The organism is Cryobacterium sp. HLT2-28 (genome assembly GCF_004402495.1).
Taxonomy (GTDB): Bacteria; Actinomycetota; Actinomycetes; order Actinomycetales; family Microbacteriaceae; genus Cryobacterium; species Cryobacterium mannosilyticum.
In genome coordinates this window covers 1-57,671 of record NZ_SOFH01000031.1, presented here as the reverse complement: position 1 = coordinate 57,671, position 57,671 = coordinate 1, and the positions used below count along the sequence as shown (strand labels likewise).

Annotated in this window: 47 protein-coding genes and 1 riboswitch (1 of these 48 running past the window's edge); of the genes, 20 read left to right on the top strand and 27 right to left on the bottom strand. The window is 69.0% G+C overall.

Features of this window, described 5'->3' with window-relative positions; all coding sequences use genetic code 11:
- The 9 genes from E3O48_RS16710 to E3O48_RS16670 all read right to left on the bottom strand — a co-directional run.
- Position 1, bottom strand: a 1-nt sliver of a protein-coding gene (locus E3O48_RS16710) for a PTS sugar transporter subunit IIA (RefSeq protein WP_134540749.1). Its footprint begins 461 nt before the window's first position; a 1-nt sliver of its 462-nt coding sequence is all that appears in the window; only part of the start codon is in view: it crosses the left edge, with 1 base visible at position 1; its stop codon lies beyond the left edge, outside the window.
- Between the two features lie 39 nt (positions 2-40).
- Positions 41-1,162, bottom strand: coding sequence for an adenosine deaminase (locus E3O48_RS16705; protein WP_134510355.1), 1,122 nt, complete (start codon positions 1,160-1,162; stop codon positions 41-43).
- A gap of 227 nt (positions 1,163-1,389) precedes the next feature.
- Positions 1,390-2,703: a thymidine phosphorylase gene (locus E3O48_RS16700; RefSeq protein WP_134540746.1), complete on the bottom strand. Its 1,314-nt coding sequence runs from the start codon at positions 2,701-2,703 to the stop codon at positions 1,390-1,392.
- A 2-nt stretch (positions 2,704-2,705) separates the two neighbouring features.
- Positions 2,706-3,143, bottom strand: coding sequence for a cytidine deaminase (locus E3O48_RS16695; RefSeq protein ID WP_134540743.1), 438 nt, complete (start codon positions 3,141-3,143; stop codon positions 2,706-2,708).
- The gene (locus E3O48_RS16690; RefSeq protein WP_134510353.1) at positions 3,140-4,435 is read right to left on the bottom strand and encodes an ABC transporter permease; all 1,296 of its coding nucleotides are present in this window, start codon (positions 4,433-4,435) and stop codon (positions 3,140-3,142) included. The genes E3O48_RS16695 and E3O48_RS16690 overlap by 4 nt, the downstream gene beginning before the upstream one ends.
- Positions 4,432-5,697, bottom strand: a complete 1,266-nt coding sequence (locus tag E3O48_RS16685; protein WP_370250315.1) for an ABC transporter permease — start codon at positions 5,695-5,697, stop codon at positions 4,432-4,434. Before E3O48_RS16685 ends, E3O48_RS16690 begins: the two co-directional genes overlap by 4 nt.
- Positions 5,694-7,214 (bottom strand): ABC transporter ATP-binding protein, encoded by a 1,521-nt coding sequence (locus E3O48_RS16680; RefSeq protein ID WP_134540740.1) that lies wholly within the window; start codon positions 7,212-7,214, stop codon positions 5,694-5,696. The genes E3O48_RS16685 and E3O48_RS16680 overlap by 4 nt, the downstream gene beginning before the upstream one ends.
- Before the next feature lie 208 nt (positions 7,215-7,422).
- Entirely contained in the window at positions 7,423-8,526 is a 1,104-nt protein-coding gene (locus E3O48_RS16675; protein ID WP_134540738.1) for a BMP family protein, read from the bottom strand.
- Positions 8,527-8,748: 222 nt separating this feature from the next.
- Entirely contained in the window at positions 8,749-9,870 is a 1,122-nt protein-coding gene (locus E3O48_RS16670; protein ID WP_134510350.1) for a mannose-1-phosphate guanylyltransferase, read from the bottom strand.
- A gap of 78 nt (positions 9,871-9,948) precedes the next feature.
- On the opposite strand from E3O48_RS16670, the gene E3O48_RS16665 reads away from it, so the two are divergent.
- The 10 genes from E3O48_RS16665 to E3O48_RS16620 all read left to right on the top strand — a co-directional run bounded on the left by E3O48_RS16665 (position 9,949) and on the right by E3O48_RS16620 (position 19,562).
- Positions 9,949-11,103, top strand: coding sequence for a glycosyltransferase family 1 protein (locus E3O48_RS16665; RefSeq protein WP_134540735.1), 1,155 nt, complete (start codon positions 9,949-9,951; stop codon positions 11,101-11,103).
- A 113-nt stretch (positions 11,104-11,216) separates the two neighbouring features.
- Positions 11,217-11,633, top strand: a complete 417-nt coding sequence (gene sdhC / locus E3O48_RS16660) for a succinate dehydrogenase, cytochrome b556 subunit (RefSeq protein ID WP_134510348.1) — start codon at positions 11,217-11,219, stop codon at positions 11,631-11,633.
- 11 nt (positions 11,634-11,644) lie between these two features.
- Positions 11,645-12,097 (top strand): succinate dehydrogenase hydrophobic membrane anchor subunit, encoded by a 453-nt coding sequence (locus E3O48_RS16655; RefSeq protein WP_134510347.1) that lies wholly within the window; start codon positions 11,645-11,647, stop codon positions 12,095-12,097.
- Between the two features lie 18 nt (positions 12,098-12,115).
- Positions 12,116-13,930, top strand: a complete 1,815-nt coding sequence (gene sdhA / locus E3O48_RS16650) for a succinate dehydrogenase flavoprotein subunit (RefSeq protein WP_134510346.1) — start codon at positions 12,116-12,118, stop codon at positions 13,928-13,930.
- Positions 13,931-14,689 carry a succinate dehydrogenase iron-sulfur subunit gene (locus E3O48_RS16645; RefSeq protein ID WP_134540732.1) on the top strand — a complete coding sequence of 253 codons (759 nt, stop codon included), beginning with the start codon at positions 13,931-13,933 and terminating at the stop codon, positions 14,687-14,689.
- Between the two features lie 291 nt (positions 14,690-14,980).
- On the top strand, positions 14,981-16,090 hold the full coding sequence (locus E3O48_RS16640) for a YihY/virulence factor BrkB family protein (RefSeq protein ID WP_134540729.1): 1,110 nt from the start codon (positions 14,981-14,983) through the stop codon (positions 16,088-16,090).
- Between the two features lie 9 nt (positions 16,091-16,099).
- The gene (locus tag E3O48_RS16635) at positions 16,100-16,960 is read left to right on the top strand and encodes an exodeoxyribonuclease III (RefSeq protein ID WP_134540727.1); all 861 of its coding nucleotides are present in this window, start codon (positions 16,100-16,102) and stop codon (positions 16,958-16,960) included.
- Between the two features lie 53 nt (positions 16,961-17,013).
- Positions 17,014-18,018, top strand: a complete 1,005-nt coding sequence (gene trpS / locus E3O48_RS16630; protein WP_134540724.1) for a tryptophan--tRNA ligase — start codon at positions 17,014-17,016, stop codon at positions 18,016-18,018.
- A 2-nt stretch (positions 18,019-18,020) separates the two neighbouring features.
- Complete coding sequence (locus tag E3O48_RS16625; RefSeq protein WP_134540721.1) at positions 18,021-18,614, top strand: GNAT family N-acetyltransferase; 594 nt, start codon at positions 18,021-18,023, stop codon at positions 18,612-18,614.
- A gap of 3 nt (positions 18,615-18,617) precedes the next feature.
- Positions 18,618-19,562 (top strand): HAD family hydrolase, encoded by a 945-nt coding sequence (locus E3O48_RS16620; RefSeq protein WP_134540718.1) that lies wholly within the window; start codon positions 18,618-18,620, stop codon positions 19,560-19,562.
- 31 nt (positions 19,563-19,593) lie between these two features.
- Here E3O48_RS16620 and E3O48_RS16615 read toward each other — a convergent pair whose 3' ends face one another.
- From E3O48_RS16615 to E3O48_RS16595, 4 genes are all read right to left on the bottom strand, one after another.
- A complete protein-coding gene (locus E3O48_RS16615; RefSeq protein ID WP_134540715.1) occupies positions 19,594-20,481 on the bottom strand; it encodes an endonuclease domain-containing protein in 888 nt (295 codons plus the stop codon).
- 367 nt (positions 20,482-20,848) lie between these two features.
- Positions 20,849-22,363 (bottom strand): glycerol kinase GlpK, encoded by a 1,515-nt coding sequence (glpK, locus tag E3O48_RS16605; RefSeq protein WP_134540709.1) that lies wholly within the window; start codon positions 22,361-22,363, stop codon positions 20,849-20,851.
- 100 nt (positions 22,364-22,463) lie between these two features.
- Positions 22,464-23,228, bottom strand: coding sequence for an MIP/aquaporin family protein (locus tag E3O48_RS16600; protein WP_134510337.1), 765 nt, complete (start codon positions 23,226-23,228; stop codon positions 22,464-22,466).
- Between the two features lie 239 nt (positions 23,229-23,467).
- Positions 23,468-25,189, bottom strand: coding sequence for a glycerol-3-phosphate dehydrogenase/oxidase (locus E3O48_RS16595; RefSeq protein ID WP_134540706.1), 1,722 nt, complete (start codon positions 25,187-25,189; stop codon positions 23,468-23,470).
- Positions 25,190-25,342: 153 nt separating this feature from the next.
- On the opposite strand from E3O48_RS16595, the gene E3O48_RS16590 reads away from it, so the two are divergent.
- From E3O48_RS16590 to E3O48_RS16565, 6 genes are all read left to right on the top strand, one after another.
- The gene (locus E3O48_RS16590; protein ID WP_134540703.1) at positions 25,343-26,320 is read left to right on the top strand and encodes a sugar-binding transcriptional regulator; all 978 of its coding nucleotides are present in this window, start codon (positions 25,343-25,345) and stop codon (positions 26,318-26,320) included.
- 100 nt (positions 26,321-26,420) lie between these two features.
- A riboswitch (FMN riboswitch) is annotated at positions 26,421-26,551 on the top strand.
- 110 nt (positions 26,552-26,661) lie between these two features.
- Positions 26,662-27,678 carry a bifunctional diaminohydroxyphosphoribosylaminopyrimidine deaminase/5-amino-6-(5-phosphoribosylamino)uracil reductase RibD gene (ribD, locus tag E3O48_RS16585; protein ID WP_241982593.1) on the top strand — a complete coding sequence of 339 codons (1,017 nt, stop codon included), beginning with the start codon at positions 26,662-26,664 and terminating at the stop codon, positions 27,676-27,678.
- Between the two features lie 7 nt (positions 27,679-27,685).
- Positions 27,686-28,318 carry a riboflavin synthase gene (locus E3O48_RS16580; protein WP_134540700.1) on the top strand — a complete coding sequence of 211 codons (633 nt, stop codon included), beginning with the start codon at positions 27,686-27,688 and terminating at the stop codon, positions 28,316-28,318.
- Positions 28,315-29,577, top strand: a complete 1,263-nt coding sequence (gene ribA / locus E3O48_RS16575) for a GTP cyclohydrolase II (RefSeq protein ID WP_134540697.1) — start codon at positions 28,315-28,317, stop codon at positions 29,575-29,577. The genes E3O48_RS16580 and ribA overlap by 4 nt, the downstream gene beginning before the upstream one ends.
- On the top strand, positions 29,574-30,056 hold the full coding sequence (gene ribH / locus E3O48_RS16570; RefSeq protein WP_134510328.1) for a 6,7-dimethyl-8-ribityllumazine synthase: 483 nt from the start codon (positions 29,574-29,576) through the stop codon (positions 30,054-30,056). Before ribA ends, ribH begins: the two co-directional genes overlap by 4 nt.
- Positions 30,057-30,351: 295 nt before the next feature.
- Positions 30,352-31,710 (top strand): MFS transporter, encoded by a 1,359-nt coding sequence (locus E3O48_RS16565; RefSeq protein WP_134540694.1) that lies wholly within the window; start codon positions 30,352-30,354, stop codon positions 31,708-31,710.
- A gap of 102 nt (positions 31,711-31,812) precedes the next feature.
- Here the strand turns inward: E3O48_RS16565 and E3O48_RS16560 are convergent, their stop codons facing one another.
- The 3 genes from E3O48_RS16560 to E3O48_RS16550 are packed head-to-tail and all read right to left on the bottom strand — an operon-like array spanning position 31,813 to position 34,410.
- Entirely contained in the window at positions 31,813-32,640 is an 828-nt protein-coding gene (locus tag E3O48_RS16560; protein ID WP_134540691.1) for an ABC transporter permease, read from the bottom strand.
- Positions 32,637-33,473, bottom strand: a complete 837-nt coding sequence (locus E3O48_RS16555) for an ABC transporter permease (protein WP_134509554.1) — start codon at positions 33,471-33,473, stop codon at positions 32,637-32,639. The genes E3O48_RS16560 and E3O48_RS16555 overlap by 4 nt, the downstream gene beginning before the upstream one ends.
- Before the next feature lie 10 nt (positions 33,474-33,483).
- Entirely contained in the window at positions 33,484-34,410 is a 927-nt protein-coding gene (locus E3O48_RS16550) for an ABC transporter ATP-binding protein (protein WP_134540688.1), read from the bottom strand.
- 189 nt (positions 34,411-34,599) lie between these two features.
- On the opposite strand from E3O48_RS16550, the gene E3O48_RS16545 reads away from it, so the two are divergent.
- Positions 34,600-36,789, top strand: a complete 2,190-nt coding sequence (locus E3O48_RS16545; RefSeq protein ID WP_134540937.1) for an ABC transporter ATP-binding protein — start codon at positions 34,600-34,602, stop codon at positions 36,787-36,789.
- 131 nt (positions 36,790-36,920) lie between these two features.
- Here E3O48_RS16545 and E3O48_RS16540 read toward each other — a convergent pair whose 3' ends face one another.
- From E3O48_RS16540 to E3O48_RS16515, 6 genes are all read right to left on the bottom strand, one after another.
- Positions 36,921-40,013, bottom strand: coding sequence for a glycoside hydrolase family 38 C-terminal domain-containing protein (locus E3O48_RS16540; RefSeq protein WP_134540685.1), 3,093 nt, complete (start codon positions 40,011-40,013; stop codon positions 36,921-36,923).
- Positions 40,014-40,025: 12 nt separating this feature from the next.
- On the bottom strand, positions 40,026-40,883 hold the full coding sequence (locus tag E3O48_RS16535) for a carbohydrate ABC transporter permease (protein WP_134540682.1): 858 nt from the start codon (positions 40,881-40,883) through the stop codon (positions 40,026-40,028).
- A gap of 4 nt (positions 40,884-40,887) precedes the next feature.
- On the bottom strand, positions 40,888-41,883 hold the full coding sequence (locus E3O48_RS16530; protein WP_134540679.1) for a carbohydrate ABC transporter permease: 996 nt from the start codon (positions 41,881-41,883) through the stop codon (positions 40,888-40,890).
- A gap of 4 nt (positions 41,884-41,887) precedes the next feature.
- Positions 41,888-43,240 (bottom strand): extracellular solute-binding protein, encoded by a 1,353-nt coding sequence (locus E3O48_RS16525; protein ID WP_134540676.1) that lies wholly within the window; start codon positions 43,238-43,240, stop codon positions 41,888-41,890.
- 149 nt (positions 43,241-43,389) lie between these two features.
- On the bottom strand, positions 43,390-44,592 hold the full coding sequence (locus E3O48_RS16520) for an ROK family protein (protein ID WP_134540934.1): 1,203 nt from the start codon (positions 44,590-44,592) through the stop codon (positions 43,390-43,392).
- A 253-nt stretch (positions 44,593-44,845) separates the two neighbouring features.
- Entirely contained in the window at positions 44,846-46,696 is a 1,851-nt protein-coding gene (locus tag E3O48_RS16515) for a phosphoenolpyruvate carboxykinase (GTP) (RefSeq protein WP_134540673.1), read from the bottom strand.
- A 134-nt stretch (positions 46,697-46,830) separates the two neighbouring features.
- On the opposite strand from E3O48_RS16515, the gene E3O48_RS16510 reads away from it, so the two are divergent.
- Positions 46,831-48,273 carry a helix-turn-helix domain-containing protein gene (locus E3O48_RS16510; RefSeq protein ID WP_134540670.1) on the top strand — a complete coding sequence of 481 codons (1,443 nt, stop codon included), beginning with the start codon at positions 46,831-46,833 and terminating at the stop codon, positions 48,271-48,273.
- A 95-nt stretch (positions 48,274-48,368) separates the two neighbouring features.
- On the opposite strand, the gene E3O48_RS18420 is transcribed toward E3O48_RS16510, so the two are convergent.
- From E3O48_RS18420 to E3O48_RS16480, 5 genes are all read right to left on the bottom strand, one after another.
- A complete protein-coding gene (locus E3O48_RS18420) occupies positions 48,369-51,344 on the bottom strand; it encodes an Ig-like domain-containing protein (RefSeq protein WP_370250302.1) in 2,976 nt (991 codons plus the stop codon).
- A 290-nt stretch (positions 51,345-51,634) separates the two neighbouring features.
- The gene (locus E3O48_RS16500) at positions 51,635-52,879 is read right to left on the bottom strand and encodes an ABC transporter ATP-binding protein (RefSeq protein ID WP_241982592.1); all 1,245 of its coding nucleotides are present in this window, start codon (positions 52,877-52,879) and stop codon (positions 51,635-51,637) included.
- Positions 52,876-54,519 (bottom strand): iron ABC transporter permease, encoded by a 1,644-nt coding sequence (locus E3O48_RS16490; RefSeq protein WP_134540661.1) that lies wholly within the window; start codon positions 54,517-54,519, stop codon positions 52,876-52,878. The genes E3O48_RS16500 and E3O48_RS16490 overlap by 4 nt, the downstream gene beginning before the upstream one ends.
- Before the next feature lie 11 nt (positions 54,520-54,530).
- Positions 54,531-55,559 carry an iron ABC transporter substrate-binding protein gene (locus tag E3O48_RS16485; RefSeq protein ID WP_241982591.1) on the bottom strand — a complete coding sequence of 343 codons (1,029 nt, stop codon included), beginning with the start codon at positions 55,557-55,559 and terminating at the stop codon, positions 54,531-54,533.
- Between the two features lie 82 nt (positions 55,560-55,641).
- Complete coding sequence (locus tag E3O48_RS16480) at positions 55,642-56,307, bottom strand: TetR/AcrR family transcriptional regulator (protein ID WP_134540655.1); 666 nt, start codon at positions 56,305-56,307, stop codon at positions 55,642-55,644.
- Positions 56,308-56,387: 80 nt separating this feature from the next.
- Between E3O48_RS16480 and E3O48_RS16475 the strand changes: the two genes are divergently transcribed.
- Positions 56,388-57,404, top strand: coding sequence for a nitrilase-related carbon-nitrogen hydrolase (locus tag E3O48_RS16475; RefSeq protein ID WP_134540652.1), 1,017 nt, complete (start codon positions 56,388-56,390; stop codon positions 57,402-57,404).
- 44 nt (positions 57,405-57,448) lie between these two features.
- Positions 57,449-57,671 (top strand): agmatine deiminase family protein (locus tag E3O48_RS16470; RefSeq protein ID WP_370250298.1); only part of this gene is annotated, 223 nt, incomplete at its 3' end.

The following is a 57,671-nucleotide window of genomic DNA, read 5'->3' as shown; positions in this document are numbered from 1 at the left end:
TAGGGGCTTTCACGGTGTCGATCGGACGGGCATTGGTTCTTCAGGCGCCTTCGAAGCCGGCGACGATGGCATCGGCCAGCTCCTCGCGCTCCTCGAGCGGGAGGAACGTGGCCTGCGCGGCGTTGAGCTGGAAGACCTCGAGGTCGTCGATGTCGTAGCCGAACGCGTCGCTGAGCAGGGCCAGCTCCTTGCTCAGGCTGGTGTCGCTCATCAGGCGGTTGTCGGTGTTGACGGTGACCCGGAAGCCCAGCTGGTAGAGCAGGTCGAAGGGGTGGTCGAGCAGGTCGTCGCCCCAGGCCGCGATCGCCCCGGTCTGCAGGTTCGACGACGGGCTGAGCTCGAGGGCGATCTCGCGGTCGCGCACCCACTGCGCCACCGGGCCGAGGGTCACGTAGGTGTTGTCGTCGGCGTCCTGGCGGCCGACGACGATGTCTTCGGCGATGCGCACGCCGTGGCCGAGCCGCAGCGCACGTCCGTCGAACAGGGCCCCGCGGATGCTCTCCAGGCCGTCGGCCTCGCCGGCGTGCACGGTGACCGGGAGAAATGCCTTGGCCAGGAAGTCGAACGCGTCACGGTGGTTGTGGGCCGGGAAACCGAGTTCGGCGCCGGCGATGTCGAACCCGACGACGCCCGCGGTGCGGTGGCGCACGGCCAGCTCGGCGATTTCGAGGCTGCGGTCGGCGTGCCGCATGGCGGTGATCAGCTGGCCGATCTTGATGCTGTGGCCGGCCTCGGCGGCGGCGGCGATGCCGGCCTCGATGCCGGCCTGCACGGCCTCCACCGTCTGGTCGAGGGTGAGGCCCCGGGTGAGGTGCTGCTCGGGGGCCCAGCGCACCTCGCCGTAGATGACGCCGTCGGCGACGAGGTCCTCGACGAATTCCCGGGCGACCCTGGTCAGGCCCTCCTCGGTCTGCATGACGGCACAGGTGATGTCGAAGGTCTTGAGGTATTCGACCAGCGAGCCGGAGTTGGCCTGGTCGGCGAACCAGGCGCCGAGGTCGGACTCATCCGTTGTCGGCAGGGCGAATCCGATACTCGCGGCCAGCTCGATGACGGTGCCGGGACGCAACCCGCCGTCGAGGTGGTCGTGCAGGGAGATCTTCGGCAGCGCGTTGATGCTGATGCCGCCGGGCAGCAGGTATTCCTCTGGGCTCGTGTTCACGTTCCCAATCTACCGGCCATGACGCTGGGAGTCTCCCTGTTTCCTGAACCTCGGCTGATTCGCCGGACCGCGCCGAACCGCCCCTCGCATAACTCCTGCAATTTCGCCCGCCGCGTGTTCCGCAGCTTGGAAAATCAAGGCAGCCGAAGCAACGGGACACAAATTGCAGGAGTTATGCGCGAGGGTGGACGGGGCTCGGGGTGGGCTGGGGCTGGGCGGAGGCGGGGTCAGCGGCCGATTCGCTCGGCGATCAGGGGTCCGCCGTCCTGGATGGGCTCGCCGGGGTCGCCGATCCGGTAGGCGCCTTCCACGGCCTCGAGCGCGCGGGCGAAACGCTCAGGCTCGTCGGCGCTGAGCGTGAACAGGGGCTGCCCGGCCCGCACGGTGTCCCCCGGCTTGGCGTGCAGGTCGATCCCGGCGGCGTGCTGCACCGGGTCCTGCTTTCGGGCGCGGCCGGCGCCGAGACGCCAGGCGCCGATTCCGAACGGAAGGGCCTGCTGCTCCACGAGCACCCCGTCGCGCAGGGCGGTGACGACGTGGGTTTCCTTCGCGACCGGCAGGGCCGCATCCGGGTCGCCGCCCTGGGCACGGATGACCTCACGCCACTTGTCCATCGCGCGGCCGTCCTTCAGCGCGGCGGCGACGTCGACGCCGGTGATGCCGACCAGGTCGAGCATCTCCGTGGCGAGGGCGACGGTGAGTTCGACGACATCCGCCGGCCCGCCGCCGGCGAGCACCTCGACCGATTCGCGGACCTCGTTGGCGTTGCCGATCGCGTGGCCGAGAGGCACGTTCATGTTGGTGAGCAGCGCGGACATCGCCACGCCGGCGTCCTCCCCGAGCGTGACCATGGTGCGGGCGAGTTCGCGGGACCGGTCGATGTCCTTGAGGAAGGCGCCGGAGCCGAACTTCACGTCGAGGACCAGCGCACTCGTGCCCTCGGCGATCTTCTTCGACATGATCGAGGATGCGATCAAGGGAATCGCCTCCACCGTGCCGGTGATGTCGCGCAGCGCGTAGAGCTTGCCGTCGGCCGGGGCCAGGCCTCGTCCGGCGGCGCAGATGACGCCGCCGTGGTCGCGCAGCTGCGCGAACATCTCCTCGTTGGTGAGGCTGGCCCGCCAGCCCGGGATCGACTCGAGCTTGTCCAGGGTGCCGCCGGTGTGGCCGAGGCCGCGGCCGGAGAGCTGGGGAACGGCCGCGCCGAAGACGGCGACGAGCGGCATCAGCGGCAGGGTGATCTTGTCGCCGACACCGCCGGTGGAGTGCTTGTCGGTGGTCGGTTTGCCGAGGCCGGTGAAGCTCATCCGCTCCCCGCTGTTGATCATGGCCATCGTGAGGTCCTTGATCTCCCGGCGGTTCATCCCGTTGAGGAAGATCGCCATGGTCATCGCGGCCATCTGCTCGTCGCCGACGTAGCCGCGGGTGTACGCGTCGACCAGCCAGTCGATCTGGGCGGTGCTGAGCTCGCCCAGGTCACGCTTGGTGTGGATCAGGTCAACAGCGTCGAAGGCCTCGATGCTGGTCTGGATGTTGCTCACGGTCACTCTTCCCGGTAGTCGGCGAGCTGCCTGGGCCCGAAGGCGTCGGGCAGGATTTCATCAATGGTTCGCACACCCGACACCGTGTCCAGTAGCATGCCGGGGGCCGAGTGTTCGTACAAAAGCTGGCGGCAGCGCCCGCAGGGCATCAGGGTGCCACCGGCACCGTCGACGCAGGTGAAGGCCACGAGCTGCCCGCCGCCGGTGAGGTGCAGCATGGAGACGAGGGCGCACTCCGCGCACAGGGTGAGGCCGTAGGACGCGTTCTCGACGTTGCAGCCGGTGATCACCCGCCCGTCGCTGACGAGCGCCGCGGCGCCGACCGGGAAGTGCGAGTACGGCGCGTAGGCGCTGCCCATCGCCTGCACGGCTGCCTCGCGGAGGACACCCCAATCGACGTCGCCCGAGAAGGGAGCGTCTGGCCGGGTAGACCCGGTCACGATTTGATGTAGGGCTTGCCGCTGGCGGCAGGTCCCCTGGACTGGCCGACCAGGCCGGCGACGGCGAAGATCGTGACGAGGTAGGGCAGCATGAGCATGAACTCACTCGGCACCGGGGACCCGATGATGCTGAGCACGTTCTGCAGGTTGCTGGCGAAACCGAACAGCAGCGCGGCGAGCGTGGCCCGGATCGGGTCCCACCGGCCGAAGATCACGGCGGCCAGCGCGATGAACCCGGCCCCGGCGGTCATCTCCTTGCCGAACGCGCCGACCGAGCCGAGGGTGAAGTAGGCTCCGCCGAGGCCGACGATCGCGCCGGCGATGGACACGTTCCAGAACCTCGTCGACGCGACGTTGATGCCGACCGTGTCGGCGGCCTGCGGATGCTCGCCCACGCTGCGGAGGCGCAGTCCCCACTTCGTGTGGAAGATCCCGTAGAAGACCACGGCGACGGCGACGTACATGATGTAGACGATCAGCGTCTGCCGGAAGAAGACCGGCCCGATGATCGGGATCTCGCTGAGCAGCGGGATGTTGATCCGTTCGAACCGGGGCGGCTGGTTCAGGAGCGCCGCGTTCGGTGCCATCACCTGCGAGTAGAGGAAGCCGGTCAGGCCGATCACGAGCACGTTGAGCACGACGCCGACGATGACCTGGTCGACGAAGTACTTGATCGCGAAGGCGGCCAGCACCATCGAGACGAGCACCCCGGCCAGCATCGCGGCCAGGAGGCCGAGGAGCGGCTGGCGGGTGAGCGATGCGACCATCGCTGAGGTGAACGCGCCGGCGAGCAGCTGACCCTCGATGGCGATGTTGACCACGCCGACCCGCTCGGAGATGACGCCGCCGAGGGCACCGAAGATGAGCGGCACGGCCAGGCTGAGCGACCCGAACAGCAGGCCGGGAACCGGGATGGACTTGTCGGCGGCGGCCCAGGCCAGGAAGCCGATCAGGACGAGCACGGCGTAGACGGCGATCAACCAGATCGGGGCCTTGGCCTTGGCGCGCACCAGCCAGACGCTCACGCCGGTGATCAGGAGGAGCAGGACGGTGATCACGATGCCGGTGACCCGGGTCGGCAGTTCCACGTCGGGCAGCTGGATCAGGTCACTGGACGTGGACAGGCGCATGGTGCTGGTGCCGTCCCGGCCGAAGACCACCAGGAGCAGGAAGCTGAGGACGGTGAAGATCGACAGGGCGATCGTCACCTTCCAGCTCTTCACGAACTCGAAATCGGGGCCTTCCGGCGTGGTGGGCTGTGCGGGCTGGACGACCGGAGCGACGGTGCTCATTTCGCTGCCACCTCCTGGGAAACGTTGACCTGGGTCTTGCGACGGATGGCTCCCGGCACAGGCAGGCGGAAGATGGCCCGCACGAGCGGCGGGGCGGCGATGAAGAGCACGATGAGCGACTGCACGACGAGCACGATGTCGATCGGCACGCCCTCGGCGGCCTGCATCGAGAACCCGCCGGCCTTGAAGGCGCCGAACAGGATGCCGGCCCAGAAGACCCCCCAGGGCTTCGACCGGCCGAGCAGCGCCACGGTGATGGCGTCGAAACCGATGCCGGAGTCGAGTCCGGCACCGAAGCCGCTGGTGGTCGTGCCCAGCACCTGGTTGATGCCGGCGAGGCCGACCAGCCCGCCCGAGAGCATCATCGCGTAGACGTACATGCGCTTGACGCTGATGCCGGCGACCTTGGCCGCATGCGGGTTGAGCCCGACGGCCCGGAACTGGAAGCCGAGGTTCGAGCGCGAGAGCAGCCACCAGGTGAAGATCGTGGCGAGGATGGCCAGGATGAAGCCGAAGTGCAGGATGTAGTTCGGGCCGAGGAGGTCGGGGAAGACCGCCGTGACCTTGGTGGCCGGGCTCTTCGGGTTGTTCGACCCGGGCGTCTTCAGGAAGCCTTCGCGGAGCAGGTAGCTGACGAGGTAGAACGCCACGTAGTTGAGCATGATCGTGGTGATCACCTCGTGGGCTCCCGTTCGGGCTTTGAGCAGACCGACGATACCGCCCCAGAGGGCGCCGCCGAGGATGCCGACCACGAGCGCGACGATCATGTGCAGCCCGTAGGGCAGGTCGACCGCGAAGCCGACCCAGCCGCCGAGGGCGGCCGCGATGAGCATCTGCCCGCGCCCGCCGATGTTGAACATGCCCACCCGGAAACCGAGCGCCACTCCGAGGCCGGCCATGATCAGCGGGGTCGCGAAGGTGAGGGTCTCGGTGAGGGGCTTGATCCCCGCCGCGAAGCTCGGCCGGCGGAAGTTGTAGATCGAGCCCTGGAAGAGGGCCGAGTACGCCCCGGACACCGCGTTCCAGATGGCGGCGAGCAGGTCGCCGGGCCTTGAGAAGAAGTAACCGGCGCTGGCCTGGACCTCCTTGTTGGTGAACGCGATCATGACGGCGCCGACGACGAGCGCGAGCACGACGGCCAGCACGGAGATGATGGCGCTGCCGGTGGTGATCTCGCGGAACATCCGGTCCCAGCGGGAGGGCGCTCCGGTCGGCGAGGTTGCCGGTCCGGTCACGGTCCCCGGACCCTGTGTGGTGCTCACGCTGCGGCTCCTTCTCCGGCGGGGGCTTCGCCCGCCATCATCAATCCGAGGACTGCGCGGGGGGTGTCGCCCGGCACGATGCCGACGATGCGCCCGCGGTACATGACCATGATCCGGTCGGCCAGGGCCGCGACCTCGTCGAGTTCGGTCGAGATCACGACCACCGGGGTGCCGGCGTCCCGGGTGGCCACGATGCGTTCGTGCACGAACTCGATCGAGCCGACGTCGAGGCCGCGGGTGGGTTGCGCCGCGACGAAGAGGCGCAGGTCGCGGCTGAGCTCACGGGCGAGGACGACCTTCTGCTGGTTGCCTCCGGAGAGGCGCCCGACCGGGGTGTCGATCCCCTGGGAGCGCACGTCGAATTCCATGACCTTCTCCCCGGCGAACTTCGCCAGGAGCGCCCGCTGCACGTTCCACCGTTTCACGAACGGTTCGTCGTTGGAGCGGTCGAGCATGAGGTTCTCGGCGATGGTGAACTCGCCGACCAGCCCGTCTTCGGTGCGGTCCTCCGGCACGAAGCCGACTCCGGCCTCGAGCACCTGGCGCACGGAGTGTCCGCGCAGGGACTTGCCGTCGAGGGTGATCTCGCCGGAGACGCGCGGCTGCAGGCCCATCAGGGCTTCGGTGAGTTCGGTCTGGCCGTTGCCCTGCACCCCCGCTATTGCGAGGATCTCGCCGTTGTGCACCTCGAAGCTGACGTTGTTGACCAGGACCTGGCCGTGCGGGTCGAGCACGCTGAGGTTCTTGACGACGAGGGCGGCGTCCCCGGGAACGGCGGGCGCCTTGTCCACCGTGAGGTCGACCGCCCGGCCCACCATCATGGTGGCCAGTTCCACGTTCGTCGCGGTCGGGGAGGCTTCGCCGACGACGGCGCCGAGACGGATGACGGTGATCCGGTCGGCGACGGCCCGCACCTCCCGCAGTTTGTGGGTGATGAAGACGATGGAGGTGCCGGCCTCCTTGAGCTGGCGCATGATGACCATGAGCTCGTCGGTCTCCTGCGGGGTGAGCACCGCGGTCGGCTCGTCGAAGACCAGCACCTTCGCGTCGCGGGAGACGGCCTTGATGATCTCCACCCGCTGTTGCACCCCGACGGGGAGGTCCTCGACGAGGGCGTCGGGGTCGACGTCGAAGCCGAACCGGTCGGAAATCTCCCGCACGTGCTTGCGGGCCGCCGCCAGGTCGAGGCGACCGCCGGTCTTGGTGTCTTCGTGACCGAGCATGACGTTCTCGGCGACCGTGAAGACCGGGATGAGCATGAAGTGCTGGTGCACCATGCCGATCCCCGCGGCCATCGCGTCGCCTGGCCCAGCAAAGTGCTGAACGACGTCGTCAAGCAGGATCTCGCCCTCTTCGGCCCGGTACAGGCCGTAGAGCACGTTCATGAGGGTTGACTTTCCAGCGCCGTTCTCGCCCAACAGCGCATGGATTTCGCCAGCCTCGACGGTGAGGTTGATGTGGTCGTTCGCGACCAGGGCACCGAATTTCTTCGTAATGCCGCGAAGTTCGAGCTTCATAGTCCCGATTCTATTGAGTGGGCGAACAGATGAGGTGCTACCTGCGCGAATGATGGCGTTTGCAAACCGATTTGCTCATATGTTGGTCCGATCTGCTCTTCTGAGTGACTGATCGGCGCTGTTAACCGATGCGGGGAGGCCAGCGTGTCGCTGGCCTCCCCGCATTGTGCTGCTGGTGGAGCTGGTGGCGCTTTACTTCGGGGTGGCGTTACTTCGGGGTGGAGGGAGACTCGACCTTGAGCTTGCCGCTGATGATGTCGGCCTTGATGGCGTCGACCTCCTTCACGAGCGCGGGGTCGACCTTGGACTCCCACTCGTGCAGCGGGGCGATGTCCACGCCCTTGTTCTCGAGCGTGCCCACGTACGGGTCGGCGGTGAAGTCACCCTTCGAGTCGTCGACGACGATCTGCTTGGTGGCGGCGGCCATCTGCTTGAGCACCGAGGTGAGGTACAGGGCCTTGAACTCGGGCGTGGTCTCGAACAGGTCGCTGTCGACACCGATGATGGCGACGTCCTTGCCGGAGTCCTGGATGGCCTGCGCGGTGCCCTGGAAGAGCGGTCCGGCAACCGGGAGGATGATGTCGGCGCCCTGGTCGATCAGACCGGTGCTGAGCGCCTTGCCCTGGTTGATGTCATCGAAGCTGCCAGCGAAGAGACCGGTCTGCGCGGCCTTGTCCCAGCCGAGGACCTTGACGCTCTTGCCCTTCTGGTCGTTGTAGTACTTCACGCCGTCGGCGAAACCGTCCATGAAGATGGTGACGGACGGGAACTGCAGTCCGCCGTAGGTTCCGACGACTCCGGTCTTGCTGGTTCCGGCGGCGAGGTAACCGGCGAGGAACGCGGCCTGCGCGGTGTCGTAGAGCACCGGCTTGACGTTGTCGAGCGTCAGGGGGCTGAAGTCGTCGTTGGAGATGGCGGAGTCGATCAGGGCGAAGTGCGTGTCGGGGCTCGCCTTGGCCGCGTCGCGGGTGGCGTTGGCGAGGGCGAAGCCGACGGTCAGCACGAAGTTGCAGCCCTGGTCGACCATGCTGCTGGTGTTGCTGGCGTACTGGTCTTCAGACTTGGATTCGGCCTGCTTGAACTCGATGCCGAGCTCATCGGCGGCCTGGGTGATGCCGTCGAAGCTGGACTGGTTGAACGACTTGTCGTCGAAACCGCCGAAGTCGGACACAATGCACGGCAGGTAGTCGGATGCCGCGGCGTCTCCCGAGGATTTGCCGTCGGTCGGTGCCGGCGCGCAAGCGGCGAGCAGGGCCACAACGCCGAGCGTGGCAAGACCGCTGAAAACGGCCTTGCGTTTCGTGATTGTCAAGATTGACCTCCTATGGTCGCCCGGCGTGGGTCCGCGGGGGCTGTGTTGGACTACACGTTACCGAATGTTTCCCTGCTCAGATGAGCAAACTCGGGCTGCAACCGAATGGTTACCAAGCCGCGACATAAGCGCCGCCGCGGCGGCGCGAATGCGTCTCGCATCGGGAGAATTGTCCGGCGTCCGCTGGCCGGCCGGCGGCACCGGCCTCACCGGCCGGACGGGTCAGAGGACGTCGGTGCTTCCGGAGAGCTTCAACGCGTCGACGACGGCCTTGACTTTCTGCGCGTTCGCGCTGGTGGTGACGAGCAGCGCGTCCGGCGTGTCGACCACGACGATGTCCTCGACGCCGATCAGGGCGATCATGCGCCCGGTGTGGCTGACCACGATCCCGCTGGACGAATCGGCGAGCACCCGGGCTCCCTCGCCGAGGATGGCCAGGTCGCGCTTGCGGCCGTTCGCGTGGATCTTCGCGATCGAGGCGAAGTCACCCACGTCGTCCCAGTCGAACTGGCCGGGGATAACGGCGAGTTTGCCTTTCGCCGCGACGGGCTCGGCGACCGAGTAGTCGATCGCGATCTTCTTCAGCCGCGGCCAGACCCGGTCGACGACCGCGCCGCGGCGCGGGGTGTCCCAGACCTCGGCGAGTTCGAGCAGGCCGGCGAGCAGCTCGGGCTCGGCGGCGCCGATCTCCTCGAGGAGGCGATCGGCCCGCGCGATGAACATTCCGGCGTTCCACAGGTAGTGGCCGTTCTTCAGGTATCCGCGGGCCGTGGCCAGGTCGGGCTTCTCCACGAAGGAGTCGACCGAGAGGGCGCTGTCGGCGCCGATGATGTCGAGCGCACCGGAGGTCTTGATGTAACCGAAGCCGATGGCCGGTTCGGTGGGGCGGATGCCGATGGTCACGATGTAGCCGGCATCGGCGGCGGCGACGGCCTCGGCCACTGCCTGGCGGAACAGGATCGGTCCCTTGATCACGTGGTCGGCGGCGAAGGAGCCGATGATCACGCCGGGCTCGCGCTTCTCGAGGATCGCAGCGGCCAGGCCGATCGCCGCGGTGGACTCCCGCGGCTCGCTTTCCAGCACGACGTTGTGGTCGGCCAGTTCGGGGAGCTGGGCCTCGACGGCCGCGCGGTGCGCGCGGCCGGTCACGACCATGATCCGCTGGTCGCCGGAGAGCGGCGCGAGCCGGTCCCAGGTGTCGCGCAGCAGGGTCTGCCCTGACCCGGTCAGGTCGTGCAGGAACTTGGGAGCGTCGGCGCGCGAGAGCGGCCACAAGCGTGAGCCGATCCCACCCGCCGGGATCACGCTGTAGAACCGAGCGAGGGCGTCCGAGGTAGCTGGCATCCGGCCAGACTACCGCCCGCACGCAGCCGTTCACCGTGCATTCACCGGCCGGACGCGGCGGCTGCCTAGTCTCGCAGCATGAGGGTTGCGCTCATCACCGAAAGTTTCCTGCCCACCGTCAGCGGCGTCACCACCAGCGTCTGCAAGGTGCTCGAGCATCTGGCGCGTACCGGCCACGAGGCCATGTTGATCGCCCCGTCCGGCGCTCCGGCCGAGTACGCGGGTTTTCCCGTGCACAGCGTGCCGGCGCTGTCCTACCGCCAGTTCCCGGTGGGGATGCCCAGTCCGCAGGTGCACCGGCTTCTCGCGGACTTCGGCCCTGACGTTCTGCACGCCGCCTCACCGTTCCTGCTCGGCGCCCAGGGGATCGCCGCGGCGAACCGGCAGGGCATCCCCAGCGTCGCCGTGTTCCAGACGGATGTGGCCGGCTACGCCCGCCGGAACAAGCTCGGCCAGGCCGCCAACGCGGCCTGGCGCTTCGTGAAGTGGGTTCATGAGGGCGCCGACCTGACCCTGGTGCCGTCGACGGCGTCGATGCTGGACCTCCGCCGGGTCGGGGTGCGACGGCTGGCCCGCTGGACCCGCGGGGTCGACCTCGTCGGCTACCACCCGAACCACCGCGGCGACCCCGCGGTGGCCGCCCTGCGCCGCCGGCTGGCCCCGAACGGCGAGGTGGTCGTGGGCTACGTCGGCCGGATGGCGCCGGAGAAGCAGGTCGAGCGGTTCCGGGCGCTGCGCGGCGTGCCCGGCATCCGTCTCGCCCTCGTCGGCGACGGGCCGTCCGTGCCGCAGATCCGGCGGGAGCTCACCGGGATGCCGGTGACCTGGCTGGGCCGTCTTTCCGGGCCGGAGCTGGCCGCGGCGTATGCGAGTTTCGACATCTTCCTGCACGCCGGCACCGAGGAGACCTTCGGCCAGACCATCCAGGAGGCGCACGCCGCCGGCCTGCCCGTGGTGGCCCCGCACGCCGGCGGCCCGATCGACCTGGTGGCTCACGGCGAGAACGGCCTCCTGTTCACCCCCGACGACGAGCGGGACCTGCGCCGGTGCGTCGCCCTGCTGGCCGCAGACGCCCCGCTCCGGCACCGGATGGGCGAGGCCGGACGCCGCGGCGTGCTCGGCCGGTCCTGGGAAAACGTGTGCGGCACCCTGCTCGGCTATTACGAACAGGTCGTCGACGAACGCGCCGCCGTGCGGGCCACGGTGTCGGTTCCGCTGTCAATGCAGCGCTAGCCGGGCCCGGGGATAATATCTCGGCGCAGAGACACTTAGGATGGTCTTACGTGCGTTCTGCGCACCGTCGTCCTGACATCGTCGGGGCCGTTATCAGCCAGGGAGGGTTGGTCATGCCACAGCAATCGGCAGAGACACTTGCATCCCAGCAGAAGACGACATCACGTCGCCCCGCCGGCACCCTGTACCGGGGCCGCGAGGGCATGTGGTCATGGGTCCTGCACCGCATCACCGGTGTGGCGATCTTCTTCTTTCTGCTGGTCCACATTCTGGACACCGCGCTCGTGCGCGTCAGCCCGGAGGCGTACAACGGGGTCATCTCCAGCTACCAGACGCCGATCATGGGACTCGGTGAGACCGCGCTCGTCGCGGCGATCGTGTTCCACGCGTTCAACGGGCTGCGGATCATCCTGATCGACTTCTGGAACGCGAAGTACCAGAAGGTCATGTTCTACGTCGTGATCGGCCTCTGGGTCGTCACGATGCTGGCCTTCGTTCCTCGCCACCTGATGAACGTCTTCAGCGACTAGGAGGCGCAGACATGTCAACCACACTCGAAGCTCCCCGCAGCCCCTACTCCCGTTCGCCGAAGAAACGCGGCATCAACTGGGAGAAGTGGGGCTGGATCTACATGCGCGCCTCCGGCGTCGTGCTGGTCGTGCTCATCTTCGGCCACCTCTTCGTCAACCTGATGATCGGCGAGGGCGTCAGCGCCCTCAACTTCGCCTTCGTCGCCGGCAAGCTCACCAATCCGTTCTGGCAGACCTGGGACGTGCTGATGCTCTGGCTCGCCCTGATCCACGGCGGCAACGGCATGCGCACCCTGGTCAACGACTATGCGACAACGCGCCTGACCCGCGGCATCCTCAAGTCGTCGATCCTCGCCGCCGTCGTCATCCTGATCGTGCTCGGCACGCTCGTCATCTACACCTTCGACGCCTGCCCGGCCGGATCCCCTGCCGACCTTCTTCCCTCGTTCTGCTCGGCCAACTAGGAGCTGCACACACACACCATGACGGATGCACCCACAACAGCACCCACGGAGTCCACCATCGTCGATGGCGTTCACTACCACCAGTTCGACATCGTGATCGTGGGGGCAGGTGGGGCCGGCATGCGTGCCGCCATCGAGGCCGGCCCCGGCGCCAGCACCGCCGTGATCTCCAAGCTCTACCCGACCCGCTCGCACACGGGCGCGGCGCAGGGCGGGATGGCCGCGGCCCTCGCCAACGTCGAAGAAGACAACTGGGAATGGCACACCTTCGACACCGTCAAGGGCGGCGACTACCTCGTCGACCAGGACGCGGCCGAGATCCTCGCCAAGGAGGCCATCGACGCGGTCATCGATCTCGAGAACATGGGCCTGCCGTTCAACCGCACGCCGGAGGGAAAGATCGACCAGCGCCGGTTCGGCGGCCACACCAGCGACCACGGCAAGGCGCCCGTTCGCCGGGCCTGCTACGCCGCCGACCGCACCGGCCACATGATCCTGCAGACCCTGTACCAGAACTGCGTCAAGCGGGGCATCAACTTCTTCAACGAGTATTACGTGCTCGACCTGGTCATGACACCGGTCGACGGCGTCGACCAGCCGTCCGCCGTCGTCGCCCTCGACCTGTCGACCGGTGAACTGCACGTCTTCCAGGGCAAGGCGTTCATCTTCGCCACCGGCGGGTTCGGCAAGATCTACAAGACCACCTCGAACGCGCACACCCTCACCGGCGACGGCGTCGGCATCATCTGGCGCAAGGGCCTGCCGCTCGAGGACATGGAGTTCTTCCAGTTCCACCCGACCGGCCTCGCCGGGCTCGGCATCCTGCTGACCGAGGGTGCCCGCGGCGAGGGAGCCATCCTCCGCAACGCCGCCGGCGAACGGTTCATGGAACGCTACGCCCCCACGATCAAGGACCTCGCCCCGCGCGACATCATCGCCCGCTGCATGGTCAAGGAGGTCGCGGAGGGCCGCGGCGCCGGACCGAACAAGGACTACCTGTACCTGGACTGCACCCATCTGGGCGCCGAGGTGCTGGAGACCAAGCTGCCCGACATCACCGAGTTCGCCCGCACCTACCTCGGCGTCGACCCGGTCACCGAGCCGGTTCCGGTGATGCCGACCGCGCACTACGCGATGGGCGGCATCCCGACCAACGTCAACGCCGAGGTGCTGCGGAACAACACCACCGTCGTGCCCGGCCTCTACGCGGCCGGCGAATGCGCCTGCGTGTCGGTGCACGGCTCGAACCGGCTCGGCACCAACTCGCTGCTGGACATCAACGTGTTCGGAAAGCGCGCCGGGAACAACGCCGTCGAGTACGTCAAGACGGCCGAGTTCGTGCCGCTGCCCGCCGACCCGGCGAAGGCCGTGCGCGGACTGCTCGAGGGCATCCGTTCGTCGACCGGAACCGAACGCATCGCCGTGCTCCGCAAGGAGCTGCAGGAGACCATGGACGCGAAGGCGCAGGTCTTCCGCACCGACGAGTCGCTCTCCGACGTCACCAACGTCATCCACGGCCTGCGCGAGCGGTACAAGAACATCGGCGTGCAGGACAAGGGCCGCCGGTTCAACACCGACCTGCTCGAGGCCGTCGAACTCGGCTTCCTGCTCGACCTGGCCGAGGTGGTCGTGTACTCGGCCCGAAACCGCAAGGAGAGCCGCGGCGGCCACATGCGCGACGACTTCCCGCTGCGCGACGACGAGAACTACCTCGTGCACACCATGGCGTATCTGACCGGTGACCCTCTGTCGGCCGACGCGGCCGACCACATCGCGCTCGACTGGAAGCCCGTCACCATCACGCGCTACCAGCCGATGGAAAGGAAGTACTGAGTGAGTACCGCAACGGCAACCCCTCCCGCTGTGCCCGAAGAAATCCAGTCCTTCACCGTCACGCTGATCATCCGCCGGTTCAACCCGGAGGTCGACGCTGAGCCGCACTGGGAAGACTTCGACGTGCAGCTGTACCCGACCGACCGGGTGCTCGACGCGCTGCACAAGATCAAGTGGGAGCAGGACGGCAGCCTGAGCTTCCGCCGCTCCTGCGCGCACGGCATCTGCGGCTCGGATGCCATGCGCATCAACGGCCGCAACCGCCTCGCCTGCAAGACCCTGATCAAGGACCTCGACATCACCAAGCCGGTCTACGTGGAGGCGATCAAGGGTCTGCCGCTGGAGAAGGACCTGATCGTGGACATGGAGCCGTTCTTCGACTCGTTCCGCGCCGTGCAGCCGTTCCTGGTCTCCCAGCAGGCGCCGAAGGACGGCAAGGAGCGCATCCAGACCGTCGCGCAGCGTGAACGCTTCGACGACACCACCAAGTGCATCCTCTGCGCCGCGTGCACGTCGAGCTGCCCCGTCTTCTGGACCGACGGGCAGTACTTCGGGCCGGCCGCGATCGTCAACGCGCACCGTTTCATCTTCGACTCGCGCGACGACAACGCGGCGGTCCGCCTCGACATCCTCAACGACAAGGAGGGGGTGTGGCGCTGCCGCACCACCTTCAACTGCACCGAGGCCTGCCCGCGGGGAATCCAGGTCACCCAGGCCATTTCCGAGGTAAAGCAAGCCATGGTGCGCGGGCTGAAGTAGCACGCAACGAGGTAGCCGGTGGCGTCGACTCGGGTTTCGCCGCCACCGGCTGGTCGAGGAACCGCCCGACCGTCGCACGCCGCCCGACCGGTTGCCCGGCACTTCACCTGTTCGTGGCCGGGCCGCCTGCCATCCAGCCTCGGGTGGTGGATGTCCGACTCGGTTGGGTCAGCACTGGGATAGTGGCAGACCTTCCCGTCGTACCGCAAGAGGTGAGACACCCTCAGCTTGTATTTGCACCCCGAACTGGGGGTGGGCAGGCGGCCGCCGACCGCTGGCTAGGCTGGAGCCGTGACGAGCCCCGCCCCCGTGAAACGGGCCACCCTCCTGTACAGGCGCACTATGGCCTGGCGGCCGGTGCGCGCCGTCAGCCATTTCGCCCAGACCGGCGGCGCCATCCTCGCCGGCGGGATGACCTACCAGGCGGTCTTCGCGATCTTCGCGGCGATCTGGGTGGGGTTCTCGATCGCCGGGCTCGTGCTGGGCTCGAACGAGCGGCTGATGAGCGCCCTGATCGCTCTCATCAACCAGTCCATCCCCGGTCTGATCGGCAGGCACGGCGTGATCGACCCGAAACAGCTCGCCAACGCCGGGGTACTGACCTGGACCGGCGCCGTGGCCCTGGTCGGCTTGCTCTGGACCACCCTCGGCTGGCTGTCCACCACCACCCAGGCCGTGCGCACCATCTTCCGGATGCCCCGGGACGGCACCCTCTTCGTGCTGGTGAAGCTGCGGGAACTCGGTCTCGGCATCCTCTTCGGCGTCGCCCTGATCGTGTCGGCGCTGATCTCCCTGGCCAGCACGGAGGCGCTCGGCGCCATCCTGGGTCTGCTGGGCATCGCCCGGGATTCCTTCTGGTTCAACGCCGGGGCGCGCACGATCGGGCTGCTCGTCGTCCTGATGATCGACACGGCCACCCTCGCGACCTTGTTCCGGGTTCTCTCGCGGGTGTACATCCCGCACCGGCAGCTGATCCTCGGGTCCGCCCTCGGCGGGGTCGCCCTGGGCGCCCTCAAGGTGCTCGGCGGAACGCTGCTCGGGCGCACGGGATCCAACCCCCTGCTGGCCACCTTCGCCGTGATCATCGGGCTCCTGATCTGGTTCAACCTGATGAACACCGTGATCCTGCTCACCGCCTCCTGGATCTCGGTCGGGATGGAGGACGCCGGCATCGCGCCCGTACCGGTCGACGCGAAGCGCGCGGCGATCGAACAGGCCGAGCGGGAGAACGAGGCCCGCCGGATTGCCGCCCTGGCCGAACTGCGGGACGCCCGGAACGCCCACGCCCACGCCGGCTGGCGGCAGCGGTGGGCGACCGCCCGCCGGCTGCGCACCGCGGAGCGGGCGGCGTCGGGGTACGAAACCGCCGTGCCAGCGGGAGAAGCCGCTCGCCCAACCTAGACTTGGTCCATGCCGTCCACGCCTGAGTCTCCCTCGCCTGCCCAGCCGCTCCGGATCGCCAGCATCAACACGAACGGGGTGCGCGCCGCCTACCGCAAGGGAATGGGCGAGTGGCTCGCCGCCCGGGACGTCGACATCCTCGCCATCCAGGAGGTGCGCGCGTCGACCGAGGACCTCGAGAACCTGCTCGGCCCGGAGTGGAGCATCCTGCATGACCCCGCAACGGCGAAGGGCCGGGCCGGCGTCGCGCTGGCCAGCCGGTCCTCGGCGTCGATCCACCGGGTCGAGCTCGGCGCGACCGATTTCGACAGCGCCGGCCGCTGGCTGGAGGCCGACTACGAGGTCAACGGCAAGATCGTCACGGTCGTGAGCACCTACGTGCACTCCGGCGAGGCGGACACCCCCAAGCAGGTCGAGAAGTACCGTTTCCTCGACGCGATGCTCGCCCGGTTGCCCGAGCTGGCCGCCCACAGCGAGCGGGCCGTCGTGCTCGGCGACCTGAACGTGGGCCACCGCAAGCTCGACATCAAGAACTGGCGCGGCAACGTGAAGCGGGCCGGGTTCCTTCCCGACGAGCGCGCCTATTTCGACCGGATCCTCGGCGCGGAAGACGAGCCCGGGTACAACGCCGGGGCCGGGCTCGGCTGGGTCGACGTGGGTCGCAAGTGGGCCGGAGAGGTCGACGGGCCGTTCACCTGGTGGTCCTGGCGCGGGCAGGCCTTCGACAACGACACCGGCTGGCGAATCGACTACCAGCTGGCGACGCCGGCGCTGGCGGCATCCGTCACCAACTACGCGGTCGACCGGGCCGCCGCCTATGACCAGCGCTGGTCGGACCACACGCCCGTCGTCGTCGACTACCTCGTCTAACCCACCGTTTTCCCCGGTTCCGCCTGCGGCGGCCCCACGACACGAAAGACCCCATGACCAAGCCCCGTCTCTACTCCGGCATGCAGCCCTCCGCGGATTCCCTGCAGATCGGCAACTACATCGGCGCCCTGTTGAACTGGAAGGCGCTGCAGCAGACCCACGACGCATTCTTCTCGATCGTCGACCTGCACGCGCTCACCGTGGCGCAGGACCCGGTGAAGCTGCGCGAGAACACCCGGCGCACCGCGGCTCAGTACATCGCGAGCGGGATCGACCCGTCGGCGTCGACGCTCTACGTGCAGTCGCACGTCGCCGCCCACGCCCAGCTGGCCTGGGTGCTCAACACCATCACCGGGTTCGGCGAGGCCAGCCGGATGACCCAGTTCAAGGACAAGTCGGCCAAGCAGGGTTCAGACGGCACCACGGTCGGGCTGTTTGCCTACCCGATCCTGATGGCCGCGGACATCCTGCTCTACGACACCGTCGTCGTGCCGGTCGGCGAAGACCAGCGCCAGCACGTCGAGCTGACCCGCGACATCGCGGCGCGGTTCAACTCGCGGTTCGGGGACACCTTCGTGATTCCGGAGGCGGACATCGTGAAGGAGACCGCGAAGATCTTCGACCTGCAGAACCCCACCTCGAAGATGTCGAAGTCGGCCGAATCGCACGCCGGGGTGATCTGGTTGCTCGACGAGCCGTCGGTCACCGCGAAGAAGATCATGCGCGCGGTGACGGATGCCGATGGCGGAGTCGTCTTCGACCGGGAGAACAAGCCGGGGGTGGCCAACCTGCTCACGATCTACTCCACCATGGCCGAGCGCTCGATCCAGTCCCTCGAGGACGAGTATGCCGGCCGCGGCTACGGGGATCTCAAGAAGGGACTCGCCGAGGTCGTCACAGGCACCTTCGGCCCGATCCGCGCGCGCGTGCTCGAGCTGCTCGGCGACCCGGCCGAACTCGACCGCCTGCTCGCCCACAACGCCGACCGCGCGGCGGGTGTCGCCGACGCCACCCTGGCGCGCGCGTTCGAGCGTGTCGGACTCCTCCCCCGCGCCTGACCATGGAGCCCGTCGAACTGTCGTCGCCGCTGGTGCGGTTGGACCAGCCCACCGCCGGCGATGCCGACACGGTGTTCGAGTACTGCCAGGACCCTCTGTTCGAGCGGTACCTCACCGTGCCGTGGCCGTATCGTCGCTCCGACGCGGACTCATTCATCTCGGAGTATGTGCCGGCGGCATGGGCCTCTGATCAGGAATACACCTGGGCGGTTCGCGCACCGGGCTCCCCCGCCCTGGTCGGCGTGATCGGGCTGCGCGTTCCCACGGCCTCGATCGGCTACTGGCTCGGGGCGCCGCACCGCGGCCACGGCTACATCCCGGAGGCCCAGCGGCTCGTCGCCGACTGGGCGTTCTCCGCCGGGATCGTCGACGCCATCAACTGGCAATGCCTGCCGGGGAATATCGCGTCGGCGCGCACCGCCCGGAAGACGGGCTTCAGCTTCCTCGGCGAGTCGCCCGCGGACCACCCGCACCGCGACGGGTCCTTCCCGCTGGCCTGGACCGGGCGGCTCCGCTCCACCGACGACCGCCAGCCGAAGGCCGGCTGGCCCGCCGGCGTGGTGGCCGGCGTGGTGGCCGGCGTGGTGGCCGGCTGAGCCATGGCCGCACCCGCCCGCATCCCGTCGGTCGTGTTCTTCGACCTGGACGACACGCTGTTCGCCCATCGCGGCGCTGTCGCCGACGGCATCCTGCGGTATCTCGCCGCCCTGGGCGGCCCGTTCGACGGCGTCGACCAGGGCGGGGCGGTCGCGCTCTGGCAGGAGCTGGAAGAGCGGCACTACCACTCCTACCTTGCCGGGCGGCTGGACTTCCCCGGCCAGCGGCGGGAGCGCGCCCGTGACTTCGCCGCGGCGCACGGGGTCCCCCTGACGGACCAGGAAGCGGCCGCCTGGTTCGGCGCCTACTTCGAGCACTATCGGGCGAGTTGGCGGTTGCACGACGACGCGCTGCCCTGCCTGGCAGCCCTGGAGGGTGAGTTTCCGGGCATCCGTTTCGGACTGATCACCAACGGGGAGCGGTCGCACCAACAGCCGAAGCTGGACCGCACGGGCCTGGGCGACCGGGTCGAACGGGTGATCACCTCGGCCGCGTTCGGGGCCGCCAAACCCGACCGGCGCATCTTCGAGCACGCCTGCGCCGTGTTCGGGGTCGCCGCGGCCGACGCGGTGTACGTGGGCGACCGCATCCGCACCGACGCCATCGGGGCGGCGGCCGCCGGCCTCACCGCGGTCTGGCTCGACCGGCGCGAAGCCGCGGTGGACCCCGCGGACGCCGCCGACGCCGCCCGTCTCGGGGTGCTCCGAATCACCGGCCTGGCCGAACTCCCGGCCCTCCTGACCGCCCCCAGGCCGCCCCCGGCCGGCCTCGGCCGGTCCCGTCCAGTCTCGGCCGGTCTCGGCACGTCTCGGCACGTCCCTTCCCGCCCAAGTGATGTGCATAACTCCTGCAATCTGAGCCGCCCGGGCCGGGCCGCCCCGGATTCCCGGGGCGGCGCATCCGACCGCCCGGAATCTGCAGGAGTTATGCGCGACCCGCCCGCATGAAGCGGTACCGGCCTGTAGACGAGCGACTGGGTCAGGCCCGGATGCCGCCCTCGCGGCAGACTCGCACGAGCGCAGCGATCGCGCTGATGACTCCGGCGGGATCGAACATGATGTCCTGGTACAGCACCCGCAGAGTCACATACCCCAGCTGGGCAAGAACGCGATCTCGGGTGCGATCCCGGATGTGCTGTTCCCACGACTTGTGGTGTGCGCGGCTGTCCGCCTCAACCACGACGCAGCCCTCGACCAGAAGATCCACGCGCCCCACGCCGTCGATCGGCACCTGGATGTCGCATCGGAATCCGGCCTCGAGGACCAGCCGCCGTAGCACGGTCTCCTGCCCGGCGTCCGCCCGAGCGTCGATCTGGTCGCGGAGTGCCCGGTATTTCGCCGGAACGTTTCCGAAAACATCCTCGAGGTCGGAGGCGAAGATGCACCCCTCATGCAACGCGGTGTCGAGGGCGGCCAGGGCGAAGTGGCGCGGTTGGCATTGGATCAGCTGGGCGAGGGCATCCCGGGTGCCGACACAGAACTCGGTTCCGTCCCCCGGCTCGATCAGTGGCCACCAGTGCACTGCGACGCCGTCGCGCGGGACTGCATTCAGCCGGTCGTACCGGCTCCGGGCGCCGCGAAGACGCGATGCCTCCCGGGGGACGTGGAGGTGCGTGAACCTCGTCTCGAACGCGAAAATCCCCAACTCCCTGGCCGCCGAGACGCAGGCCAGCCGGCCGCCGACGCGGACGGCCTCGACGGTGTGGCGATCCGTTCCCGGCGCCGCATAGTGGTCTCTCCTCACCCGGAGCAGGCGGTCCGCCCGCACCGCGAGGGTGATCTGGGATCCGGTCAGGCCGCTGTCGAGCAGGTCGCGCCTGCTGACAATACGTCGGGCACCGAAGTCGAAATCGCGTGGCAGGCTCATGCCCCGAGAATCGATGCTGAGCGCGACCGGCGGTGCCGAGGGCACCGCTGTGGGGGGATGCGTCCAGGTTCCCGCCCTGTGGAGGACAGCACCCGATCGTGCATTACTCCTGCAATTTCGGTGGCGGGATCGCCGGAAAGGCCGTAATCACGGGGCCGTCGCCGACAGCCCGAACAAATAGCAGGAGTTACGCAAGTAGACGGCGGGGAGGTGGGCACGGCGGGGGTGAGACGACGGAAACCCGGCGGCCTGGGGTGGACGCCGGGTTTCCGGGGAACTGGTGAAGCGGGTGAGGCGGGTGAAGCGGGTGAGGCGGGTGAAGCGGGTGAGGCGGGTGAGGCGGGTGAGGCGGGTGAGGCGGGTGAGGCTAGACGACGTCCTCGTCTACCCAGTCGAGGGACTTGGTGACGGCCTTCTTCCAGTTGCGCAGCAGTCGGTCGCGCTCGGCGACGTCCATCTGCGGCTCCCAGCGGGCGTCTTCCTGCCAGTTCGCGCGGAGTTCGTCGAGGCTGCCCCAGAAGCCGACCGCGAGGCCGGCCGCGTAGGCGGCGCCGAGCGCGGTGGTCTCCGCGACGACCGGGCGAACGACGGATACGCCGAGGATGTCGGCCTGGAACTGCATCAGCAGATCGTTGGCCGAGGCACCGCCGTCGACCTTGAGCTCGGTCAGCGGCACTCCGGAGTCCGCGTTGACCGCGTCCAGCACCTCGCGGGACTGGTAGGCGATCGCCTCGAGCGCGGCACGGGCGATGTGGCCCTTGTTCACGAACCGGGTCAGTCCGACCAGGGCCCCGCGGGCATCCGAGCGCCAGTATGGGGCGAACAGGCCGGAGAACGCCGGCACGAAGTAGGCGCCGCCGTTGTCCTCGACCGAGAGGGCGAGAGCCTCGACCTCGGCGGCTGAGCCGACGATGCCGAGGTTGTCGCGCAGCCACTGCACGAGCGCCCCGGTGACCGCGATCGATCCTTCGAGCGCATAGTGGGTTTCCGCGTCGCCGAGCTTGTAGCCGACCGTGGTGAGCAGCCCGTTCTTGGAGTGGACGATCTCGGTGCCGGTGTTGAAGATGAGGAAGTTACCGGTGCCGTAGGTGTTCTTCGCCTCGCCCTGGTCGAACGCGGCCTGGCCGAAGGTCGCGGCCTGCTGGTCGCCGAGGATGCCCGCGATCGGCGTCTCGCGGAGCAGGCTGTGCCCGCTGGCGATGCCGTAGACCTCGCTGGAGGAGCGGATCTCGGGCAGCATCGACTTGGGCACGTCGAACGCGGCGAGGATGTCGTCGTCCCACTGAAGGGTCTCCAGGTCCATGAACATGGTGCGGCTGGCGTTGGTGACGTCCGTGGCGTGCACGCCGCCCTCGAGCCCGCCGGTCAGGTTCCAGAGCACCCACGAGTCGGTCGTTCCGAACATCAGCTGGCCGGCGTCGGCCTTGGCCCGGGCACCCTCGACGTTCTCGAGGATCCAGACGATCTTGGTGCCGGAGAAGTAGGTCGCCAGCGGGAGGCCGACCTTGGCCTTGAACCGTTCGACGCCGCCGTCGGCGGCGAGCCGGTCGACGATCGGCTGAGTGCGGGTGTCCTGCCAGACGATGGCGTTGTAGACGGGCAGGCCGGTGGTGCGGTCCCAGACCACGGCGGTCTCGCGCTGGTTGGTGATGCCGACGGCGTCGATGTCGTGGCGGGTCAGGTTGGCCTTGGACAGGGCCTGGCCGATGACCTCACGGGTGTTGTTCCAGATCTCCATCGGGTCGTGCTCGACCCAGCCGGCGCGCGGGAAGATCTGCTCGTGCTCGAGCTGGCCGGTCGAGACGATCGACCCCGCCTTGTCGAAGATGATCGCGCGGGAACTCGTCGTTCCCTGGTCGATGGCAATGATGTACTGGGCCATTGATAACTCCTTTGTTGATCGTGCGGTTCAGGTTAGGCGTGCGAGATGAGTGTCGAGTGTGCGCGGCATCCGTCGACGGATGCCGCGGTGCCGGTCCCTGCTACGTCAGGATCGGCAGGAGGACCGCGGAGGCCCAACCGGCGAGCAGCCCGCCGATGATCGGGCCCGCGACGGGCACCCAGGAGTAGGCCCAGTCGGACGAGCCCTTGCCCTTGATCGGCAGCAGGAAGTGCGCGATCCGCGGGCCGAGGTCACGGGCCGGGTTGATCGCGTACCCCGTCGGACCACCGAGCGAGGTGCCGATGACGATGACCAGCAGCGCCACCGGCAGGGCGCCGAGGGCGGCGAGGCCGCCGCTCTCACCCTGGCGTCCGCCGCCGAACGCGATCACCACGAACACCAGCACGAAGGTGCCGATGATCTCGGTGACGAGGTTCCAGCCGTAGGAACGGATGGCCGGGCCGGTCGAGAACACGCCCAGCTTGTTCGCCGCGTTCGGCTCCTGGTCGAAGTGCTGCTTGTAGGCCAGCCAGACGAACACGGCCCCGAGCAGGGCGCCGAGCATCTGCGCCCCGATGTAGGCCAGGACCGAGACGGCGTTCACCGGGACACCCGAGCCGAACTCGGTCGCCCCGGAGGCCACCAGGCCGAGCGTGACGGCGGGGTTGAGGTGGGCGCCGGAGTTGTAGGCGACGATGACGCCGGAGAAGACCGCGAGGCCCCAACCGATGGTGACCATCAGGAATCCGCCACCGACACCCTTGTTCTTGGCGAGTGCCACGTTGGCGACCACTCCGCAGCCGAGGAGAACGAGCAGGGCTGTGCCCACCAGTTCCGAAAGAAAAACGATACCGAGATTGTCCACATTGACACCCTTGTTAGTTGGAACTGGAGGATCCGGAAGAAAACGGATCCTGCAAAACCTATCGAGTCGGCCCGGCCGAAGGTGCGCCTTCGGCTGCACGTCCGTGCAGATCCCGGCGCGCAGCAGGCGCCGGCTGCCGGGCGCACGCACGCCGGACGGCCGTGCGCAGGCCGATCAACGGTGCGCAGGCCGATCAGCGGTGCGCAGGCCGATCAGCGGTGCGCGCCGGGCCGGGCGGCTCAGGCGACCTGGCCGGCCGGCTCCGGCGCGGCCGCCAGCCGCACCCCGTGCGTCTCGCGGAGCATGTCCACGGCGAGCGCCACCTCGTTCTCGCGGGTCGCGGCATCCCAGCCGAGCACCGGTGCGACCACGCCCGCCAACTCGTCGAGCAGCGGCAGGCTGAGTTCGCCGCGGAAGGCCAGGCTGGTGCGGCGCAGTACCAGGTCGAGCAGGTGCATGACGGATTCCGTGGCGGCCAGGTACTCGATCTCCCGCCGGGTGTAACCGGCATGGTTGTCCAGCGGGGCGTCCGCTTCCTCGGTGAGCCAGTCGATCACGTCGGCGGCGCGGGTGCCGTACCGGGTGAGCAGGGCCGCGGCGCGCGCGGCGCCCACCTCGTCGCCGTGCGCCGCGACCCAGACCTGGTGCGCGGCATCCGTCACCGGGAAGTCGCGCCCGCCGCCAATAGCGAGCCCGGCCGTCGACACCACCCGGGGCAGGCCGAGCAGGGCGAGGATGTCGCCGCTGAGGTGCTCGGCGAGGGCACGGAACGTGGTCCACTTGCCGCCGACCAGACTGAGCAGCGTGCCGGGGCGGGCGCCGAGCGGCCGGGATTCGATCCGGTAATCGCGGGAGACGAAGCCGGGTTGTTCGTCGTCGTGCCGGGGCAGCGGGCGCACCCCGGCGAACCGGAAGACGATCTGCGAACGGTCGACGGCGACATCTGGGAATACGTGCGTGACCAGCTCGAAGAAGTAGTCGACCTCGTCTTCGGTGCAGCGGGCCGGCTGGGTCATGTCGTGCTCGAGGTCGGTCGTGCCGACCAGCACCCGGCCGGCGAGCGGGTAGATCAGCACGATCCGGCCGTCCTTGTGCTCGAAGAAGATCTCACGCCCGCCGGTCGCCGCCAGCAGCTCGGGGTTGTCGAGCACGATGTGCGAGCCCTTGGTGCCGCCCATGTAGGCGCTGGCCTGGCCGAGCGCCACGTTGGTCAGGTCCGTCCACGGTCCGGAGGTGTTCACGACGACGTCGGCCTGGAAGCTGAACTCCTCCCCGGTGACCTTGTTGCGCAGGAGCACGCCGTCGGCATCCATCGCCACCGCCTCGAGGTAGTTGGCGCTGCGGGCGTGCGGGCCGGCGGCGAGGCCGTCGCCGAGCACGTCGAGGGCGAGCCGCTCCGGGTCGTGCATCGAGGCGTCGTAGTAGGTGGCCGTGTACTTGAGCGACGGGTTCAGCCGGGGAAGCTGGCGCAGCGACTCCTTCGCCCCGCGGAACTCGTGCCGGGGCACGCTGCCGCCGTCACGCGAGAAAGAGTCGTACAGGGTGAGCCCGACCTTGATCAGCAGCGCGCCGCGCTCCTGCGCCGCTCCCTGCCGATGGGTAAGGAAACGCAGCGGCGCGCTCAGCACCCCGGAAAAGGTGGAGAAGATCGGCACGGTGGTCTTCAGCGGCTTCACGTAGTGCGGGGCCGTCTTCAGCAGCGCGTTGCGCTCCTCGACCGATTCCTTGACCAGGCGGAACTCCCCGTTCTCGAGGTAGCGCACCCCGCCGTGGATCATGTGCGAGGAGGCGGCCGACGCCCCGGAGACGTAGTCACCCTTGTCGACGATGACCACGTCGACGCCCTGCAGGGCCAGGTCGCGGAAGGTGGCGATGCCGTTGATGCCGGCCCCGATGATGAGGACCTGCGCGCGGGGATCGGCCTGGACGGCCGCCTGGGCCTGGATCGCTGTATTCTGCACTGTTCGCTCACTTCTGTGTGGGTTCGCAGCCGTGAAGCACTCACAGCCGGCTCAACGTCGATTTGCACTCCGGGCAAACCTCGTGGGTCAATACAGCTTGAATACTTCGACACAAACGGTCAAGCTGGCTGAACATATGTGCAAGGAGCGGGAATGACTCTGCCGAACGATCCGACGCTGTCCGACCGGACCAACGACGCCCTCACCGCGGCGCACCTGTACTACCTGCAGGACCTGACGATGGATGCGATCGCCCACGAGCTGCACACCTCCAGATCCTCGGTTTCCCGCTTGCTCAGCCAGGCCAGGGCGACCGGGCTGGTGGACATCCAGGTGCGCTCCCCGCTCGACGCGACCAGCCGGCTGGAACGGCTCATCCTCGAGCGCCACCATGTCACCGCGCACGTCGTACCGGTCGCCGACCACGCCAGCGATGTCGACCGGCTGGAGCGGGTGGCTCTCTCGGTTGCACGGATTCTCGGCCAGTTCTTCGATTCGAACATGACCATGGGGATCGCCTGGGGCTCGACCATGAACGCGATCAGCCGGCATGTCACCCCCAAGCGCACCCACAACTCGCAGATCGTGCAGCTCAACGGCGCCGGCAACATGCGCACGACCGGCCTCGACTACGCCAGCGAGATCCTGCGCCGGTTCGGCGACGCGTTCGGCGCCCATGTCGAGCAGTTCCCGGTGCCCGCCTTCTTCGACGACCCGGCCACCCGGCAGGCGTTCTGGCGGGAACGCGGCGTGACCCGGCTGCTCGACATGCAGGGCCGGATGGACGTGGCCCTGTTCGGCCTCGGCTCGCCGTTCTCGGATGTCCCCAGCCACGTCTACGCCGGCGGTTACCTCGAAGACGAGGACTACGATGCCCTCGGCCGGGGCGGCGTCGTCGGCGACGTGGCCACGGTCTTCTTCCGCGCGGACGGCTCCACCGACGGCATCCCGTTGAACGAACGCAGTACCGGCCCCGACTTCGCCGTGCTGCGCCGCACCCCGCGGCGGATCTGCGTCGTGTCCGGCAGCTCGAAGCTGGCCAGCCTCCGCGGCGCCCTAGCCGCCCGGGTGATCACCGACCTGTACATCGACGAGGGAACCGCCCGGGAACTGATCTCGGCCGACGCGTGAACGGGCCGGTTCTCGCCGGGTTGTGACCGTGCGAATCCTGCACGCCGTCGGGCGGGAATTATCCGGCGGCCGGGGCGTTGAGCTATAACTAGTAGTAAGAAACGTGCTCCGGGGTCGGTGTAAGTCCGAACCGGCGGTGAAAGTCCGCGACCCGTTCCGCCCTCGGGCGAAACGGTTGAGCTGGTGAAATTCCAGCACCGACGGTTAAAGTCCGGATGAGAGGCGCACGAGTCGAGAAATCCCGCCAGGGATCGATCGGCGGGTTTCGCCCTGCGCGCGACCCACACGGTGTTCGCGCACCATTCCCCCGGAGTTCGTTGCAGAAACGGACGAGGACGGGCATGGACCAGGACGCGGCACTGGAACGCTTGATGCGGCGCGCCCTCGAACTGGCCGCCAACGGGCCGGCCACCGGGCCGAATCCCCGCGTCGGCTGCGTCATCCTCGCGGCCGACGGCGAGGTGCTCGCCGAGGGCTGGCACCGCGGCGCCGGAACGGCCCATGCCGAGGTCGACGCGCTCAGCCGGCTGCCCCGCGGCGGCGCCCGCGGGGCGACCGCGGTGGTCACCCTCGAACCCTGCAACCACACCGGCCGCACCGGGCCCTGCGCGCTCGCCCTGATCGAAGCCGGCATCGCCCGGGTGGTCTACGCCGTGTCCGACCCCGGCCACGAGTCCTCCGGCGGCGCCGACCGGCTGCGCGCGCACGGGATCGACGTGCTCGGCGGAATCCTCGAGGCCGAGGTCTCCGGCTTCCTCGCCGACTGGCTCCGTGCTGCCCGGCTCGGCCGGCCGTTCGTCACGCTCAAGTGGGCCTCCAGCCTCGACGGCCGCGCCGCGGCCGACGACGGCACCAGCCGGTGGATCACCGGCCCGGAGGCCCGCCAGGACGTGCACCGGCGCCGGGCTGCGGCCGACGCGATCATCGTCGGCACCGGCACCGCCCTCGCCGACGACCCGGCGCTCACCGCCCGCGACGCCGCCGGGGCGCTGCTGCCCGGCCAGCCGCTGCCCGTCGTGATCGGCGCCCGCGGCATCCCGGCGGATGCCCTGCTCCGCTCCCACCCCCGCGCGCCGTTGTTCTTCGCCACCCACGACCTCACGGCCGTGCTGGCCGACCTGCACGTCCGCGGCATCCGTCACGCCTTCATCGAGGGCGGACCCACGCTCGCCAGCGCGTTCGTCGCGGCCGGGCTCGTGGACGAGTACCTCGTCTACCTGGCGCCCGCGCTGCTCGGCGGCGGGCGGCTGGCCCTCGGCGACATCGGCGTGACTGGAATCGACGGACAACGCCGCCTGACCATCGAACACTGCGACCGGCTCGGCGAGGACCTCCTCATCGTGGCCCGGCCGAGATAGGGGAAGCATGTTCACCGGAATCATCGAGGAACTCGGCCGGATCGAGAGGGTCGACCCGTCGGCGGATGCCGTGCGCCTCACCGTGCGCGGCCCGCTTGTCGTGTCCGACGCCGGGCACGGCGACTCGATCTCGGTCAGCGGGGTCTGCCTCACCGTCGTGGACCGCACCGAGGAGACCTTCACGGCGGATGTGATGGCCCAGACCCTGAGGATGTCGACCCTCTCCGGCGCCACCGCCGGCACCCCCGTGAACCTGGAACGGGCCGCGCTGGTCGGCGGCCGCCTGGGCGGGCACATCGTGCAGGGCCACATCGACGGCACCAGCGAACTGCTCACGATCACCCCCGGCGACGCCTGGCGGGTGCTCCGGTTCAGCCTCTCCCCCGAACTCGCCCCGCTCGTCACGAGCAAGGGGTCCATCGCCGTCGACGGAGTGTCGCTGACCGTGAGCGACATCAGCCCCGCGGACGCCGCCGAGCAGTGGTTCGACGTCTCGCTTATCCCCGAAACCCTCACCGCCACGACGCTCGGAGAGCGCATGGTCGGCGATCACGTCAACATCGAAACCGACATCCTGGCCCGCCACGTGGAGCGCATGCTCGACCTGGCGGCCGCAGGATCGAAAAGGAGCCTGTCATGAGTCTCGCCGACATTCCCACCGCCCTGGACGCCCTGCGACTGGGCAAACCGGTCATCGTCGCCGACGACGAGGGCCGGGAGAACGAGGGCGACGTGATCATCTCCGCCCAGATGGCCACGCAGGAGTGGCTCGCCTGGACAGTGCGCTACTCCTCCGGGTTCATCTGCGCCCCGATGACCAACGACCTCGCCGACAAGCTCGACCTGCCGGTGATGGTGCTGAACAACGAGGACCCGCGCGGCACCAACTACACCGTGTCCGTCGACGCGGCCGACCGTCTCAGCACGGGGATCAGCGCCGCCGACCGCGCCCACACCCTGCGCGTGCTCGCCGATCCGGCGTCCACCCCGGCGAGCCTGCACCGGCCCGGCCACATCATGCCGTTGCGCGCGGTGGACGGCGGCGTGCGCGAACGCGACGGCCACACCGAGGCGGCCGTGGACCTGATGAAGCTCGCCGGCCTCGTACCCGTCGCCGGGATCAGCGAGATCGTCGCCGAGGACGGCGAGATGATGCGCCTGCCCGGGCTGCTCGAACTCGGCGAGCGCGAGGGCGTGCTCGTGATCACGATCAAGGACCTGATCGCCTACCTGCAGGAATTCCACTGCGACACCGACCTGCCCACGGTGAGCCCGATCCTCGAATCCCCGCGGGTCGACTTCGAGGTGGAGACCACCGTGCCCACCCGCCACGGTTCGTTCCAGATCCGCGCCTACCGGGACCGGATGACCGGCGCCGACCATGTCGCCATCGTCTCGGGCACCCCGGGCGACGGCACCCTGGTGCGGGTGCACTCCGAGTGCCTGACCGGGGAGGCATTCGGCTCGCTCAAGTGCGAGTGCGGCCCCCAGCTCGACGCCGCGCTCGAGACGATCCAGGAGGAGGGCGGCATCGTCGTCTACCTGCGCGGCCAGGAGGGGCGCGGCATCGGCCTGATCAACAAGCTGCGCGCGTACAAGCTGCAGGAGGACGGGCTGGACACCTTCGACGCGAACCTCGCCCTCGGTCTGCCCGCCGACGCCCGCGACTACGGCGCGGCCACCGCCATCCTGCACCAGATGGGCATCTCCTCGGTGCGGCTGCTGACCAACAACCCCGAGAAGCTGCGCCAGCTCGAGGCGCACGGCATCACCGTGACCGAGCGGGTGCCCCTGATCGTGGGCGTCGGCAGCCACAACCAGGACTACCTGGCCGTGAAACGCGACCGGATGGGCCACCACATCGCAGACACCGACCTCCTGAAGGGAATCGCACTATGAGCGGAGCAGGATCACCCTCGATCGCCGTCGACGGCACCGGGCTGAGAATCGTGATCGTCGCCGGGCGGTGGCACGACGTGATCACCGACGGGCTGATCGCTGGTGCCACGCGCGTGCTCGAGGCCTCCGGCGCGAGCTTCAGCCTGGTGCGGGTGCCCGGCAGCTTCGAACTGCCCGTCGCCTGCAAGGTGGCGCTCGAGAACGGGGCGGATGCCGTCGTCGCCCTCGGCGTCATCATCCGTGGCGGCACGCCCCATTTCGAATACGTCTCGGCGGCGGCCACGGACGGCCTCACCCGGGTCGCCCTGGACGCCGGCAAGCCGGTCGGCTTCGGCGTGCTCACCCTCGACGACGAGCAGCAGGGCCTCGACCGGGCCGGCCTGCCCGGGTCGAAGGAGGACAAGGGCGAGGAAGCCGCGTCGGCCGCGATCGCGACCGCGCAGGTGCTGCGCGCGCTGCGGTCCGGCTCCGCCGGCTAGGAGCCCTCGCGGCACACCTTTGGGAGTCCGGCGCACCGTGCACGGTGCGCCGCGTGCTCAAAGGTGCGCCGCGAGGATCGACCGGTCATGGCCCGGCCCGCGGCGGCATCCGCAGATCGTTACCTGAGCGTTAGCCGGGGATTGGCTCCCGGTCGCCCCCGGACGTAGGGTGCACTGGGGCCGCCACAAGCGGTCACCTCATCGTGCGGCCCCTGGGGGGCAGCCGCCGGCGCCCGACCGGCGTCGCCTCTGCCGTCCGGGTTCCGCTTCGCGTCAATCCCGGAGCGACTCCTCAATGTCAGCACCCACCACGTCGGCCCTCCCCGCCACCACGGCGGCACCCACGAACCCGCGCAGCCGGGTCGTGCTTGCCAGCCTCATCGGCACGACCATCGAGTTCTACGACTTCTACGTCTACGCCACGGCCGCCGTGCTCGTCTTCCCGCACCTGTTTTTCCCCACCGGCAACGAGACCACGGCGCTGCTCGCGTCGTTCGCGGTCTTCGGCGCCGCCATGGTGGCCCGCCCGATCGGCGCCCTCGTTTTCGGCCACTTCGGCGACCGGAGGGGACGCAAGGCGACTCTGGTCGGCGCACTGCTGACCATGGGCATCGCCACCTTCCTGATCGGGCTGCTGCCCACCTTCGCCCAGGTCGGCTGGTTCGCCCCGCTGCTGCTCGTCGTGCTGCGGCTCGCCCAGGGCTTCGCGCTCGGCGGGGAGTGGAGCGGCGCCGCCCTGGTCGCGACCGAGAACGCGCCGGCCGGCAAACGCGCCTGGTACGGCACCTTCCCGCAGGTCGGCGCCCCGCTCGGCTTCATCATCGCGAACGGGCTGTTCCTCGCGATCGCCCTGGCCCTGCCGTCGACGGATCCGACCCGCCCTTCCGACGCGTTCCTCGAGTGGGCCTGGCGCATCCCGTTCCTGTTCTCCGCGGTGATGGTGATCGTCGGCCTCTGGGTGCGCCTGCGCTTGGTCGAGAGCGACGCGTTCACCAAGGTCGTCGCCACCAAGCGGGTGGAGAAGCTGCCCCTGGCCGCGGTGTTCAAGTCGAATTGGCGGGAGCTCATCCTCGGCACCTTCATCATGCTGGCCACCTACGTGCTGTTCTACCTGATGACCACGTTCACGCTCGGCTACGGCCGGGCTGCGACGGATGCCCCGGTGCCCGGGCTCGGGTACAGCTACAACAGCTTCATCCTGATGATGATCGTCGGCGTGTTGTTCTTCGGGGCCTTCACCCTCGCCTCCGGACCGTGGGCCGACCGGCACGGCCGCCGCAAGACGCTCATCGTCGTCACCCTGGCGATCATCGGGTTCGGGCTGCTGTTCGTGCCGCTGCTCGGCGCCGGATTCTTCGGGGTGATGGTCTTCCTGATTCTCGGCTTCTCGCTGATGGGCATGACCTTCGGTCCGATGGGCGCGCTGCTGCCCGAGTTGTTCCCGACGAGCGTGCGCTACACCGGTTCGGCGTTCGCCTACAACATGAGCTCGATCCTGGGCGCGGCGGTGGCCCCGTTCATCGCCATCTGGCTCTGGACCCTCGGCGGGGGCAGCCCGTTCTGGGTCGGCGTCTACCTGTCGGTGATGGCGGTGCTCACGTTGGTCGCGCTGCTGCTCAGCCGAGAGACCCGCGACATCGACATCGAGGCCTGACCCGGCAGCAGCATCCGCTGGCAACTGTTGCCGAACCGGACGAGTGTTGCCGGCGTGTCGGTAACAGTTGTCCGGACGGGCAACAGTTGCGTCGGGCTGGGGTCAATCGAGGAAGAGGGCTCGCAACCGTCGGGTGGTGAAGACCAGGCCGACGAGGATCATGGCCAGGTAGTAGAACACATGCCAGAGCAGACCGGCGTCGACCTGCCCGGTGGTCAGGCCGCGCACGAGTTCGACCCCGTGCCAGAGCGGCAACGCCTGGATCAGGTACTGGATCGGCTGCGGGTACACGCTGAGCGGGTAGAACGTGGCCGAAAAGAGGAACATCGGCAGCATCACGAAGTTGACCCAGTCCATCTGCTGGAATGTCTTCAGGTAGCTGGTGACCGCCATCCCCACGCTCGCGAAGCCGAAGGCGATCAGCAGCACGGCGGGCAGCGCCAGCAACGCCCACCAGGACAGGTTCAGCCCGAGCACCTGCATGACGACCATGAACCCGGTCGCGTAGAGTCCGCCGCGCAGCAGCGCCAGGGAGATCTCGCCGAGCGCGACATCCAGCGGGCCGAGGGAGGTGGACAGCATGCCCTCGTAGAGTCTCGCGAACTGCATCTTGAAGAACACGTTCCAGGTGGAGTCGTAGATGGCGCCGTTCATCGCGGCGACGGCGAGCAGGGCCGGGGCGATGAACGCGGCGTAGGGCACCTCCTGGCCGGATGCCGTCGTGACGGTTCCGATCAGCGCACCGAGGCCGAGGCCCATCGAGAGCAGGTAGAAGATCGGCTCGAAGAACCCGCTCACCACGACCAGCCAGTTGGTGCTCCGCGTGGCCCGCCAGCCGCGGGCCATCACGCTGCGCGCGTTGCCGGCATAGAGGCCGCCGAACGGGCGCGCCGCCGGGGGCGCCGAGCGCACGTCGTCGACCTCGGTCATCTGTTCAGCCTCCTCGCGGCGACCCGGCGGGCCCAGGTCCAGCCGAGGCCGAGCAGCGCGGCCAGGTAGAGCACGTGCAGGGCGCTGAGCCAGATCGGCTCCTCCGCGCCGTAGGCGAACACCCGGGAGAGCTGGGTGCCGTGCCAGAGCGGCGAGATCCAGCCGATCCATTGCAGCCACCCCGGCAGCACGCTGAGCGGGAAGAAGGTGCCGGAGAACAGCGTCATCGGCAGGATGACGAACCGCATGACCATGGCCAGCTGCCCGGTGTCCTCGGTCAGGGTGGCGGTGTAGGCCATCAGCACGGCTCCGAAGCCGAGGCCGGTCAGCAGGGCGGCGAAGACGGCGAGGAAACCGGCCGGCGACGGGACGGCACCGAAGACGAGCATGAAGGCGTAGTAGATGCCGCAGGTGACCAGCATCCGTGCGGTCACCGAGATCACGATGCCGTTGATTATCTGGCCGGGCTCGATCGGGGCCGCGTTCATGCCGTAGAAGACGGGGTTCCATTTGAAGCCGAGCATGATCGGGTAGGTGAACTCCTCGCTGGCGACGGTGATCGCCGCGCTCGCGAGGAGGGCAGGGGCGACGAAGGCCAGATAGCTGACGCCGGCGACGGCATCCGGTCCCAAGTTCGCGTCGACGAGGGTGGCCAGGCCGACCCCCATCGCGTAGAGGTAGATGACCGGGTTGCCGATCGCGGTCACGACCACCGTCTGCGCGTAGGAGCGCATCACCCGGAAGCGGTGCTCGGCCACATACCAGGACCCCCAGCGGCGCACCCGGCGGGTGGCCCGGATGGCGTCGTCGGCGGCGGTCTCGAGGGTGCTCATGCGCGGGTGCTCATTCGATCAGGGTCCGCCCGGTCAGCCGGAGGAAGACGTCTTCGAGGCTGGAGCGCCGCACCAGGCTCGTGATCGGCCGGAGCCCCGCATCGATGATGCGCACCAGCTCCGCCTCCCCGTTCTCGCTGTAGATCAGGATGCGGTCGGGCAGCACCTCGATCCGGTCGCCCATTCCGGCGATTCGCCCGGCGACCTCGGCGTTGAGGTCGGAGCCGAAGCGCACCTCCAGCACCTCCCGGGACGAGTACCGGCGGATCAGCTCGGCCGGCGCGCCCTCGGCCATGATCACGCCCTTGTCGACGACGACCAGGCGGTCGCAGAGCTGCTCCGCCTCGTCCATGTAGTGGGTGGTGAGCAGCAGGGTGGTGCCCTGCTCCTTGAGCCGGAACAGCCGGTCCCAGAGGATGTGCCTGGCCTGCGGGTCGAGCCCGGTGGTCGGCTCGTCGAGAAGCAGGATGCTCGGGTCGTTGATCAGGGCCCGCGCGATGGTGAGGCGCCGCTTCATGCCCCCGGACAGGGCATCCACCTTGGATTTCGCCTTGTCGGTCAGCTGCGCGAACTCGAGCAGCTCGTCGGCCCGGCGCGCCACCTGGGCGCGCGGCAGGCCGAAATACCGGCCGTAGACGAGCAGGTTCTCCCGCACCCGCAGCTCGGTGTCGAGGTTGTCGGCCTGCGGCACCACGCCGAGGCGCGAGCGGATCTCCGGCCCGTGCCGGTCGGGGTCCATGCCGAGGATGCTCAGTGTGCCGGCGGTGCGCGTCGACACCGCGCCGACCATCCGCATGGTCGTCGACTTGCCGGCCCCGTTCGGCCCGAGCAGGCCGAACGATTCTCCGGCGGCCACCTCGAAGGAGACGCCGTCGACGGCGGCGAATTCCTTGTATCTCTTGACGAGGTTCTCGGCGACAATCACAGGCTCCGGCACAGTTCCCCACACTAGACGGAACGACCGGCACCCGGCCGTTGCGGTTAAGCTCAATTGGTGAGCACCCCGAACAACGGCACGAATACCACCAGCGGCACCCCCGGACCCGGCACCCCCGGACCCGGCACCCCCGGACCCGGCACCCCCGGACCCGCCGCCCCGACCACCCGTCGGGCCCGCTTCGGCCGGATGGGCCGTCGCACCGGGGCCGCATCCGGGCCGCGGGCGAAGTTCAGCCAGCTGCTCCCCTACCTCCTCGAGCACAAGCGTGTGCTCAGCGTCGTCATCGTGCTGAGCATCCTCGGCGCGCTGGCCAGCCTCGCCCAGCCGCTGCTGGTCAGCCAGGTCATCACGGTCGTGCAGAAGGACAGTCCGCTCGGCGCGCTCGTCTGGGGTCTGATCGGGCTCGTGGTGGTCTCAGGGCTGATCAGCGGTTACCAGCACTACCTGCTGCAGCGCACCGGCGAGGGCGTGGTGCTCTCCAGCCGCCGCAAACTGATCGGCCGGATGCTGCGCCTCCCGATCAGCGAATTCGACACCCGCCGCACCGGGGACCTCGTCTCCCGGGTCGGCTCGGACACCACCCTGCTGCGCGCGGTGCTCACCCAGGGACTGGTCGAGGCGATCGGCGGGTCGCTCACCTTCCTCGGCGCGCTGATCGCGATGCTCGTGATCGACCCGGTGCTGCTCGGGCTGACCGTGCTGGTGATCGCGGCATCCGTCGTCACCGTGACCCTGCTCTCGCAGCGGATCCGGGTGGCCAGCCTCGCGGCGCAGGTGAAGGTCGGCGACCTGGCGGCGAGCGTGGAGCGTGCCATCAGCGCGGTGCGCACGGTGCGGGCCTCGAACGCGACCGACCGGGAGATCGCCGCCGTGGAGGAGGACGCCGTCGGCGCGTGGAAGATGGGCATCCAGGTCGCGAAGATCTCCGCACTGGTCGTGCCGATCGCCGGGATCGCCATGCAGGTGTCGTTCCTCGTCGTGCTCGGCGTCGGCGGGTTCCGGGTGGCGAGCGGCACCATCACGGTCGCGAACCTGATCGCGTTCATCCTCTTCCTGTTCCTGATGATCGTGCCGCTCGGCCAGGCCTTCGGCGCGATCACCTCCGTCAACTCCGCGCTGGGCGCGCTCGGCCGGATCCAGGAGATCATCGATCTGCCCGCCGAGGACCAGTTCGACCGCGACATCGCCCCGCTGGCGATCACCGTGGGCGCCGCCAACGAGTCGGTGCGACCGGATGCCCCGGCGATCTCCTTCGAGGACGTGCACTTCGGCTACGCGGTGGCAGCGGAAGTCGGGCCCGATGCCGCAGCAACCGCTGCCGCAGCGGCAGCCGCGAGCGTCGAGACCGTCGCCGCCGCGTCGTCCCTGCTCGAAACCGTGATCGTGGCCCCGGCCGTGATCGAGGCCGTGCTCGCCGAGCCTGACCTGCTCGAGGCGGATCTCGCCGCAACGGAGGCCGCGGACACCGCTTCGGCCCTGGCCGCGATGGACACGGCAGCGGGCGCGGACGGCCAGCGGCTTCCCACCGCAGCCGATCTGTTCGCCACGGTGCCGGCCGACCAGGCCACCACGCCCGAAGACATCGAGCCCACGCCCGAGCTCGAGCCCGAGCCTGAGCCAACGCCCATGCCCATGCCCGTGCCGACGACGGCCCCCGCAGCGGTCCCCGCCGCCTCCGCCGAGCCCAGCCCGCCGCGACCGGTGCTCCGCGGGGTCTCCTTCACCGCCCCGCGCGGGCTGCGCACCGCACTGGTCGGGCCGTCCGGCGCCGGGAAGAGCACGATCCTCGCCCTGATCGAGCGGTTCTACGACCCGAACGCCGGCGTTGTGCGCCTCGGCGGGCTGGACATCCGCACCCTGGACCGCACGGCCCTGCGCTCACAGATCGGTTACGTCGAACAGGACGCTCCCGTTCTCGCCGGCTCACTGCGGGACAACCTCACCCTGGCCACGCCGGACGCGACCGACGAGGAATGCATCGCCGTGCTGCACGCCGTCAACCTCGGCGAGGTGCTCGACCGTGACCCGGCCGGGCTGGGCGCGGCGGTCGGCGAGTCCGGCGTCATGCTCTCCGGCGGCGAACGCCAGCGGCTCGCGATCGCCCGGGCGCTGCTCGCGGCGCCGCCGATCCTGCTGTTGGACGAATCGACGTCGAGCCTCGACGGGGTCAACGAGCAGATGATGCGGGCCGCCATCGACGCCGTCGCGGTGAACCGCACCCTGATCGTGATCGCGCACCGGCTCTCGACCGTGGTCGACTCGGACCAGATCGTCGTGCTCGACCACGGCCAGGTCATCGGCACCGGCACCCACTCCGAGCTGGTCGCCTCGACCCCGCTCTACCGCGAGCTCGCCAAGCACCAGCTCCTCGTCTAGCCAGAACGTCTCGCAGTCCGGCGTTCTCCCGCCGCCGAACTGTGACTTCGACACCATTTCCGGCGTCGGGGAGGTGTTCTTCTCACAGTTCGGCGGAGGAGACGGATGCTCGTTGAGGGCCGCGAGAGCGGTTACGGGCGGGCGAAGCGGAGGGTGACCAGCTGGAAGGGGCGCAGCTCGAGGAGCAGGGTGTCGCCCTCGGCCGCCAACGTGGCGCGGGGCTCCGCGAGCGGGCGTTCGAGCAGGTCCGTCTCGGTGACATCGGTCGCGTCGAAGCGACGGATGATCCGCGCGCGAGCCCGCGACCCGTGTGCCTCGTAGAGCCGCACCACGACATCCCCGCTGCGGTCCTCGGCGAGCTTGACGGCCTCGATCACGACCGCGGGGTTGTCGACCTCGAACAAAGGGTCGATCCCCTCGGCGGCGACCCCGTGCACGGTGCGCAGCGGCAGGTTCAGCCGGTATCCCTCGGCCACCGCGTCGCCGATGTCAGCCCCCACTCGCACTGACACGCGGAACTCATGCGCGCCCTGGTCGGACTCGGGGTCGGGGAAGAGCGGTGCCCGCAGCAAAGACAGGCGCACGGTGGTGGTCGTGCGCCCGGCGACATCCGCCGACCGGCCGATGTCATGGCCGTAGGTGGCGTCGTTGGCCACCGCGACGCCGTAACCGGCCTCACCGACGTGCACCCAGCGGTGCGCACAGGTCTCGAAGCGGGCCGCGTCCCAGGACGTGTTCTCGTGCGTGGGTCGGAAGACGTGGCCGAACTGGATCTCGGAGGCCGCGCGTTCGGCGTGCAGGTCGAGCGGGAAGGCGAGCTTGAGCAGCTTCTGCCGCTCGTGCCAGTCGATGTCGAAGGCGAGATCGACCGATGGGGACCCGGCGGCCAGAGTGATCTCCTGGACCAGGCGCGATGCGCCGAACGACCGCACCACGCGCACTCCGACCAGGGCCGGAGTGTCGACGAAGACCTCGACCGACTCCGTGCCGGTGAGCTCGGTGACGTTTCGCAGGTAGTGGTCGTCGAGGTCCCAGGCGTCCCACTGGGTGGGAGTGTCCCGGTGCAATTGGAGCAGGTTCCCGCGTCGGCCCTCCGGGACCAGCTCGCGGTCGGCGGCCAGGTCGCGCACCGAGGGGAACAGCCCGTCGGCGTCAACGGTGACGGCGACGAGGCCGTTGACCAGCACGATGCCCGCGGGCCTGCGCTCGATCGACGCTCCGGTGCCCGCCGAACGGGCACGACGGCCCAACCCTGTACTGGCCGTGGCACCGTTGCCGGCGCCGTCGTCCGGCGTTGAAACCGCGCCGAGAGCCGGGACGCCACCCAGCTCGTACGGGCCGGCGTTCAGCGTGAGCGACTGCTCGCCGGGGCCGGCGAGCGCCGTCACCGAGGTCCCGATCAGGCCGTTCAGCGTTCGGGCCACCTCCGCGTAGTTGCGTTCGGCCTCGCGGTGCACCCAGGCAATGGACGTGCCGGGCAGGATGTCGTGGAACTGCGCCAGCAGCACCGTGCGCCACGTCTCCTCCAGCGTGTCATACGGGTACTCGGCGGCCCCCCGCACTGCGGCGGCGGTCGCCCAGAGTTCGGCCTCCCGCAGCAGGTGCTCGCTGCGGCGGTTGCCCCGCTTGGTGCGCGCCTGCGATGTGTAGGTGCCGCGATGGAACTCGAGGTAGAGTTCCCCGGACCACACGGGCGGGTCCGGATACTCGGCCTCCGCGGTTTCGAAGAAGCGTCGCGGGGTGGACAGTTCCACCCGCGGCGAGCCCTCCAGCGAGCGGGTACGATGGGCGGCGGCGATCATTTCCCCCGTTGGACCGCCGCCACCGTCCCCCCACCCGAATGGCACCAGCGACGTGTTGGCCGTCCCCTTTTCGGCATACTGACGCTCCGCCAATGCCAGCTCCTCCCCGGACAACTCCGCGTTATACGTGTCGACCGGGGGGAAGTGTGTGAAAATCCGGGTACCGTCGATCCCTTCCCAACGGAAGGTGTGGTGCGGCATCCGGTTTGTTTCGTTCCAGGAGATCTTTTGGGTCAGAAACCAGCGGGAACCGGCGGCCGCCACGATCTGCGGCAGCGCCGCCGAATAGCCGAACGAGTCGGGCAACCAGACCTCGAGCGGCTCGACGCCGAATTCCTCCATGAAGAACCGTTTGCCGGCCACGAACTGGCGGGCGAGTGCCTCCCCGCCGGGCATGTTCGTGTCGGACTCCACCCACATCCCGCCCACCGGAACGAAGCTGCCCGCGGTGATGGCTGCCCTCACCCGTTCGAAGAGCTCCGGGTAGGACTCCTTGAGCCAGGCGTACTGCTGGGCGGATGAGGCCGCGAACGCGAAGTCCTCGTTCTGCTCGATCAGGTGCAGCACGTTGGAGAAGGTGCGCGCCACCTTGCGGACGGTCTCTCTGACCGGCCAGAGCCAGGCGCTGTCGATGTGCGCATGACCGACCGCGTGCAGGCGGTGGGAGCTCGCGTTGGCGGGGCTGGCGAGCACCCCGGCGAGGGCCTCGCGGCCGGCGGATGCCGTGCCGGCCACGTCGTGCGGGTCCATGGTGTCGATGCAGCGCTCGAGCGCTCGCAGGATCTCCGCGCGCCTGGGCTGGGACGTCGGCAGTTCACGCAGCAACCCCTCGAGGGTCCAGAAGTCCGCCACGAGTTCCCACACGGTCTGGTCTCGCAGGGCCAGGTCGACGCGGCGCAGCCGGTAGATCGGATCGGTCCCGGCGGTGGCCAGGTCGCCGCGCTCGGTCGGGACGAAGGTCCAGTTCGCCGTGACATCCGGGTTCGACGCGGCCTCGATGTAGAAGTCGACCCTCTCCCCCGGTCCTGCCTTCACGGGCACGGCCTGGTTTCGGGGTTCGATCGCCTTGAGGACGACCCCATCGGGCGACCAGGCCAGTCCCTCAGCCTGGAAACCGGGCGCCGTCGAACTGAACCCCAGGTCGACGACGGCCTCCGGCCGTAGCAGCGCACCCGTGGGCCAGTCGACCGGGACGGTCCCGGTTACGTGGAGCCAGGTGGTGCCCCACGGGCACCCCCAGGCCCGACCGGTCTGGAACGGTTTGAACGGCTCCCGGATGGCATCGGCGAACGGTACGGGTTCGCCGGGGGCCTCCCAGATCTCGATCGTCAGTGGGACGGACGCCCGGTAGATCGCGGGGCGCAACCGCTCGGCGACGAACCGGCTGATCCGCTGCTGTACACGTGAACTGTCGTCATGCATGGTGACCGGCTCCTAACCTTTGATCGCGCCGGAGAGGGTGAATGATGCGCCCATGCCCCGGGACACCAGGGCGTAGAGCAGGATCACCGGCACGGAATACAACACGGAAAAGGCCGCGAGCTGCCCGTAGGCAATCGCCCCGTACTGACCGAAGAAACTGTAGATGCTCACCGCGGCCGGTTGTTTGCTCGGCGAGAGCAGCAGCACGAACGGTACAAAGAAGTTTCCCCACGCCTGAATGAACACGAAGATGAAGACCACGCCGAGTCCCGGTCGCATCAGCGGCACCACCACGCGACGAAGGGCAGTCATGGCGCTCGCCCCATCGACCCAGGCGGCCTCTTCGAGGCTGATCGGCACGGAGTCCATGAAGTTTTTGGTCATCCAGATAGCCATCGGCAGCGAGGTTGCCGCCATGAAGAAGATCGTCGCCGGCATCGAGTCGATCAGGTTGAGCCGGACGAACAGGCTGTAGACGGGCACCATGATCGCCGTGATCGGCAGGCAGGTACCGAACAGGATCGCGTACATGAACGGCTTGTTAAACCTCATCGTGTAGCGCGAGAGCGGATACGCGGCGAGCACGGCGGCCACCACCGTCGCGACAGCGGCTCCCCCGGAGAGCAGCAGGCTGTTCCAGAGCGGCAGGAAGGTCAGCCCGGGCGTCAGCACCGCGGCGTAGTTGGCGAATGACGGATTCGCCGGGATCTGGGTCCGGTAGCTGGCGTCCGGATCGAGCGAGGCGAGTATCAGCCAGGCCAGGGGCAGCAGGAAGCACAGGGCGATCACGATCAGGATCCCGTTGGAGAGCGCGGCTGCCGTCGCCTTCCGAGGAGACGCGACGGAGGCTGCGAGGGTCGCAACAGACATCCGTTTACCCCTTTCCCGGTCGAAGGGCGCGGATGTACACGACGGAGAAGGCCGCGCCGATCAGCAGCATCACGGTGGCGATCGCGGTTCCGTAGCCGATGTCGCTGAACCGGAAGGCCTCCTGGAAGGCCATCACCGGCAGTGTCGTGCTCTGGTTTCCGGGGCCGCCGGCGGTCATCACCCAGATCAGCGTGAACACCGACAGGGTCTGCAGGGTGATGAGCATGAGGTTGGTAGTGATGCTGCTCTTGATCATCGGGATCGTGATCAGCACGAGTCGTTTCGTGCCGCCGGCGCCATCGATCATGGCGGCCTCCGTGATTTCGATCGGCACATCGTTGAGCGCGGCTCGGTAGACCATCATCGAGAACGCGGTGCCCCGCCACACGTTGGCCAGGATGATGGCGAGCATCGGGAGGCTGAACAGCCAGTTCGGGCCGGTCATCCCGAACGCCGACAGAACCTGGTTGAGCGTGCCGTCCTTGCTGAAATAGGCGTAGGCGACGAAGGCGGCCACGATCTCGGGCAATACCCAGGCGGCCACGACGGTGAGGCCGACCAGGCTGCCGACGACCCGGTTGGCCCGGTTCATCAGAAGCGCGATGCCCAGGCCGAGGAAGTTCTGCCCGATGATGGCGGACGCGACCACGAACACAACGGTCAGCCACAGCGCGAGCGGGAAGACGGGGTCCTGGAACAGCGTGATGTAGTTGTCGAGCCCGACCCATTGGGGGTTCCGGGCTTCCCTGCCGGTCAGCGCCGCATTGGTGAATGAGCCGTAGAACGACCACGCCACCGGCCCCGCGAGAAAGACCAGGAGCAGCAGCACAGCGGGCAGGAGCGGCAACAGGCGGGCGGCCGTTCGCGCACGCGTGCCGAGCGGCCCTCGGCGCCGGGACCCGCCTTCGGTCGATTCCGGGCGCCCGGGAGAACCGGAGCCAACGGGCTCCGGGTCTCCCGGGTTCGGGCCCCGGGTCGGCGCGATCTGTTCGGGCTTCATCGTTCTACTTGGTGACCTTGTCCGCTCCAACGATTGCCTCGACGGCCTTGTCGTAGGCGGCGGATGCCTCGTCGACGCTCATCTGCCGGGTGATCACCGCTTCGGTCGCCGCCTGCACTTCGGCGGAGATCTTCGGGTAGTCGGAGGTCGCCGGGCGGTAGTGCGTCACGGAGACGAGGTCGGTCACGGCCGCCACGAACGGGTTCGCCGCGAGGTAGGTCGGGTCCGCGGCGACATCCGTTCGCACCGCGATCTGCGAGTTGTTGATGTCGTACCAGAGCGAATTCTCCTTGTTGAGTGCGAGGCTGAGGAACTCGAATGCGAGGTCGGCGTTCTTCGTTTTCGCGCCGACGGCCAGGGTCCAGCCGCCGGACATACTCACACCGTGCGGGGCATCACCGTTCTGGGTGGGGAAGGCCGCGACGCCCATGTCGGTCACGTAGGCCGGCCATTCGTAGGAGCCGCCCTTCTGCCAGAACGACGGCGTGTAGGAGCCTTCGACGGTGCCGCCGAGCTGGCCCTTCGGGAACAACTCACCGAACACCTTCTTCCACACGTTCGGGTCGAGTGCGTCGGACGGGTCGACGGCGAGCTTTTCCGAGTAGAGCGTGTCAAGGAAGGTCAGCGAATCCTTGAACCCTTTCGAGCCCACGACCCATTTCTGGTCGTTCTCGTTGTAGAGCGAGTCTCCCGTGCCGTAGAGAAGCTCGTAGAAGCTTTGCATGACCGTTCCCTCGCCGGTGCCCTTCCCGGCGTACATGTTGAACGGCACGACGCCGGGCTGGGTGGCCTGGATCTTGCGAGCAGCAGTCAGGATGTCGGCCCAGGTTTCGGGCTGCCACGGCACGGCGATGCCGGCCTTGGTGAAGACAGGCTTGCTGTACCAGATGCCGCGCGTGTCCGTGCCGAGCGGGACGGCGTAGGTGCTGCCGTCGTCGCCCATCCCCGCGCCCTTGGCTCCCTCGTTGAACTTGGACCAGTCAGCCCAGCCGTCGAGGTGCCCGTCGAGGTTGAGGAGGTAGCCGGCGTCGATGTCCGAACGCAGGCGGAAGGTGTCCTCATAGAAGACGTCGGGGGCGGTATCCGCCGACTGCTGGGAGAGCGCGAGCTTGGTGGAATAGTCGTCATCATTGGCCTGGATCGGCTGCAGGTTGACCGTCACGCCCTTGTGTGCCGCTTCGAACTCGGGCTTGATCTTCTTGAAGAGTGTATCGAGGGCAGTGAACGAATCGGTCTTCTCGTAGACGATTTTCAAGGTCTTGCTGTCGCTCCCCGCGTCGGCGGCCGAGCAGCCGGCCAGTGCGATCATCGAGGTGGCCATCAACACGGACACGGCGAGTTTTGTGTTGCGATGCATGGTGCTCCTTTGCTCCATCAGTTGCCCCCCACGGACGGTCGCCGGTCCGATGACCGGCTGTGGCAAACCCAATACTAAATCGAATGGATAAACTCCTCAACCCTTCGGGCGCGCCCATACCCCAGCGTTATACAGCTGTTACCCGGCGTTCAGTGGGCCAGGAGCAGGCGGGCCGCGCGGGGGGCCAGAGCGTGGTCCAGCACCAGACAGGCAGCGCCGATGGCACCCACGTCTTCGCCGACGCCGGTGCCGACGACCTCGACCCGGTGGATGCTCCGAGCCACGGTGAGCTCATCGAGGAGGGAAGGGATGCGGCCGAGGTAGACCTCGCGGAGCCGCGCCCAGTACGGGCCGCCGAAGACGACCCGGTCGACGTCGAGGAGGTTGGTGATGACCGAGGCGGCCCTGGCGACGCGCACCGCCGAACGATCCAGGATCTCCGCGGCGACGGAATTGCGGCGCGCGGCCAGCGCGCAAAGCGCCGAGAACTGCTCGTCCACGGCGTGGGGGCCGTTCTGCACCCGGGTGTCGGCGAGAACACCCAGCTCCTCGGCTTCGAGAACGAGACTCTGCGGGGTGATGGTGACGGCGATGCATCCGCGGAGACCGCACACACAGAGCGGTCCCCCGGGGTCGGCGATCACGTGCCCGATCTCGCCGGCATTGTGCGAACGCCCGCGCACGACCTCGTTGTCGACGACGAGGCCGGCACCGATCCCTGTGCCGAGGTAGAAGAAAACGAAACTTCCCGACCCGCTCGGGCCGCCGGCCCACGTCTCGGCGATGGCGGCCGCGGTGACATCCTTGTCGACGATCACCGAGAACCCGGTGGTTCGCGCGAGGGCGTCGCGGAGGGGCACCCGGTGCCAGCCGTGCAGGTGCGGCGGATCGACGACGGTGCCGCGCTCCGGGTCGATGGGTCCGGGCGTGGCGACCCCGAGCCCGGCGATCTTCTGCCGGTCCACACCCGACTCCAGGATCAGTCGCTCGATCTCGCCGGAGATCGCCGTGATGATCCGGTTCGGGTCGCCGGCCACCGGTGTTCTCTTGCGGGAGCGGACCAGGACAGTTCCGATCAGGTCCAGGATCGCAAAGGTCATCACGGCCGGATCGAGATGCACGCCGATCGCGTAGACAGCGTTCGGGTTCAGCCGCAGAATCGTGCGCGGCTTCCCCGCCCCGCCGCTCGCCTTGCCGGCCTCGACCACCATCTGCTGGTCGATCAGCTTGCGGCAAATGTTGGAGACCGTCTGGGCCGAGAGCCCGGTTGAGTGCCCGAGTTCCACCCGGCTGAGCCCCGTGCGTGAGCGACGGATCGAGTCGAGCACAACGGATCGGTTGAAATCGCCCATCCGGGGCAGGTTTGTTCCCCGCCGCGCCTGGGGTTCGACGTCACTGTCCACGGGTTCACCTCATGTTCGCTCATGCGTGTGGTGAGTTGAATCCTATGGGCAGCCGCGCCTGCGCCCCGGCGCGAGTGGCGCGCGCCGACACCTCGGGAGAGCGTAGTTTTGGCCCCCCCAGCAATGCTGAGAGGGCCAAAAGTGCGCGTTCGCGCATCCCGGCGGAGGCGGTTGCGGGGCGGGCGGGGAGGAGCGGGCGAGGTTAGCCGCGGAGGTTGTAGCGCACGCTGGCGAGCTCGGCCTGGAGGGCCGGCGGCACGCGGTCGCCGAACTGGGCGAAGTACTCCTCGGTGAGGTCGCACTCGGCCAGCCAGGACGCGTGGTCGATGTGGAAGAGCTGCTCCACCGCATCCTCGGACAGGTCCAGGCCGTCCAGGTCCAGGCCGCCGGGGGCGGGGAGGCGCCCGATCGGAGTGTCGACGGCCGGCGCCTTGCCTTCGATCCGGCGCACGATCCACTCGATCACGCGCGAGTTCTCGCCGAAACCGGGCCAGAGGAAGCTGCCGTCGTGGCCCTTGCGGAACCAGTTCACCTGGAAGATCGCCGGCGCCTTGGCGCCGAGACCCCTGCCGACCGAGAGCCAGTGCGCCCAGTAGTCGGCCATGTTGTAGCCGCAGAACGGGAGCATTGCGAACGGGTCGCGGCGCAGCTCGCCGACGATGCCCTCCGCGGCGGCGGTCTTCTCCGAGGCGATGGTGGCTCCCATGAACACGCCGTGCTTCCAGCTGCGCGCCTGGGCGACGAGCGGCACGTTGGTGGCGCGGCGGCCGCCGAAGAGGATGGCGTCGATCGGCACGCCGCCGAACGCCTCCCAGTCGTCGGAGATCGACGGGCATTGGGCCGCGGCGACGGTGAACCGGGAGTTGGGGTGCGCGGCCGGGGTGCTCGAGGCGGGCGTCCAGTCGTTGCCCTCCCAGTCGATCAGGTGGCTCGGCGGCGTCTCGGTGAGGCCTTCCCACCAGACGTCTCCGTCGTCACGCAGTGCGACGTTCGTGAAGATGGTGTTTCCCCAGACGGTGGCGACGGCGGTCGGGTTGGTGACCTCCCCGGTGCCGGGGGCGACGCCGAAGAAGCCGGCCTCCGGGTTGATCGCCCACAGGCGCCCGTCCGTGCCGGGGCGCAGCCAGGCGATGTCGTCACCGATGGTCTCGACCTTCCAACCGGGGATGGTCGGGCGCAGCATCGACAGGTTGGTCTTACCGCAGGCCGACGGGAACGCGGCGGCCAGGTGGGAGACGCCGCCCTCGGGGGAGGTGACCTTGATCAGGAGCATGTGCTCGGCGAGCCAGCCCTCATCGCGGGCCATCACCGAGGCGATCCGCAGCGCGAAGGACTTCTTGGAGAGCAGCGCGTTGCCCCCGTAGCCGGAGCCGAAGGACCAGACCTCGCAGGTCTCCGGGAACTGCACGATGTACTTGGTGTCGTTGCAGGGCCATTCGACGTCGGCGCGGTGGTGTCCCTCGGCGTCGACCAGCGGGTAACCCACGCTGTGCAGGGTGTGCACCCAGCTCGCGCCGGCCTCGATCAGGCGCAGCACCTGCACGCCCATCCGGGTCATGATGCCCATGTTGAGCACGACGTAGGGCGAGTCGGTGATCTCCACCCCGAGCTGCGAGATGGGGCCGCCGAGCGGGCCCATCGAGAACGGCACGACGTACAGGGTGCGACCGCGCATGCTGCCGGCGAAGACCTCGGTCAGCTCGGCGCGCATCGCCCCCGGGTCGGCCCAGTTGTTGGTGGGGCCGGCATCCTCCGGGTCGGTCGAACAGATGAAGGTGCGGTCCTCGACCCGGGCGACGTCGGACGGGCTGGTGCGGGCGAGGTAGCTGTTGGGGCGCCACTCCGGGTTCAGCCGGATGAGCTTGCCCTCGGTGACGAGCTGCTTGGCGAGGGCGTCGGCCTCGCGCAGGGAGCCGTCGCACCAGACGATCGCGTCGGGCTGGGTCAACCGGGCGATTTCGTCCACCCAGGCCTGGAGGTTGGGGTCGGTGGTTCCAGCGGCGTGGCAGGACTCGCCCCCGCCGGTCTGAACTGAGACATTCGCGATGGTCATCTCCTGGCCTTTCGTCTTCGATCGGGTGCATCGGATGGGTAACTTTGCCCGCTAAATCAAGAATGCGCCTGTTTCCCGCATTCCGTGGGCATTCTTTCCGTTAAGAATCGCGATTCTTTCGGTAATGTTAAGGAATGCCCACACGTGCCTCCGACCTCGTCACCCTCGGCCTGCGCATCCGTCATTTCCGCGGCGAGCGCAGCCTCACCCTCGACCAGCTCGGCGATCGGGTCGGCCTTGCCGGCAGCCAGCTCTCCCTGATCGAGAACGGACGGCGCGAGCCCAAGCTGTCGACGCTGCAGGATGTCGCCACCGCCCTGGCCGTGCCCATCACCGAACTGCTCAGCGGCGAGGCTCCCAACACGCGGGCGGCCCTGGAGATCGAGCTCGCCCGGGCACAGAAGAACCCGCTCTACGGCGCCCTCGGCCTGCCGACGGTGAAGGTGACCAAGGGCATGCCGCTCGCGGCGCTCGAATCCCTGCTCGGCCTGCACCGGGAACTCGCCCGCCGGGCCAGCGAGGCCATCGCCACGCCGGAGGAGGCGCGGCGGGCGAACACCGAGCTGCGCGAGCTCATGCGCGAGCAGGACAACTACATGCCCGACATCGAGCAGCTCGCCGAGGACCAGGTGCGGGCATCCGGTCACGTGTCGGGCGCGCTCACCCACCGCGAGGTGAGCGTGATGGCCGAGCAGCTCGGCTTCAACCTGATCTACGTGAACGACCTGCCGAACTCGACCCGGTCGGTGACCGACCTGGTCAACCACCGCATCTACCTGCCGCCGGCGTCGATCCCCGGCGGGCACGGGCTGCGCTCGATGGCGTTGCAGGCGATGGGGCACCGGCTGCTCGGCCACGAACGCCCGGACAGCTACGCCGAGTTCCTCTGGCAGAGGCTGCAGATCAACTATTTCGCGGCGGCCTGCCTGATGCCCCGGAACGCCTCGGTGGCGTTCCTCGCCAACGCGAAGCGGGAGCGCGAGCTCTCGGTCGAGGATTTTCGCGACGCGTTCGGGGTGACGCACGAGGCGGCCGCCCTGCGCCTGACCAACCTGGCCACCTCCCACCTGGAGATGCCGCTGCATTTCCTGCGGGTCACCGGTGACGGCGCCCTGCAGAAGGGCTACGAGAACGACGGGCTGCCGCTGCCGGTGGATGTGACCGGGTCGATCGAGGGCCAGTACGTCTGCAAGCAGTGGAGCGCCCGGAGCGCCTTCACCCACACCAACCGGACGACCGAGTTCTACCAGTACACCGACACCCCGGTCGGCACGTTCTGGTCGGCCACCCAGACGGGTGTGGCGGATGGCGGCGAGTTCTCGATCAGCGTGGGGGTGCCGTTCGCGCAGGCGAAGTGGTTCCGCGGCCGGGAGACCACCCAGCGGGCCGTGTCCCGCTGCCCCGACGAGTCCTGCTGCCGCCGCCCGGCGTCGGAGGTCTCCTCCCGCTGGGCCGGCAAGGCCTGGCCGAGCGCCCGGTTGCACGCGCACGTGCTCTCCCCGCTGCCGAGCGGCACCTTCCCCGGCGTCGACGACACCGAGGTCTACGAGTTCCTGGAGGCGCACGCCTCGGAGTAGCACGCGGCGGCGGCCCCGAAGGTGCCGCCGCCGCGCCGTGTATCAACTCAGCCGGGTATCAACTCGGCCGTGGGTCAACTCAGTCGTGTGTCAACTCAGAAGACCCCGCTCACGTCGTCGAAGAAGTACGTGCGGTCGGACGGCATCGGTGCGTAGCCGCCGGCGCCGACGAAGTAGTCGAAGAAGACGCTCACCTTGTTGTAGGTGCTGGCCAGGTTCAAATTCTGGGTCGGCTTCGTCCGGTCGTACGTCGTCGGCCCATCCGGGATGAAGTGCGTGGACGTGTCACCGAAGTCGAAGGTCAGGGTCTCCCACGCCCCGGCGACTGTGGTGAACGCATCCGTCTCGACGTTCTGCCCCGGGTTGGCGGCATTCTCGAACTTCATCCGAACCCGCACGCCCGCAGCCGGGCTGTAGACGCGCATCGTCATCTTGGTGCGAGCGACCGTGAATGGGATCGTGTCGACGGACAGGTTGGCACCGGTGGACACCGTGCTGCCCGCCGTCGCCGACGCCGTGACGGCCTTGGACACCGTGGCGACCTTGTTCGTGCCACCGGCAGGGTCGGCCACGACGGCGCCGCCGTTGTTACCGAAATCGGTCAACGTGTACGTTTTCGCGGGGTCATCGAAGGTGATCGCCCAGGACGGCGGCGGCGGCGGCGTTGAGGTCGTGTTGTAGGCCTGCTGCGCGGCGGTAGCGGTGGTGTTCGCGTTGCCGGCCAGATCCGTGAACGTGCCCGCGGCCACACTGACCCGGGCGGTTCCCGTCGAGTCGGCCGGAGGCGAAACCACGAGGGTCGCGTGAGTGGCATCGATGCGAACGAACGCGCCGGCGGTGCCACCGGTGGTCACGATGTCATCGGCGGTGAAGCTGGTGCCGACGTCCCTGTTGAACGCGAAGGCGAACGTCACATCACCGGTCGCGGTTGCGGTCGGGACATTGTCCGTGATTGCGAGCGTCAGCGGGGTTGTCGTGTTGAACCCCTGCTGGGCGCTGGCGGCCGCGGTGTTGGCCGTGCCGGGCAGGTCGGTGAACGTGGCCTCGGCCATGCTCACGTTGATGGTTCCACTCGAGTTCTCAGCGGGCGGCACAACCAGGGTGGCCGTTTTGGCATTCACGCGGGTGAAGGATCCCCTCGAGCCACCGGTGACGACGATGTCGTCGGCGGTGAAGCTGCAGACATCCTCGCTGAAGGTGAAGGTGAAGGTGACCTTGCCGGTTGCCGTGTCGCCGTCGACGTTATCGGTGATGGCGACCGTGGGCGGCGTAGCGTCGTCCGAGGGATAGAGGACCACGCAACTGGGAATCCCGACTCCGGCCGAGTTCACCGCCAGGCCCTTGTCGTTGATGACGTGGTCAAGGGTTCCGGCACCGAGCTGGACGCTCAGCAGGTTGTGCATCTTCACGCCCGGCTTGCGGGGCACCTCGAAACCGACCGAGGCGTGGATGGTGGGATCGACGTTGTTGAAGACGTAGCTGCCACCGCCCCACAGCTCGTTCTTGGTGACCGTGTCGGCGACCTTGTAGCCGGCCCAACCGAGGACGCCGTCGTGCTGCCAGGCTGCCTGGTTGGGGGCGTCATAGGGCAGTTCGTTCTGGAAGAAGACTGTTCTGCCGTTCTCCCCGTTCCAGATGACGTTGTACTGCTGGTAGTGCTCGACGAAGAGTCCGGTGGCGGTGACGTTGTCGCCGTTGACGATGACGCCGTTCTGGCCGGTGTTGATGTCCCAGCCGACGCTGCCGGGCTTGCCGTGATCGGCACGCCAGGCCCAGATGTCGTCGAGGATGGCGTTGTCGCTGTTGACCTCCAGGCTGACGGTCGCCTTGCCCACGTGCGGTCCCCCGACGCGGAAGAAGACGTCCTGCAGGGCGGTCGGGTTGGCCGCACTCGTCGTCCCCCGATGGCCCGTCTTGGTGCCGATTTTCAGCAGCACCGGTGAGTTCATTGTTCCCGCATCGATCGTGATGCCGGCGATGTCGATGCCTTGAACGTCGGCGGTGCTCATCACGACGGCACCGTTCACGGCCGTCAAGGTGGCCAGGCCCATGCCCAGCACCACGGTGTTCGCGTTCTTGACCGTGATCGTCTTGTCGACGTCATAGACCCCGGGCGTGAATAGCAGGTTCAGGCCTTTGGCGAGCTTGCTGTTGATGGCGGATACCGAGTCGGACGGCTTGGCGACGAAGAACTTGGACAACGCGATCGCGCGACCGGGCGTGGGCCCGTTCTCCCAGGTGGTTCCGGTGTAGTTGGTGCGGGGAGCCGGCACGAAGACCTGCCACGCGCCCGCGGAATCGATGAAGAGGTAGGGCTTTTCCTTGCTGGCCGGGCTCTTGGCGAGGGTGGTGTACGGCGGGTCGGGGTAGGACTGCGCGGGGGCGCCCTGCACTCCGGCGAACACCTGGTTCCAGACCCCGTTCGACCAGGCACCGATGCTGCTGTCCCGCACCAGATACTGCTGCTGGGAGCCGTTGATGATGTCGCCGGTCTTGGAATCGGCGATGAAGCCGCCGCTGGCGTACTGCGGTCCGTCGGTGCAGTAGTCCATCAGGGATAGTTTGCCGCCGGTGATGTTCACCCGACGCATCGGCGAGGCCTGCGATGCAGCCCAGAAGTTGGTTCCCGCCCGGCAGCCGTCCCCGCCCGTGACGTTGATCGTGAGGTTCGACACCGAACGCCAGAAGCTGTCCAGGGCGAAGCAGCCCGTCTCCGGCCGGCACCGGTTGTAGACGTCGACGTGGCCGTTGATTGTGACATCCGTCGGTGAAGCGCCCAGGCCCGCCACCTCGGTGTAATAACCGACCTGAATGATGAGGGGTTTCTCGGCGCTGCCGTAGATGCCCGGCTTGAACAGGAGGGTATAACGGTTCGTTCCCATTTCGTCATTGACCTGGGTGTCCCTGATGGCATCGACCGTGGCCTGGATGTCGGCTACGGGCATGCTGGGATCGAAGATCTTGACGTTCGGGCCGAAGTCCGGGGCGGCCACGGGCGGCGGCTTGGCCGGCGCGGCGAAGGCCGCATCGGGGACCAGCCCTGTTCCGGCAGTCAGGACGCCCAGCAGCACGGCAACGGCGCCGGCAACCAGCCGCGTGCGGAGGCGAGAAGGCCTCCCGATCGGAGGCCTTGGGGCAACCTGCCCCGTTCGGAAAATGGATAGCGACATTGCTCGTCCTGCTCTCTGTGGAGGTCGCGGGCTCCGGTTCGCGGCTGAGACAACAGCGTGAGAGCGCTCCCACGCGAGAGTGTAACACCCCCATCCGGGGCTAGGCAAGAGCTTTTCGCCGAGCCCGGAGTGCGGGCAGGCCGCAGCGCGGGCTGGGTCAGCGGGAGGGCTGGGTCAGCGGGCGGGCTGGGTCAGCGAGCGGCGGGCGGCGACGGATGCCGGTGCGCCGTAGCGAGCGCGGCCGCCGCGAACGCCGTGGCCGTGCCGCGTGCCCGGAGGCTTACACGGCTGCCGACGACGGTGCCGGTGGTGCCGTGCTGCCGCACGTGCACGATGGTCTCCGGGCTGCCGGGCACGTGCAGCCGCACGGCCAGCTGCACCTCGGCTCCGTAGAAGTCGACCGCCTCGACCTGGCCGGTGCAGGTTCCCGTGCCGGTTCCGTCGGCGTCGCAGGGCTCCACCACGATCTGCTCGGGGCGGAGCATGATGCAGGCATCGCCGTGCAGGGTGGTCGGGGCGACGCTGACCTGGCCGAGGGCGCAACTGGCGACCCCGTCACCGATGCTGGCCGGCAGCACGACGGCGTCGCCGAGGAACCGGGCGGTGAACAGGTCGACCGGCCGCCAGTAGACTTCCCGCGGCGAACCGACCTGGCCGAGGTGGCCGTCGCGGAGCACCGCGAGCTGGTGGGCGAAGCTCATCGCCTCGGCCTGGTCGTGGGTGACGAGCACCGTGGTGATCCCGGCGCGCTCGAGGGTGGCGGCGACGATGTCGCGGGTGGCGGCGCGCAGCCCGGCGTCGAGGGAGGAGAACGGTTCGTCGAGCAGCATCACCTTCGGGCGGCGGGCGAGCGCGCGGGCCAGGGCGACGCGCTGCTGCTGGCCGCCGGAGAGCTCGTCGGGGCGGCGGTCGGCGAAGCCCGGGTCGAGCGAGACCATGCCGAGGAGTTCGGCGACGGCCTTCTTGCGCTCCCGGCGGGTGCCGCCGCGGAGGGCCGGGCCGAGGCCGAACGCGATGTTCTGCCCGACCGTGAGGTGCGGGAACAGGGCGCCGTCCTGGGCGACGTAGCCGATCTCGCGCCGGTGCGCCGCGACCTGGGCGCCGGGACCGGCGACCAGGCGGCCGTTGACGGTGATCGTGCCGGCATCCGGAAGCTCGAATCCGCTGATCAGGCGGAGCAGCGTGGTCTTGCCGGAGCCGGAGGAGCCGACGATGACCGTGCGGCTGCCCTCCGGCACGGACAGGGAGACCCGGTCGAGAATGGTCGTGCCGCCGAAGCTCTTGCTGACCCCGGCGAGCTCGATCGCGGCCCGGTCGGCCGGCATCCGCTCGGCCGCTGCGCCCGCACCCGCACCCTCGGCCGCACCGGCGGCCGCACCCTCGGCCGCACCGGCGGCCGCACCCTCGGCCGCACCGGCCAGGTCCACGTCGGTCACGAGACGCTCGTCAGTCGGGAGCGGGCGAACAGGAGGTAGGTCACGGGGAGGCTGAGTGCGATCATCAGCAGGGCATAGGGGGCGGCGCCGACGTAGTTGATGTCATTCACTTTCGACCAGAATTGGATCGCCAGGGTGCGGGTGCCGTTCGGGGCGAGCAGCAGGGTGGCCGTCAGCTCGGTGACGATCCCGAGGAAGACGAGCGCGCCGGCGGCGAGCGCGGACGGGGCGAAGAAGCGGGCGGTGACGCTCAGGAACGCGCCGATCGGGTGTTTGCCGAGCGACCGGGCGGCCTCCTCCAGGCCCACCGGCACCTGGGCGAGCCCGGCCCGCAGGTTCACGAGCGCCCGCGGCAGGAACATCAGCAGATAGGTCGCGATCACCAGCACCACGGACTGGTAGAGCGGCTGCACGAAACGGATGCTCACCGTCACCAGGGCGAGCGCCGTCACGATGCCTGGCAGGGAGCTGGTGAGGTAGTTGACCGACTCGAGGCCGCGGGCGAGCCGGCTGGGGTAGCGTACGGCGAGGAACGCGATCGGGAAGGCGAGCAGGCAGGTGGCGACAGCGCCGATCAGGCCGTAGCCGACGGTCTGCAGGAAGGCTTCGCCGACGACTCCGTCGGCCCAGACCGCGGGGCCGCCCTGCACCAGCCAGCGGAGCACGCTGGTGAACGGCACGCCGATAGAGAGCACGAACAGCCCGCCGAGCACCAGGTAGCCGAGCGGCGTGAACCGGCCGAGGGAACGGCGCGGGGCGGGGCGGGCCACGCCGGAGCCGATCCGGGCGTAGCGGGCCCGGCCCCTCGCACCGGACTCGCCGACGAGGAGGAAGAGGCAGCAGAGCACGAGCACGCCGGCGAGGGCGTTCGCCGCCGGGCCGTTGAAGGTGGACCGGTACTGCTCGACGATGGCCGTGGTGAAGGTGTCGAAGCGCACCATCGCGAAGGCGCCGTACTCGGCGAGCAGGTGCAGGCCGACCAGCAGAGACCCGCCGAGGATCGGCAGGCGCAGCTGGGGCAGGATCACCCGGAAGAAGACGCCCCACGCCCCGCTGCCGAGCGAACCGGCCGCCTCCTCGACGGTGGGGTCCAGCCGCCGGAGCGCCGCCGCGCAGGGCAGGTAGACCAGGGGGAAGTAGGAGAGGGTGGCGATCAGGACGCCCGACCAGAGACCGTTCAGCGACGGGATGGCGCTCACCCAGCCGTAGCTGTTCACGAACGCCGGAACGGCGAGCGGCGCCGCGAGCAGCACGGCGAAGACGCGCGCGCCGGGCAGCGAGGTGCGGCCGACCAGCCAGGCCGCGCCGACCCCGATCGCCGCGCAGAGCGGCACCGTGATCAGGACCAGGCCGACCGTGTTGACCAGGAGCTCGCCGACCCGGGGCCGGAACACCAGCGCCGAGAGTTCAGGCCAGCCGGTGAGGATCCCGGTGACGATGACATAGCCGAGCGGGAGCAGTCCGAGCAGCGAGACCGTGCACGCCACGGCGACGATGAACGGGGAGGGGCGCCGGCCCACCCGGCCGACGGCATCCGTGCGCTCCGGACCCGCGTCGGCCGCCGGCCCGGCCGCCGGGCGGAGGGACGCCGGATCCGGGCGCTCGGGCGCCGGGCTCGCGGGTGGCAGGGTGACGGGCATCACTATTGAGTTTACAGAAGCCCGGCCTGGGTCATCAGATCGGTGACCTTGGTGCTGTTCAGCTTCGACGGGTCGATCTTCGGCGCGTCGAGGTCGCTGATCGGCAGGAGCGCGGGGTTCGCGCTGACCCCGTCGGCGATGGGGTATTCGAACGAGGTGCCGGTCTGCAGGATGGTCTGGCCGGCCTTGCCGGTGATGAAGGCGAGGAACGCCTGCGCAGCCACCGGGTTGGGACTGGACTTCAGCACGCCGCCGCCGGAGAGGCTGAGGAAGGCGCCCGGGTCCTGGTTCTTGAAGTAGTGCAGCTTGGTGCTGTCGCTGTTCTCGCCCGTGCCGGCCTGGTCGCCGAACCAGTAGTAGTGGTAGATCACGCCGCCGGGGATCTCGCCCGCGTTGATGGCCTTCATCACCGTGCTGTTGCCCTTGTAGACGACGGTGTTGCTCTTCATCGCCGTGAGCCAGGCGGTCGTCGCCGACTCGCCCTTGACTGCGAGCATGGCGCTGACGATGGCCTGGAAATCGGCGCCCGACGGGGAGGCGGCCCAGCGGCCCTTCCAGCTCGGGTCGGCCAGGTCGAGCAGCGACGCGGGCAGCTGGTCTTCGGTGAGCAGGGCCGGGTTGTAGGCGAACACGGTCGAGCGGGCGGCGATGCCGGTCCAGTTGCCGGAGCTCGGCTGGAACTGTGCGGGCACCTGGGCGAGCGTGTCGGCGTCGACCGCGGTGAAGAGCCCGGCGTTGTCGACGAGGCTGATCGCCGGGGAGTTCTCGGTGAGGAAGACGTCGGCCTTCGATGCCGACCCCTCCTGCACGAGCTGGTTGCCGAGCTCGGAGTCGTCGCCGTTGCGCAGCGTGACCTTCACCCCGGTCTCCTTCGTGAACTCGTCGGCCCAGGCCTGGGTGAGCTCCTCGTGCTGCGCGTTGTAGACGGTGATCGAGCCGGACGGCTTGCCGCCGGACGATGCCTCAGGGCCGGATGCCGCGCCGTTCCCGCTGCAGGCGGTGGCGCCCAGCACGGTCACTCCGGCGATGCCGGCAATCATGGCCCATCTGCGTGTCAGTCTCATCGTGTCGCGTGCCCCATCTGTCGTGCGGGCATCGCCCGCGGTATTAGGTAAGCCTACCCTAATTCAGCGACGAGTTCGTCGAGGTGCGCGTCGTGGAGCCGAGCACCCCGGCCGCCAGGCCGAGTTCGTGTTCGGCGACCGTGCGCACCAGCCCGCGCAGCGACCCGGCATGGCCGTAGCGCACGATGGCGTGGGCGTTCAGCCCGTCGATGATGCCGAGCAGCTGCCAGGCGACCGCGTCGGGATCGGCGGCGGTGAACTCGCCGGCGGCGACCCCCGAGCGGAGGTGCCCCGAGACGAAGGCCTGCCAGGCATCCATCTGCACGCCGACCTCGACGGCGAGCGCCGGGGTGCGCCGGCCGAGGCTCCAGGCATCCAGCCAGAGCGCGGTGACCGGGCTGCGCTCCGGTCCGAGCAGGGAGTCGATCAGGGTGCCGAGCGCGGCAACCGTGCTCGGGGATGCCGCCAGCTCCTCGGCGACCTCGCCGATTTCGGCGGAGACGATGGCGCCGAAGGTGTCGGCGACCAGCACATCCATGCTCGGCTGGTAGTGGCTGACCAGTGCGGGGGTCACCCCGATCCGGGCGGCGACGCCGCGCAGGGTGATGCCGGCCAGGCCGTCGGCCAGGGCGATCTCCCGGGCCGCTCCGGCGATCTCCGCCGCGCGGTCGGCCGGCGACTTGCGGCGGGCGCCTGGCCGAGGTTCGCTCTGGACGGTTGACATGGAACCTCAGTGTATATAGCTTTGCTTCTACCTTGTTGATCGCACGATCAACTAATCCCCGCAGCCCCACCGGAGAACTCATGCGCCTCATCCTTGCCCCCGGCATCGCCGTTCCGCTCACCCGCGTCGCCCCCGCGGTCTCGCCCCCGCTGCGGGTGGCGCTCGTGCAGCATCGGTGGCACGCGGACCGGGCTGCGCTCACCGCGGAGCTGGCCGACGGCATCCGTCTGGCCGCCGCGGAGGGCGCCCGGGTCGTGTTCCTGCCCGAGCTGACGCTCTCCCGCTACCCCGGCAACGAGCGGGCCACGGGCGTCCCCAAGCTCGGCGCCGAGGACCTGCTGACCGGGCCGACCTTCACCTTCGCGGCCGCCCAGGCGCGCGAGCACGGCGTCGTCGTGCACGCCTCGCTCTACGAACGCCCGGACGACTCCGACGCCCCGGCCGACCCGCGCGGCTACAACACCGCGATCCTGGTCTCGCCGGCCGGCACGCTGCTCGGCCGCACCCGCAAGCTGCACATCCCCGTCACCGAGGGCTACTACGAGGACACCTGGTTCCGGCCGGGCCCGGCGGAGGACGCCTACCCGGTCTACGCGCCGGGGGAGCTCGACGGCGCCCGCCTGGGCCTGCCCACCTGCTGGGACGAGTGGTTCCCCGAGGTGTCGCGGCTGTACGGCCTGGCCGGCGCGCAGCTGCTGGTCTACCCGACGGCGATCGGTTCCGAGCCGGGGTTCCCGGCCTTCGACACCCAGCCGATCTGGCAGCACGTGATCGTGGCCAACGGCATCACCAGCGGCCTGTTCATGGTCGTGCCGAACCGGCACGGCGACGAGGGCGACCTCACCTTCTACGGCTCGTCGTTCATCTCAGACCCGTACGGCCGCGTGCTCGTGCAGGCGCCGCGGGACGAGTCGGTCGTGCTGGTGGCCGACCTCGACCTGGCCCAGCGGGAAGAGTGGCTCGCGCTCTTCCCGTTCCTCGGGACCCGCCGGCCCGACAGCTATGCCGGGCTCACGGCGCCGGTCGACCCGGCGCGCCCGTTCGGCGCGGCCGGGTCCCCCACGGGCATCGACGCGGCAGCCGGGGCCCGGTCGTGACCTGGCGGATGCCGGCGGAGACGGCACCGCAGGACCGCGTCTGGATGGCATTCCCCGCGTCGGCCTACACCCTGGGCGACGACGCCGGCTCGGCCGCGGAGGCCCGCCAGGCCTGGGCCGACGTGGCGCACGCCGTGCTCGAGTTCGAGCCGGTCACGATGGTCGTCGACCCGGCCGAGGCAGACGCGGCCCGCCGCTACCTGTCCGCGGCGGTCGAGATCGTCCAGGCGCCGCTCGACGACGCGTGGATGCGCGACATCGGCCCGA

Bases quoted from the DNA above. Each gene is read 5' to 3' on its own strand.
- E3O48_RS16690 (WP_134510353.1), bottom strand. From the start codon at position 4,435: ATGAGCACCGTCGCTCCGGTCGTCCAGCCCGCACAGCCCACCACGCCG.
- E3O48_RS16680 (WP_134540740.1), bottom strand. From the start codon at position 7,214: ATGAAGCTCGAACTTCGCGGCATTACGAAGAAATTCGGTGCCCTGGTC.
- E3O48_RS16670 (WP_134510350.1), bottom strand. From the start codon at position 9,870: ATGCCAGCTACCTCGGACGCCCTCGCTCGGTTCTACAGCGTGATCCCG.
- E3O48_RS16665 (WP_134540735.1), top strand. From the start codon at position 9,949: ATGAGGGTTGCGCTCATCACCGAAAGTTTCCTGCCCACCGTCAGCGGC.
- sdhC (WP_134510348.1), top strand. From the start codon at position 11,217: ATGCCACAGCAATCGGCAGAGACACTTGCATCCCAGCAGAAGACGACA.
- E3O48_RS16655 (WP_134510347.1), top strand. From the start codon at position 11,645: ATGTCAACCACACTCGAAGCTCCCCGCAGCCCCTACTCCCGTTCGCCG.
- sdhA (WP_134510346.1), top strand. From the start codon at position 12,116: ATGACGGATGCACCCACAACAGCACCCACGGAGTCCACCATCGTCGAT.
- E3O48_RS16635 (WP_134540727.1), top strand. From the start codon at position 16,100: ATGCCGTCCACGCCTGAGTCTCCCTCGCCTGCCCAGCCGCTCCGGATC.
- trpS (WP_134540724.1), top strand. From the start codon at position 17,014: ATGACCAAGCCCCGTCTCTACTCCGGCATGCAGCCCTCCGCGGATTCC.
- E3O48_RS16625 (WP_134540721.1), top strand. From the start codon at position 18,021: ATGGAGCCCGTCGAACTGTCGTCGCCGCTGGTGCGGTTGGACCAGCCC.
- E3O48_RS16620 (WP_134540718.1), top strand. From the start codon at position 18,618: ATGGCCGCACCCGCCCGCATCCCGTCGGTCGTGTTCTTCGACCTGGAC.
- E3O48_RS16615 (WP_134540715.1), bottom strand. From the start codon at position 20,481: ATGAGCCTGCCACGCGATTTCGACTTCGGTGCCCGACGTATTGTCAGC.
- glpK (WP_134540709.1), bottom strand. From the start codon at position 22,363: ATGGCCCAGTACATCATTGCCATCGACCAGGGAACGACGAGTTCCCGC.
- E3O48_RS16590 (WP_134540703.1), top strand. From the start codon at position 25,343: ATGACTCTGCCGAACGATCCGACGCTGTCCGACCGGACCAACGACGCC.
- ribD (WP_241982593.1), top strand. From the start codon at position 26,662: ATGGACCAGGACGCGGCACTGGAACGCTTGATGCGGCGCGCCCTCGAA.
- E3O48_RS16580 (WP_134540700.1), top strand. From the start codon at position 27,686: ATGTTCACCGGAATCATCGAGGAACTCGGCCGGATCGAGAGGGTCGAC.
- ribA (WP_134540697.1), top strand. From the start codon at position 28,315: ATGAGTCTCGCCGACATTCCCACCGCCCTGGACGCCCTGCGACTGGGC.
- ribH (WP_134510328.1), top strand. From the start codon at position 29,574: ATGAGCGGAGCAGGATCACCCTCGATCGCCGTCGACGGCACCGGGCTG.
- E3O48_RS16565 (WP_134540694.1), top strand. From the start codon at position 30,352: ATGTCAGCACCCACCACGTCGGCCCTCCCCGCCACCACGGCGGCACCC.
- E3O48_RS16560 (WP_134540691.1), bottom strand. From the start codon at position 32,640: ATGACCGAGGTCGACGACGTGCGCTCGGCGCCCCCGGCGGCGCGCCCG.
- E3O48_RS16555 (WP_134509554.1), bottom strand. From the start codon at position 33,473: ATGAGCACCCTCGAGACCGCCGCCGACGACGCCATCCGGGCCACCCGC.
- E3O48_RS16545 (WP_134540937.1), top strand. From the start codon at position 34,600: ATGGGCCGTCGCACCGGGGCCGCATCCGGGCCGCGGGCGAAGTTCAGC.
- E3O48_RS16540 (WP_134540685.1), bottom strand. From the start codon at position 40,013: ATGCATGACGACAGTTCACGTGTACAGCAGCGGATCAGCCGGTTCGTC.
- E3O48_RS16535 (WP_134540682.1), bottom strand. From the start codon at position 40,883: ATGTCTGTTGCGACCCTCGCAGCCTCCGTCGCGTCTCCTCGGAAGGCG.
- E3O48_RS16530 (WP_134540679.1), bottom strand. From the start codon at position 41,883: ATGAAGCCCGAACAGATCGCGCCGACCCGGGGCCCGAACCCGGGAGAC.
- E3O48_RS16525 (WP_134540676.1), bottom strand. From the start codon at position 43,240: ATGCATCGCAACACAAAACTCGCCGTGTCCGTGTTGATGGCCACCTCG.
- E3O48_RS16520 (WP_134540934.1), bottom strand. From the start codon at position 44,592: ATGGGCGATTTCAACCGATCCGTTGTGCTCGACTCGATCCGTCGCTCA.
- E3O48_RS16515 (WP_134540673.1), bottom strand. From the start codon at position 46,696: ATGACCATCGCGAATGTCTCAGTTCAGACCGGCGGGGGCGAGTCCTGC.
- E3O48_RS16510 (WP_134540670.1), top strand. From the start codon at position 46,831: ATGCCCACACGTGCCTCCGACCTCGTCACCCTCGGCCTGCGCATCCGT.
- E3O48_RS16490 (WP_134540661.1), bottom strand. From the start codon at position 54,519: ATGCCCGTCACCCTGCCACCCGCGAGCCCGGCGCCCGAGCGCCCGGAT.
- E3O48_RS16485 (WP_241982591.1), bottom strand. From the start codon at position 55,559: ATGATTGCCGGCATCGCCGGAGTGACCGTGCTGGGCGCCACCGCCTGC.
- E3O48_RS16480 (WP_134540655.1), bottom strand. From the start codon at position 56,307: ATGTCAACCGTCCAGAGCGAACCTCGGCCAGGCGCCCGCCGCAAGTCG.
- E3O48_RS16475 (WP_134540652.1), top strand. From the start codon at position 56,388: ATGCGCCTCATCCTTGCCCCCGGCATCGCCGTTCCGCTCACCCGCGTC.